This window comes from Okeania sp. SIO2C2 (assembly GCF_010692625.1).
Classification (GTDB): Bacteria; Cyanobacteriota; Cyanobacteriia; order Cyanobacteriales; family Microcoleaceae; genus Okeania; species Okeania hirsuta.
Map to the genome: position 1 here is coordinate 430,936 of NZ_JAAHGM010000011.1, position 57,671 is coordinate 488,606.

At 34.6% G+C, this 57,671-nt stretch carries 31 protein-coding genes and 4 pseudogenes (1 of these 35 running past the window's edge); 21 read left to right on the forward strand and 14 right to left on the reverse strand.

What is annotated here, in order from left to right; all coding sequences use genetic code 11:
* Window positions 1-118: 118 nt before the first annotated feature.
* Window positions 119-742 (reverse strand): Uma2 family endonuclease, encoded by a 624-nt coding sequence (locus tag F6K18_RS12640; protein ID WP_287521210.1) that lies wholly within the window; start codon window positions 740-742, stop codon window positions 119-121.
* A gap of 248 nt (window positions 743-990) precedes the next feature.
* On the opposite strand from F6K18_RS12640, the gene F6K18_RS12645 reads away from it, so the two are divergent.
* The gene (locus tag F6K18_RS12645) at window positions 991-2,184 is read left to right on the forward strand and encodes a serine hydrolase (RefSeq protein ID WP_287521211.1); all 1,194 of its coding nucleotides are present in this window, start codon (window positions 991-993) and stop codon (window positions 2,182-2,184) included.
* Window positions 2,185-3,265: 1,081 nt separating this feature from the next.
* On the opposite strand, the gene F6K18_RS12650 is transcribed toward F6K18_RS12645, so the two are convergent.
* From F6K18_RS12650 to F6K18_RS12665, 4 genes are all read right to left on the reverse strand, one after another.
* The gene (locus tag F6K18_RS12650; RefSeq protein ID WP_287521213.1) at window positions 3,266-7,120 is read right to left on the reverse strand and encodes a bifunctional serine/threonine-protein kinase/formylglycine-generating enzyme family protein; all 3,855 of its coding nucleotides are present in this window, start codon (window positions 7,118-7,120) and stop codon (window positions 3,266-3,268) included.
* 886 nt (window positions 7,121-8,006) lie between these two features.
* Window positions 8,007-8,147 carry a hypothetical protein gene (locus tag F6K18_RS12655; protein ID WP_287521214.1) on the reverse strand — a complete coding sequence of 47 codons (141 nt, stop codon included), beginning with the start codon at window positions 8,145-8,147 and terminating at the stop codon, window positions 8,007-8,009.
* Between the two features lie 745 nt (window positions 8,148-8,892).
* Window positions 8,893-9,063, reverse strand: coding sequence for a hypothetical protein (locus F6K18_RS12660; protein WP_287521215.1), 171 nt, complete (start codon window positions 9,061-9,063; stop codon window positions 8,893-8,895).
* Complete coding sequence (locus tag F6K18_RS12665) at window positions 9,035-9,388, reverse strand: KGK domain-containing protein (protein WP_287521216.1); 354 nt, start codon at window positions 9,386-9,388, stop codon at window positions 9,035-9,037. Before F6K18_RS12665 ends, F6K18_RS12660 begins: the two co-directional genes overlap by 29 nt.
* 414 nt (window positions 9,389-9,802) lie before the next feature.
* Between F6K18_RS12665 and purD the strand changes: the two genes are divergently transcribed.
* Both purD and F6K18_RS12675 read left to right on the forward strand, forming a co-directional pair.
* A complete protein-coding gene (purD, locus tag F6K18_RS12670) occupies window positions 9,803-11,080 on the forward strand; it encodes a phosphoribosylamine--glycine ligase (protein ID WP_287521217.1) in 1,278 nt (425 codons plus the stop codon).
* A gap of 568 nt (window positions 11,081-11,648) precedes the next feature.
* Window positions 11,649-13,829 (forward strand): ATP-binding protein, encoded by a 2,181-nt coding sequence (locus F6K18_RS12675; protein WP_287521219.1) that lies wholly within the window; start codon window positions 11,649-11,651, stop codon window positions 13,827-13,829.
* A gap of 1,117 nt (window positions 13,830-14,946) precedes the next feature.
* Here the strand turns inward: F6K18_RS12675 and F6K18_RS12680 are convergent.
* The gene (locus tag F6K18_RS12680) at window positions 14,947-15,300 is read right to left on the reverse strand and encodes a zinc ribbon domain-containing protein (protein WP_287521221.1); all 354 of its coding nucleotides are present in this window, start codon (window positions 15,298-15,300) and stop codon (window positions 14,947-14,949) included.
* Between the two features lie 121 nt (window positions 15,301-15,421).
* Between F6K18_RS12680 and F6K18_RS12685 the strand changes: the two genes are divergently transcribed.
* The 5 genes and pseudogenes from F6K18_RS12685 (at window position 15,422) to F6K18_RS12705 (ending at window position 19,668) form a co-directional block, all read left to right on the forward strand.
* Window positions 15,422-15,748, forward strand: coding sequence for a phasin family protein (locus F6K18_RS12685; RefSeq protein WP_202223014.1), 327 nt, complete (start codon window positions 15,422-15,424; stop codon window positions 15,746-15,748).
* Between the two features lie 466 nt (window positions 15,749-16,214).
* The gene (locus F6K18_RS12690; protein ID WP_287521223.1) at window positions 16,215-16,736 is read left to right on the forward strand and encodes an FKBP-type peptidyl-prolyl cis-trans isomerase; all 522 of its coding nucleotides are present in this window, start codon (window positions 16,215-16,217) and stop codon (window positions 16,734-16,736) included.
* 96 nt (window positions 16,737-16,832) lie between these two features.
* Window positions 16,833-17,390: pseudogene (locus tag F6K18_RS12695) on the forward strand (Uma2 family endonuclease).
* Between the two features lie 408 nt (window positions 17,391-17,798).
* On the forward strand, window positions 17,799-18,575 hold the full coding sequence (locus F6K18_RS12700; RefSeq protein WP_287521224.1) for a hypothetical protein: 777 nt from the start codon (window positions 17,799-17,801) through the stop codon (window positions 18,573-18,575).
* A gap of 919 nt (window positions 18,576-19,494) precedes the next feature.
* Window positions 19,495-19,668, forward strand: a complete 174-nt coding sequence (locus tag F6K18_RS12705) for a hypothetical protein (protein WP_287521226.1) — start codon at window positions 19,495-19,497, stop codon at window positions 19,666-19,668.
* A gap of 276 nt (window positions 19,669-19,944) precedes the next feature.
* Here the strand turns inward: F6K18_RS12705 and dnaB are convergent, their stop codons facing one another.
* Window positions 19,945-24,378, reverse strand: a complete 4,434-nt coding sequence (gene dnaB, locus F6K18_RS12710) for a replicative DNA helicase (protein WP_287521227.1) — start codon at window positions 24,376-24,378, stop codon at window positions 19,945-19,947.
* Window positions 24,379-24,854: 476 nt separating this feature from the next.
* Window positions 24,855-25,313: a 50S ribosomal protein L9 gene (gene rplI / locus F6K18_RS12715; RefSeq protein ID WP_287521228.1), complete on the reverse strand. Its 459-nt coding sequence runs from the start codon at window positions 25,311-25,313 to the stop codon at window positions 24,855-24,857.
* Window positions 25,314-25,583: 270 nt separating this feature from the next.
* Here rplI and proX (F6K18_RS12720) point away from each other — a divergent pair, with 270 nt between their 5' ends.
* Window positions 25,584-26,609 (forward strand): glycine betaine/L-proline ABC transporter substrate-binding protein ProX, encoded by a 1,026-nt coding sequence (proX, locus tag F6K18_RS12720; protein WP_287521230.1) that lies wholly within the window; start codon window positions 25,584-25,586, stop codon window positions 26,607-26,609.
* Window positions 26,610-27,284: 675 nt separating this feature from the next.
* Here proX (F6K18_RS12720) and F6K18_RS12725 read toward each other — a convergent pair.
* Entirely contained in the window at window positions 27,285-27,407 is a 123-nt protein-coding gene (locus tag F6K18_RS12725) for a hypothetical protein (RefSeq protein WP_275670376.1), read from the reverse strand.
* A gap of 194 nt (window positions 27,408-27,601) precedes the next feature.
* Window positions 27,602-27,826 carry a hypothetical protein gene (locus F6K18_RS12730; protein ID WP_287521232.1) on the reverse strand — a complete coding sequence of 75 codons (225 nt, stop codon included), beginning with the start codon at window positions 27,824-27,826 and terminating at the stop codon, window positions 27,602-27,604.
* A gap of 114 nt (window positions 27,827-27,940) precedes the next feature.
* On the opposite strand from F6K18_RS12730, the gene proX (F6K18_RS12735) reads away from it, so the two are divergent.
* The 7 genes and pseudogenes from proX (F6K18_RS12735) (at window position 27,941) to F6K18_RS12765 (ending at window position 35,937) form a co-directional block, all read left to right on the forward strand.
* Window positions 27,941-28,954, forward strand: coding sequence for a glycine betaine/L-proline ABC transporter substrate-binding protein ProX (gene proX / locus F6K18_RS12735; RefSeq protein WP_287521234.1), 1,014 nt, complete (start codon window positions 27,941-27,943; stop codon window positions 28,952-28,954).
* Window positions 28,955-29,180: 226 nt separating this feature from the next.
* Window positions 29,181-29,969 (forward strand): annotated as a pseudogene (proX, locus tag F6K18_RS12740) (glycine betaine/L-proline ABC transporter substrate-binding protein ProX).
* 300 nt (window positions 29,970-30,269) lie between these two features.
* Entirely contained in the window at window positions 30,270-31,247 is a 978-nt protein-coding gene (gene proX / locus F6K18_RS12745; RefSeq protein WP_287521236.1) for a glycine betaine/L-proline ABC transporter substrate-binding protein ProX, read from the forward strand.
* A 521-nt stretch (window positions 31,248-31,768) separates the two neighbouring features.
* Window positions 31,769-32,655 (forward strand): annotated as a pseudogene (proX, locus tag F6K18_RS12750) (glycine betaine/L-proline ABC transporter substrate-binding protein ProX).
* Between the two features lie 264 nt (window positions 32,656-32,919).
* Window positions 32,920-34,746 (forward strand): threonine--tRNA ligase, encoded by a 1,827-nt coding sequence (gene thrS, locus F6K18_RS12755; protein ID WP_287521237.1) that lies wholly within the window; start codon window positions 32,920-32,922, stop codon window positions 34,744-34,746.
* A 721-nt stretch (window positions 34,747-35,467) separates the two neighbouring features.
* Window positions 35,468-35,665, forward strand: coding sequence for a hypothetical protein (locus F6K18_RS12760; RefSeq protein ID WP_011611123.1), 198 nt, complete (start codon window positions 35,468-35,470; stop codon window positions 35,663-35,665).
* Window positions 35,650-35,937 (forward strand): type II toxin-antitoxin system RelE/ParE family toxin, encoded by a 288-nt coding sequence (locus F6K18_RS12765; protein WP_124145038.1) that lies wholly within the window; start codon window positions 35,650-35,652, stop codon window positions 35,935-35,937. Before F6K18_RS12760 ends, F6K18_RS12765 begins: the two co-directional genes overlap by 16 nt.
* 600 nt (window positions 35,938-36,537) lie before the next feature.
* On the opposite strand, the gene F6K18_RS12770 is transcribed toward F6K18_RS12765, so the two are convergent.
* Window positions 36,538-38,190, reverse strand: coding sequence for a GTP-binding protein (locus F6K18_RS12770; protein WP_287521243.1), 1,653 nt, complete (start codon window positions 38,188-38,190; stop codon window positions 36,538-36,540).
* A 1,004-nt stretch (window positions 38,191-39,194) separates the two neighbouring features.
* Between F6K18_RS12770 and F6K18_RS12775 the strand changes: the two genes are divergently transcribed.
* Window positions 39,195-41,423, forward strand: a complete 2,229-nt coding sequence (locus F6K18_RS12775; RefSeq protein ID WP_287521245.1) for an amino acid permease — start codon at window positions 39,195-39,197, stop codon at window positions 41,421-41,423.
* Between the two features lie 372 nt (window positions 41,424-41,795).
* On the opposite strand, the gene F6K18_RS12780 is transcribed toward F6K18_RS12775, so the two are convergent.
* Complete coding sequence (locus tag F6K18_RS12780; protein WP_287273528.1) at window positions 41,796-42,194, reverse strand: response regulator; 399 nt, start codon at window positions 42,192-42,194, stop codon at window positions 41,796-41,798.
* A gap of 1,736 nt (window positions 42,195-43,930) precedes the next feature.
* Here F6K18_RS12780 and F6K18_RS12785 point away from each other — a divergent pair.
* Window positions 43,931-46,537 (forward strand): DNA topoisomerase (ATP-hydrolyzing) subunit A, encoded by a 2,607-nt coding sequence (locus tag F6K18_RS12785; RefSeq protein WP_287521247.1) that lies wholly within the window; start codon window positions 43,931-43,933, stop codon window positions 46,535-46,537.
* 1,072 nt (window positions 46,538-47,609) lie between these two features.
* Window positions 47,610-48,648: pseudogene (locus tag F6K18_RS12790) on the forward strand (transposase).
* A gap of 52 nt (window positions 48,649-48,700) precedes the next feature.
* Here the strand turns inward: F6K18_RS12790 and F6K18_RS12795 are convergent.
* Window positions 48,701-49,423 (reverse strand): ADP-ribosylation family protein, encoded by a 723-nt coding sequence (locus tag F6K18_RS12795; protein ID WP_287521248.1) that lies wholly within the window; start codon window positions 49,421-49,423, stop codon window positions 48,701-48,703.
* An 88-nt stretch (window positions 49,424-49,511) separates the two neighbouring features.
* Window positions 49,512-56,273: a DNA polymerase III subunit alpha gene (gene dnaE / locus F6K18_RS36590; protein ID WP_353735060.1), complete on the reverse strand. Its 6,762-nt coding sequence runs from the start codon at window positions 56,271-56,273 to the stop codon at window positions 49,512-49,514.
* A 494-nt stretch (window positions 56,274-56,767) separates the two neighbouring features.
* Between dnaE and F6K18_RS12810 the strand changes: the two genes are divergently transcribed.
* On the forward strand, window positions 56,768-56,944 hold the full coding sequence (locus F6K18_RS12810; protein WP_287521250.1) for a hypothetical protein: 177 nt from the start codon (window positions 56,768-56,770) through the stop codon (window positions 56,942-56,944).
* Between the two features lie 201 nt (window positions 56,945-57,145).
* Window positions 57,146-57,671, forward strand: partial view of a hypothetical protein gene (locus tag F6K18_RS12815; protein ID WP_287521251.1) — the 5' portion only. The gene runs 77 nt beyond the window's last position; only the first 526 of its 603 coding nucleotides appear in the window; its start codon is at window positions 57,146-57,148; the stop codon falls past the right edge of the window.

Genomic DNA, 57,671 nt, shown 5'->3' on the forward strand with positions numbered 1-57,671 from the left:
AAAAATTGTATGGGCGGGTTTAACCAAAACGAAAGCTTTGACTTAAGCACGCTCGAGTTCTAAAAACCCGCCCTCTAATATTTTGTTTATTTCTGCTCACCTACCTAATTAGTCATTATTAATTACTTAAATCAGCTCTTAATTTTTTTTCTGCTTCTACTTCATCTAGTTTTGATTGTTCGATAAACTCATAAAATATTGCTTTTTCAATCTTAGGAAATGTAGGGCTAGTTTCAACCTCAACATATTTTTGATTTTGCAGTTGATAAATTAGTAAAATTTCTCCATCATAACGCCAAAATTCTGAGATTCCCATGCTGGCATAAAGATTAAGCTTATTAATATCGGTATGAGTAATATCAACTTCTACTACTAAATCAGGCGGTGGGTCTTCAGTTAAATCAATTTTTTTTCCTGCCACCTTTGATTGATTTTGAATGTAATAACAATTGTCGGGTTCTGCACCTCTGTCTAATTGTGGATAATTCAAAGTCGTCGAGCCTAAAGTTTTGATTTTCAAACCCATTTCAAAAACTAAAATCCTGATAAATAAACCAATTATTTCTCTGGCAAATTCATGTTCTTCCAGAGGCATAGTAATTTCCAATATTCCTTGGTCATATATAATTCTGGCATTGCGACTTTCTCCCAGAGCTTCAAGAATTTTTTGGTACTTCTGCCAATTAAAGTTATAGAAAACAATTCTTTTTTCAGGAATAGTTAGAGCAACAGTATTAATCATTTTTTTTCCTATCAAACCATTTTGTTCCCATTTCAGTCATAGCTGAAAATACTAGATAAAAAATCAAAATACTTATACCGATAAGAAATGGTACTAAATCATCCGGCATTTGTTAATCCCTAGTCAATTTTATCCACCGATGATAACATGAATAACGTTTCGCTACGCGATATGTTGGCGGAGCATTCCAAAGGAAAATGCTGAACCTTGCTTCAGAAGTATCTCTATCTACATTTCAGTTAATAACTATGAAAATTATCAATTTTATCCTAATTTTTATTGTGCCTCTAATTGCGACTAGCTTGATGATTTGGCACTTTTATCTTGAACCAAAAATAACTATGTTTGATGATGATAAAAGGGTGAATAATTTCCGTAATATGGATCGGGTTTTTCCCAGTAAAATTATTCATTGTTCTACTAAACCCTATAATTTTCAGGAAAATTTGTGCGACCTGAATATATCCTATAAATTTCAGGGTGAAACTCGAACAATGGAAGACTTTTTACAACGGACAGGTAATACAGGATTTTTAATAGTTAAAAATGATGCGATAGTTTATGAAAAATATTCTCAAGGTTATACAAAAAATGACAAAAAAACTTCTTGGTCAGTGGCAAAGAGTTTCATTTCTGCCTTAATAGGTATTGCGATTAATGATGGTTATATTGAAAGTATTGATGACTCAATTACTAAATATATGCCAGAGTTAAAAGCATCTGGATATAACAATGTACCAATTAAGCATATTTTACAAATGTCTTCTGGAATAAATTTTAGTGAAGCCTACGAAGATGATAATTCTGATATTAATAAACTTTTATATAAATTATTTTTGTATATGCGACCGATGGAGAAGGTCATTTTAAATTATCCTGCTAAAGAACCATCAGGTAATTACTTTGAATATGTAAGTTTGAATACTCAGATATTAGGTTTATTGTTGAGGCGAGTCACTAAACAAGATATTGTCAGTTATTTAGAAAAGAAATTATGGCAACCAATGGGAGCAGAATCAGATGCTTATTGGTTGACTGATAATTATGGAACTGAAGTAACTTTTTGTGGGATGAATTGTACTTTGAGAGATTATGCAAAATTTGCTTTAGTTTATTTACATAATGGGCATTTTAACGGACAACAAATTATTCCTAAAAGTTGGGTAAAAGAGTCAACAATTCCTGATGCTCCCTACTTAAAACCAGGGGCGACAGATGAGCTTTATTTTAAGTGGGGTTATCAATATCATTGGTGGATTCCTGAAGGTTCAAATGGTGATTATTGTGCGACTGGTGCTTGGGGACAATACATTTATATTAATCCAGAAAAGAATTTTGTTGGCGTAAAAACTGGTTCTAGTAATAGTATTTTGAGGACTATTGATGATGTGGAAACTGTTGCTTTATTTCGAGCGATCGCTGATGAGTTAGATTTGGATTAATTAGGGCGTGACCGATCTAATCTAAAAGCATTGACATATAAAGACAAGTGCCTTTTTGGGGTCGAATTGCAGTACGCCTGTTTCAGTCATTAACGCTCAAAAAGTTATTATTTTAGGCGCATAGTTGGTCAGAACAATCTTGGGACAATTCTTACTCCTACCTCCTCGCTCATTCACATTTCTCCTATCTCCTACCCCTACTAAAAGACTTTTTCAGCAAGCCCTAATTAGATTAGGTTTTAGGTTTGAATAGTTTGGATGCAATTAGGAGGATGTCTAATTCAGTCTTAATTTATAAATATGAATTTTAGAAAATATACAACTTATCCTAATATTTACTACTTCTTCTAAGTTTTATTTATCGTATAAGGCTTTGAGTTTGAAAATTTTAAACTTTGTCATGGATTGATGACAAAATATCAGAAAAAATTTTCCCATTTTTTCACGAAATTTCAATCTTTTTAGCTCTTTTGCTCAATTTTGTAATATTATAGGTAGTGATATAATCTGGAGGTATTTTATAACTTAATAAAATTTTAAAGCTGCAAATGCCTATAATTTCGTTGTTTTGGGAGGCGATCGCTCTTGATTTCCCTTACCATCAATGACTAATTTTTCTCTCCTCATTTTTCGGTAGGTTGATCCATTAGCTATTTTATGGTAATAATCTTTGGATTCTGTAAATACGAATCTTTAATTTGAGTTTTTCCCTGACTTCTACTTTATACTTTTTCTTATTTATGTCTTAAAAGAAAAGATTTGAAATACTTTAAATTAGCCTCTTTCTCAGATGCCAGAAGCTATTGGGGAATTTTCCTACTCTTCCATAACTTGATTAAATTGATGTTAGCTACTTTTATTGGTATTGACTAAAAAATCATGCGCATATACGAACACGACCCAATAATACAGATAGTATCACAATTTTTGGGAGAAGGCAAGCTGATTTTACTCCCGGCGCGACACTTTTGAAGCTTCACACAATGAAGATATTTTATGATTATCGAACCTATTCAATTTGCTGCCGATTCATCTGGTCGCCAAATCAAAGATTATGGTGTGAAGCTTCTCGGCGATTCAGCTAAAGACCAGGTAAACAAACAATACGAAAACCACCCCGGGAATTACGTTCATAGGAATAGAAGCTATGGCGACAGGCACTCCGACAACTCCTAGTAAGGTTGCACCAACAACCACCACGAAGCACTCGTTTATTACTATTCCCTGGACTTTCCCAAGTACTTCCGTCAGTAGGAGAACTATCATAGTTATCGTGCCAAATATCTAGACACCACTCCCAGACATTGCCGTGCATATCATATAAACCAAAAGCATTGGGAGGAAAAATTCCTACTTCGGTTGTTTTTTGTCGGTACTCACTTTGAGGAGCTTTGCCATAAGTATAGTTGCCATTGTAGTTGGCTAACTCAGACGTTATAGTTTCTCCAAAATAGAAAGGAGTAGTTGTCCCGGCGCGACAAGCATATTCCCACTGACTCTCACTGGGCAGTCTGTAAATTCTCCCAGTTTTCTGAGATAGCTTTTGACAGAACTCTTTGGCGTTATGCCATGTCACTCTTTCTACTGGGCAGTTTTCTCCTTTAAAGTCAGAAGGATTTTTTCCCATAATGGCTAAATATTGGTTTTGAGTAATGGGGTATTTACTCATATAAAAAGGTTTTAGGATTACTTGATGCTGAGGGCTTTCTGCATCATATCTGTGTAATTCATTTTTCGGGGAACCCATGAGAAAACTTCCTCCAGGAATATAAACCATTTCTAATTTAATGCCATTACCTAAATCTTCTATTTTTTGTCTAGCATTACCAGGAGTGCGAGTGATTATTTTGCCAAAATTATTGACAGCTACTACCTCAAAAGTAAATATTTCTCCTATTTCTGATTCTGGTATTGATGTGAGAAATGTTTGTGGTGGAGAAGTTTGATTAATAGGGGATGGTGCTGTTAATTTTTGAGATATTTGTGGTGGAGGGGTAAACTTTTTTTCTGTTGGATAAGTCTGGTTAATAACCGACGATATTTCCCCTGTATTTTGAAATTTTTTGTTAGTTTTACCCACAATCATTTTATCCAAAGAATTTGTTACTTCGGGGGTATACCAGACAATCCGAAAACCCCTGTAGTGGATAAGGTTGTTACCATCATTGTCGTAACGTCTGGCACTCCGACAATTCCAAGAATAGTTGTACCAACTACCGCCACGGAGGACTTTTGTGTTGCTATCTCCCCTAGTTTGCCAAGCACTTCCATCATTAGGTGCACCATCATAATTAATATGCCAAATATCTAAACACCATTCCCAGACATTGCCGTGCATATCGTATAAACCAAAATTATTGGGAGGAAAATTTCCCACTTCGGTTGTTTCTCCTCGATATTTATCTTTAGGAACATTACTGTAAGGATAATTACCGTCATAGTTAACTAACTCAGACGTTATAGTTTCTCCAAAATAAAAGGGAGTAGTTGTACCTGCACGACAAGCATATTCCCACTGACTCTCACTGGGCAGTCTATAAATTTTCCCGGTTTTCCCAGAAAGCTTTTGGCAAAACTCTACTGCGTCATACCATGTCACATTTTCAACTGGGCGACTTTTTCCTTTAAAGTGAGAAGGATTTTCTTTGGTAATAACCTGATATTGTTCTTGAGTAATGGGATATTTACTCATATAAAAAGGTTGGAGAGTCACTTGATGTTGCGGACTTTCATCAGAGCTTCTTCCCTGTTCGTTTTCTGGGGAACCCATGAGAAAACTTCCCCCAAGAATATAAACCATTTCTAATTTAATACCATTACCTAAGTCTTCTATTTTTTGTCTGGCACTAACGGGGGTGCGGTTGATTATTTGGCCTAAATTATTGACAGCTACTACTTCAAAAGTAAATATTTCTCCTATTTCTGATTCTGGTATTGATCTGAGAAATGTTTCTGGTGGAGAAGTTTCATTAATAGGGGATGGTGCTGTTAATTTTTGAGATATTTGTAGTGGAGGGGTCAACTTTTTTTCTGTGGGATAAGTCTGGTTCATAACCGACAATATTTCCCCTGTATTTTGAAGCTTTTTCTGAAAATCAGGCAACAAGAGAATGCGGAAACCCCAGTAGGTGCCGTAGTAGTCAACATTATTTCTAATACGGCGAGCACTCCGACAAAACCGAGGATGTATGTTCCAACAGCCACCACGAAGAAGTCGTTGACTACTATCTCCTTCATTTTCCCAGGGACTTCCATCAGAAGGCGCACCGTTATAGTTAATGTGCCAAATGTCCAGACACCATTCCCAGACATTGCCGTGCATATCGTATAAACCAAAAGCATTGGGAGGAAAACTTCCCACTTCAGTTGTTTTTTCTAGATGTTTACCTTTGGGAACATTGCCATAAATATAGTTACCGTTGTAGTTAACCAACTCAGACGTTATAGTTTCTCCAAAATAAAAAGGAGTTGTTGTACCTGCACGGCAAGCATATTCCCACTGACTTTCACTGGGCAGTCTATAAATTTTCCCAGTTTTCTCAGAGAGTCTTTGACAAAATTCTATGGCGTTATGCCATGTCACTTTTTCTACTGGATGGTTTCCTCCTTTAAAGTTAGAAGGATTTTCTCCCATAATTGCTTGATATTGGTTTTGAGTAATAGGGTATTTACTAATATAAAAAGGTTGAAGAGTTACTTGATGTTGAGGACTTTCACTATTAAGTCTTTCAACTTCGTTTTCTGGGGAACCCATGAGAAAACTTCCACCAGGAATATAAACCATTTCTAATTTAATGCCATTACCTAAATCTTCTATTTTTTGTCTGGCATTACCAGGAGTACGATTGATTATTTTGCCAAAATTATTGATAGTTACTACCTCAAAAGTAAATATTTCTCCTATTTCTGATTCTGGTATTGATCTGAGAAATGTTTGTGGTGGAGAAGTTTCATTAATAATGGGTGGTGCTGTTAATTTTTGATATTTTTGTGGTGGAAGGGTTAACTTTTTTTCTGTTTGATAAGTCTGGTTAATCAGCGACAAGATTTCCCCTGGATTTTGAAATCTTTTCTTAGTCGCCCTGATAATCATTTTATCCAACAAATTTCCTACTGCATCACTCACTTTCGACTTTAAATAATTTCGCCATATCCACTTATCTTCTCCCACGTCAAATAACTTAAAAGGTTCAACTTCAGTTAATAAATGAATACAAGTTACGCCCAAACTATAAATATCGCTAGAAAAGGTAGCTCTTCCTATTGCTTGTTCGGGAGGAGCATATCCTTCAGAACCAATAATAGTTCCTGTCACAGCTAAAGTCTTCTTTGTAACAAATTTCGCTATGCCAAAATCTACCAATATAATATTATTCTCTGGCGAGCTTCTAGCTCGCACTGGATAAAGTTGATTATTATTTTTTCTCCTAATAATATTCTCTGGTTTAATATCTCGATGAATTACCTGTTGAGAATGAATAAATTCTAATACGGGCAATAAACTTTTTAACAACTCCAAAATTTGTCTTTCATTAAAAGCTCCTGACTCTTTTAATTCCTGTTGTAAATTTTGCCCGTCGATAAATTCTTGTACTAAATATTGTCGGTTATCTTGAGTAAAGTATGCCAAAAGTTCGGGAATTTGTGGATGTCTACCTAAAGTATCTAAACGTTCAGCTTCTTGAGCAAATAATAGAGCAGCTTTTGATAAATTTTCTGTTCTTTGTAATTGAGGTAAAAATTGTTTAATTACACAAAAAGGTTTTGAGGGTTTAAATTCATCGACGGCTTGAAAAGTTCGACCAAAACCACCCCGTCCAATAATTTTTAGGGCGCGATAACGTTCGACTAAAACTAATTTTTCATGGCAACTCTGACAGAATTTGGTTTCTGGTGGATTAGATTCTAAACAATTAGGATTTAGGCATTGAGTCATTTCAGTTAGCCTCCTCCGGAGGAACTTCGTTAACAGTTATCAGTTATCAGTAGTTCGTGCAATAGGGAGGCTTGAAATACTGAAGTTTATTATTTTCATCCCTTTAAAAGGGGAAGTCTGAGACCTTATTTTTGGGTCATAGTTTATAATCTGATTTTATCTTCTTAATTTTTAATTATAACTATCGCGATTGTAAATATTTAGTTTCTGGCATAGCTCTGAGTATTTCTTTCCTAAAGTAATACTTTCAGATTGATAAATTTTAGCTATAAAAGTTGCTGGTCTATTTCAAGCAAATTTTTCTATTGTTTCTAGAGTTTTAACAAATTTTTCTGTCATTACTTCACTGAAAAAATTAGTATCAGTACTTTCATACTTTAGTTCAGCAAGCTACATAGCTAATATGTGAGAGAAATTTTTAGTCGTAAATTTCAAATATTACTTCAATTTATGTCATTTCAGTTGTCAAAGTTTTTATAACTTTATTTTTTCCCAAATATCAGTCAATCAAGAAAATAATTTATGACTTTTTTTACTTTGTTTGATAATGTTTTGTTTGTCATAGAAGAGAATTTTTACAAAAGTTTTTTATAAGTTTCACGAGCAGCGAATATTATCTAATGGTGATTCAGGTTCAATAGTTAAATCTGGTCAAAATTCTAGTTCTATTTTAATATTACCTTTCGGATACTGAAATGACCAATAATTATATTGATATCTTCTATACTCTTCTGGTGAATAATCAACATAAATTTTGAGTTTTAGTTTTTCTTTGCACCAATAATTAGGGCTTACCGATCTAATATCAAAGCATTGACTGATATTGGTTTTAGTCTTTTTAGGGTTGAAAAAAGTGCGCCTGTTTCAGTCTAAAATGCTCAAAAAGTTAGTATTTTAGGCAAGAGTTGGACAGAACAATCTTGGGAAAATTATTACTCCTACCTCCTCGCTCCCGAGCCATTTCTCCTGTCTCCTGTCTCCTACTCCTACTAAAAAACTTTTGAGCGCAAACCCTAATTATCACCAATTTTTACTGAATTCTTTCCCAAGAATAGGTCAATTAAAAAAAACGATTTATATTGAGCTTGGTTTGATAATGTTTTGTTTGTCAGAGAAGAGAATTTTTACAAAAGTTTTTTATAGTTTTCACTAGCAGCGAATATCATCTAATGGTGATTTATTACTGAAAAAATTAGGATAAAATATCTAACATTTTCCCAAGTAGCTACTAATTTTTATCTACTTCAATAACCAGTATTTTCATACTTCAGTTCAGCAGTCTACATAGCTCATATGTGGTAGGAAATTTTCATCGTAGATTTAAAATCTTGCTTCAACATAAGTCAAAGCTTTTATAACTTAATTTGTTCCCAAATATCGGTCAATCAATAAAATAATTTATGAGTTTTTTTAGCTGAGTTCGATAATGTTTTGTTTTTCAGAGAAGAGAATTTTTACCAAAGTTTTTATAGCTTTCAATCTGGCAAATATCATCTAATCGCTTCCGGTTCAATAGTTAAATATGAGGCAAATTATAGCTCTATTTCAAGATTAGCTTTCCTATACTGAAATGACCGATAATTATATTGATATTCTCTGTACTCTTCTGGTCAAAAAAATCAACATAACCTTTTGACTTTCAGTTTGCATTTCCACCAATAACTATTACCAATTTTTGCTTTATTTTTTCTAAAACATCAGTGGATAAAGAAAACGATTTATATTTCTTTAGCTTGGTTCGGTAATGTTCTGTTTCTCAGGAAAGAGAATTTTTATAAAAGTTTTTTATAGCTTTCACTATAACGAATATCATCTAATGGTGATTCCGGTTCAATAGTTAAATCTGGGCAAAATTCTAGTTCTATTTTAATTTCTGATTTTGGGTTGCTAAATTGAGAATTATAATTGAATTCTCTATTGTCTTCTGGTAAAAAAATCAACATAGTTTTTGAATCTAAGTCTACCTTTTTGCCAACTACTATCACCCAGTCTTAAGAGTTGACATTCTATTTCTTCAGTCACTGATTCCCATTTGCTACTATTTAGTCCTATATCTACTTTCTGTTCGACTCTAAACCCTCCATTTAAAAGGGAAAAAATCACTAACACGCGATCGCGATTATTGCCTTTCCTTGAATAAATTCTGTCTTTTAGTTTTTCTAAATACAATTCTTTAAATATCCCAACTATAAATGTATGTTTAAATTTACCTTCCTCAAACAACAAAACATCATCATCACTTTTAAGTAATTGAAAATTATCAATCATATTAACCAACTAATCTAAACTAGCAACTGTTATTATCTCAGCTTAACTACCTACACTTATTTTTAGTGAGACTTTTATACTTTATTTAAAATTTAACTTTATCTTCTTGATAACTAATAACAAATCTGGTTATTATAGACTTATTATAAGGTGAGGCTTAACGAAGTCAGAAGTCAAAATTCAGAAGTCATAAGTTATTTTTGTAAAGGGGATTTGAGCAACTCTACCAAAAATATTACGCCTTAAAAGGCGGGGTTTTAGACCCTTATGATTTTGATAAAATTATCAGGTGAGGCATAAAATAGATATCTATAAATCAACTTTTCTAAATCAGGTTGAACATCAAAGTCTTCTGTCTTAGATAACTAAAGCCTTCTTCCTTCTTCCTTCTTACTTCTTCCTTCTTCCTTCCTTATGAAAATATTAATAGTAGGTAACGGCGGTAGAGAACACGCGATCGCCTGGAAATTATCCCACTCTCCCCAAGTTCAACAAATATTTTGTACCCCAGGTAACGGCGGTACTGCTACCTTGCAAAAATGCCAAAATATACCTATCCCAGTTGAAGACTTCCCAGCTCTCAAACAACTTATTGCTGACCAAAATATTTCCCTAGTAGTTGTTGGCCCAGAAATACCCTTAGCCCTGGGCATTACTGACTATCTACAACAACCAAACCTCAAAATATTTGGCCCCACCAAAGCAGGAGCCATCCTCGAAGCTAGTAAATCCTGGGCTAAAGATTTCATGGCCGAAGCAAATATTCCCACGGCCAAATCAGCCACCTTTACCAACGCCGAAACGGCCAAAGCTTACATCAAAGAAGTTCCCATAGTGGTCAAAGCAGATGGTCTAGCTGCTGGAAAAGGAGTTACCGTTGCTACTACAATTGAAATGGCTCATCATGCCATAGATGCCATCTTTCAAGGAGAATTCGAGCCAGATACCCAGTCTGTGGTAATCGAAGAATTTCTCACAGGTCAAGAAGTATCAGTTTTAGCCCTCACCGATGGATTAACTATTCGTCCCCTATTACCAGCTCAAGACCATAAACAAGTGGGTGAAGGAGATACTGGGCTCAATACTGGAGGTATGGGCGCTTATGCTCCCACTCCCATCATTACGCCGGAACTAATGACTAGAATTCAACAAGAAGTTCTAGAACCAACTTTGACTAATTTACAAAAACGTGGTATTGACTACCGAGGTATTGTTTATGCTGGATTAATGATTAGTCCTCAAGGAGAGCCAAAAGTCTTAGAATTTAACTGTCGGTTCGGGGACCCGGAAACTCAACCTATTCTCTCTCTGCTAGACAGTCCATTAGAAGAGTTATTGTTGGCCTGTTGTGAACAGCGTTTAGCTGAGTTGCCCCCAATAAATTGGAAACCAGGAGTAGCAGTTTGCGTAGTTTTAGCCTCTGGGGGTTATCCAGAGGTTTATGAGAAAGGTAAAGTAATTTCTGGAATAGAAAAAGCTGAAGCTAATGGAGTAACTGTATTTCATGCTGGAACTAAATTACAGGAACAACAGTTAGTCACCGATGGTGGCCGTGTATTGGGAGTAACAGCAATAGGGTCTGACTTTTCTGAAGCTAGGACAAAAGTTTACAATGCGGTAGATTCTATAGAGTTTGGCCAAATGTATTATCGGCGGGATATAGGTAGTCGGGTTTTTGGGTCTGTTTATTAATGGATAATTGATAATTACTTTGGGTTTTAACCGTTACGGAATTGAATATAAGGAAATATTATTTCTTCTCTTGTTCGATTGGATATGGCGAGGAGAACCGCTCTTGACATAACCCCTTCGCTAACGCCATCCCACCCTACGGGAAACTGCGCTTTTCATGTCGGCGACAGCCGTTAGCGGAGCTTTGCGCTAGCAAAACGACCGCTTTTTTACCCTTAAAAGGGGAAGCTTTAAACCATAATTATTTAATAATTAATAATTAATGATTCGGTAAATCAGGTACATCTCAATTTTGAATAAAGCCAAAAATTTATCGCTTTTAGGCAACAGCTCATCTGGAAACAGGGAATAGCAAGTATATAGGAAAAAAGTATTTTTGCAAATATTATGAGATGCACCCGGCCAATTCAGAATATAAATAAAATAAATCTGAGCTTTCAAGAATTCTTAGTTATCCTAATTAATAATATAGTCAAAAATGCCTACTAAATTTTGACCTTTAACTTTTGACTTTTAACTTTTAACTTTTAACTTTTAACTTTTAACTTTTGACTTTTGACTTAAGCCCATGCTTGCCCTCCTAAAAAAAATCGGAGAAATTATCGCTAACTGGTGGTCTGAGTTTACCCTCCAGACCAAACTCATGGCAGTAGTCACCCTTATGGTGTCTTTGTTAATGAGTAGTTTTTCTTTCTGGGCAGTAAATACCATTCAACAGGATGCTCGTCTCAATGATACTCGCTATGGTCGAGACCTGGGACTATTATTAGCTGCAAATGTCGCCCCTCTAGTGGCAGAAGGCAAACGCAACGAAGTAGCTCGTTTTTCTCGACTTTTCTACAGCAGCACTTCTAGTGTACGTTATATGCTCTACGCCGATCGGGAAGGAAAAATTTTCCTTGGTTTGCCTTTCTCAGAATCAGAGGTAAAGACCTCCTTGACTCTACGCCGTCGCATTCAACTACCAGAAGATTTTATGGCCAATGTAGAGCCAGGAAATTTGTCTGTCCTACCGATGGTGCGACAACATTTAACTCCCAATGGAGAATTAACAGATGTTTTTGTGCCGTTAATTCAAGAAGGTAAATATTTAGGAGTTTTGGCAATAGGAATTAATCCTAATCCTACTGCTGTTATTTCTTCAAATCTTACGAGAGATGTTACTTTGGCAGTGTTTGTTTCGATTTGGGCAATGGTAATTTTAGGGGCAGTATTTAATGCTTTGATTATTACTAAACCGATTAAGGAATTATCAGAAGGTGTGAGAAATATTGCTCAGGGAAATTTTAAGCAAAGGATTGATTTACCATTTGGAGGAGAGTTAGGGGAATTGATTTTTAGCTTTAATGAAATGGCAGAGCAGTTAGAAAATTATAAGAAGCAAAATATTGAAGAATTAAGAGCAGAAAAAGCTAAGTTGGAGACTTTGGTCTCGACTATTGCTGATGGTGCTTTATTGTTAGATGCTAATCTACAACTTATGTTGGTTAATTCTACTGCTAGGCGAATTTTTAGTTGGGAAGGAAAGGGTGTTGTAGGTGCAAATGTTATTGATTATTTGCCTGCAGCTGTACAAATGGAAATTAGTAGACCGCTTTATCAAATAGCAGGAGGAGAGATAGAAGGTGGTGAATATTGCTGCACTTTGGATGAACCAAATAAACGTATAATTAGAGTGTTATTAACAACGGTTTTATTACATAGATCTCCAGGTAAAGAGTCTCTTTGTCAAAGTTGTATTTATGACGCAGATGATACTTGTAATTCTACTGAACGTCCTGAGGTTATTGAATGTACTCTTTATGAGCATCAATTAGAAAAAGGTTTAAATTCTCAGTACCGGGATAGTCTGAAAGGAATTGCGATGACTGTGCAGGATATTACTCGTGAAGTAGAGTTAAATGAGGCAAAAAGTCAGTTTATTAGTAATGTATCTCACGAGTTAAGAACTCCTCTATTTAATATTAAATCTTTCATCGAAACTTTACACGAATATGGGGAAGATTTAAGTGAAATAGAAAGAAGAGAATTTCTGGAAACTGCTAATCACGAAACAGACCGTTTGACTCGTTTGGTTAATGATGTTTTAGACCTGAGTCGTCTGGAGTCTTGTCATATTTATCATCTAGATGCTGTTGATATTTCTCAACCTATAGAACAAACTTTAAGGACTTATCAACTCAATGCTAAAGATAAGGAAATAGAGTTAAATTATGAGATAGAACCTCACTTGCCTTCTGTCGTTGGTCATTACGATTTATTGTTACAAGTATTTGCTAATTTAGTAGGCAATGCTATGAAGTTTACTGAAGCAGGAGGAAAGATAATGATTCGAGCATATATATTAGAATCTGACTCTGAAATTTGCAATATTGAAGCTCAACAAATTGAAGAGGGAGGATGGATAGTTTCTCCTCCTCCTCCTCGGCCAATAGATTTACATTTACCCTCAGAACCAAGTTGTCAAAAGTTTGTCAGAATTGAAATTTCAGATACAGGAAGTGGTATTGAACCTGAAGACCAAGAGGCTATTTTTGAGAGGTTTTTCCGAGTAGAAAATCGAGTTCATACTTTGGAAGGAACTGGTTTAGGTTTGTCTATTGTGAGGAATATTATGGATAAGCATCATAGTAAGGTTCAGTTAGTTAGTGAACTTGGTGTGGGTACAACTTTCTGGTTTGATTTACCAGTTTTTGAGCAAAATATAGTATCAGAAGAAAGTCATTTATTAGATGTAACTCAACTTTAGAATAATTCAAAAGTCAAAAGTTAAAAGTTAAAAGTTAAAAGTTAAAAGTTAAAAGTTAAAAGTTAAAAGTTAAAATATTACGTTGTCTGAGTTTTAAGTTTTGGATATGTTCTAACCTTTCTTTCCACTGCTATGCCAGTTTTTGACCAGATATAGTATCAGAAGAAAATTAATTATTTAGATGTAACTAAACTCCAGAACTAGGGAACAGGAATCAGAGTTTTAAACTTTTTATATATTGGGCGATCGCTGAAAAATTATTTAAGACTACTCAGGACTTACGCAAATTAATCTTGAAAGCCCGATATGTAGGGGCGAATGGCATTCGCCCTTACTAGATTTAGTGCCTGTGCGTAAGTTATAACTACTATATATACTGGGTACAGTTTTCTGATTTTATTTACCAGTTTTTGAGTTAAATATATAGTTATTTCAGTTGAGATTGAGACAAGGATTTATGGCCTTGAAAGAGTTTCAGCTAGAAAAGTGTTTCATTCTTATTTGAAATGACTATATCAGAAGAAAATTAATTATTTAGATGTAACTAAACTCCAGAATTAGGCAACAGAAATCAGAGTTTTAAACTTTTTATATATTTGGCGATCGCTGAAAAATTATTACTATATGTAATGGGTACAATTTTCTGATTTTATTTACCAGTTTTTTTAGCCAAATATATAGTTATTTCAGTTGAGATTGAGACCCGGATTTATGGCCTTGAAAGAGTTTCAGCTAAAAAAGTGTTTCATTCTTATTTGAAATAACTATAGTATTAGAAAAAGTTAATTATTTAGATGTAACTAAACTCCAGAATTAGGTAAAAGGAATCAGGGTATAAAAAATTTTATCTATTGAGTAATAACTGAAAAATTATTCAAGACGACTATATAAACTTGGTACAACTTTCTGGTTTGATTTACCAGTTTTTGAGGGTGCATTTCATCTTGAAAAAATACTTTTTTCCTATTCCCTAATTCACTGTTTCCTATTCCCTAAAAGCGATAAATTTTGGCTTTCTTCAAAACTGAGATGCACCTAAAAAACTGTTGTACTGCATCTCAAATAAATTTGTAATTTTTTAAAATTCTCACCTCCTCAGAAATAGCAGCGGGGGATTTTAAAAAGAAATTATCAAACTGATAAGAACTAAACTTAACAATAACCACCAAATAGTATTTCTTTGAAGCCAAAATTTGACAGTTCCAAACCAACTTATACGATTAAAATTAGTAGGAGGTACAAGGGGTTCAGACTGGTCGTGATAAAGGGTACAATTTTTAGCATAGGGACGTTGAGGAAAATTACAGGTATCATCAAAATGGTAGATACAGCTATTACACAAATATTCTTCTGTTTGAGTGTGATAAATAGGAATTCCTGGATGACCAAAAGCTTTAAGAGAAACTCGACAATGCGGACAAATGATCGCCTGACTATCAATTGGTTGATGACAACGAGGACAATTTGACATTTTGATTATGCTAGATATATTAAATTCAACAACTTTTTTAATCTACAGTTTAAATTTGTAGCTTAATTCTCAGTTAGTTGCTCCTTTATACCTAAAATATAGAAATAGGAAAAAAATAAATATGAATAATACTGAAAATCTACTTAAACAACTTTTAATGATCGGCATTGGTACAACTTCCCTAGTGGCCGAAAAAATACAGGAAGTCACTAACCAATGGGTTAAAGATGGTACTATCAACCCAGACCAAGCTAAAACTTTTGTTGATGATATAATGCAGCAACTTAGGTCAGAGCAAGGAAACTGGGAAACTCAGATGCAGCGACAAATGCGGAATGTCATGCAGGATATAGGTGTTCCTCGTCAATCGGAATTGGACGAACTCCGGGGTCGTTTGGACCGTTTGGAGCGTCAGATCCGAGATTTAGAAAATCGTAACTGGCGATAGATGAAGTCAGAAGTCAGAAGTCAGAAGTCAGAAGTTAGAAGTTAGAAGTTAGAAGGAAGAGGTTAGAAGTTAGAAGTTAGATTCTTGCTGTGATTAAATTTGAGAGACGTGAGAATGTCCTAATTTTCCTGACGACTGCTATGTCATTTAACAATATCTGGAATCTTAGTTAAAGTTAAACTTTCATATTAATTTTTGGTTTTTGACTTAATTATATGGAAGATTGATTTTAGTATCAAATATTATAGTTATTAATTTTTCAGTAGTTACGTTCTGTTTTGTCTGTTTGATTTTTTTTCAAAAATACAAATTAGAGAAAATGGGAGGTTGTTTAGAATCTTTATAAGGTCAGCTGCGAGATTGGAAAAATTACAACTGACGATAGTGTAGCTGCAAAATATAGTAGTTATAATTTAAACTTCAACTGAGAATTTTTGACTTTTAACTTAAATTAGGAGGATTAATTTTGCGAGGAATTATTATTAGTTTGGCGGTAGTAATATTCTGTGGTTTAGTTTTGATTGTTGCTCAAATCACAGGTTCGGAAAAAGGAGCAGTTGCTTCTCAAAATACACCAAGTACTATAAATTCTACTGAAGTTCAAGAACAAGTGGCAGAAAATATTATGACTGAAAATAATGAAGAAACTATTACTACTGAATCTGGTCTTCAGTATGTGGTCTTGAAAGAAGGAGATGGCGCTACTCCTCAAAAAGGTCAAACAGTTGTGGTTCACTATACTGGAACTTTAGAGGATGGTTCTAAGTTTGATAGTTCTCGCGATCGCAATCAACCTTTCCAATTTCAAGTTGGGGTAGGTCGAGTTATTAAAGGTTGGGATGAAGGGGTAGCTAGTATGAAAGTAGGTGAACGTCGTAAGTTTATTATTCCACCTGAATTAGGGTATGGCGCTAGTGGTGCTGGTGGGGTTATACCTCCTAATGCTACTCTGATTTTTGATGTGGAATTATTGAGAATTGCTGGATAAGTTCAGCATTCAGCTATCAGCAATTATAATTATTCAAAGGGGATAGAGACTTGTTCTCTGTTCCCTTTTATATATTCTTTAATTCCTAAAAATTATATGTCAAATCTCACAGTTAAAGATTTAGAAATATTGCAAGGTACTCTTAATCAAGCAGGTTTAGATTATCAATTAGAATTAGATGAAGGAAAGATATTAGTTATGAGTCCGTCGGATATTATTTCTAGTGAAATTGGCATTCGTTTAGCAGCTTCTCTTTATGCTTGGGTTAACCCACGTCGTCTCGGACGTTTGTTTGATTCTAGTGGTGCTTTTATTCTTCCAGATACTAATTTAAAAGTTCCTGATGTTTCTTTTGTTCGTGCCCAACGTTTGAAAAAAAGTGTTCGTTATTTTGGGGAGTTAGTGCCAGATTTAGTGGTAGAAATTAAGTCTCAAAGTGACATAATTAAACCTTTAAAAAAGAAAATCAAGAAGTATTTAGAATTGGGAGCGGAAGTAGGGATATTGATAGATCCTGACAAATAAATAGTTATTGTTTATCGTTCTAATGGTGAAGGAATTGAGTTAAAAAATGGAGATATTTTGACTATTCCTGAATTATTTGGTGAGTGGGAATTACTTATTGTTGAACTTTGGCCACCTGTGTTTGATTAGTAAGCATTCAGCTATCAGCTATCAGCTATCAGCTATTTTTTTTACATTAAGTCATTGCGACGGTTACTCCGTGGAAGGAAGCAATCTCAGGGGTGCGCGGATATTCCTTCCTATCGTCGCAATGACGACTGTTCAACCGGATTTTATATTAGGCATTTTGTGACAAATTTTCTATAATAATAATTTTTAAATCTATTATCAAAATAATTGGGTATAAAACCTTGTATTTTAATCAGTTATTAGTTAAATATTTTTTATAGTTTTATCAAAATAACAAAGTAAGAATTTAATTTATGACTTCTAACTTCTGACTTCTAACTTTAACTTGATATGCCTAAATATAATTTATTTTACACTAAACTTTTTCGACGCAAATTTAACCGACTGCTTTGGATGAGTTGCTTTGCAATGACATTAACTATTGTATTGTCTTGGAGTTGGATATTACCTAGTTACACTCAGACACCTAAACCTAATATTAAAAGTCAGCAAGTTATCATTCAAGAAATTAAAGATTATGCCGAACGTCATGTTGAAAATGATAAGGCGATGGATAGTAGATTAATGATTGATTTATATGAGAAAAATTCTGTAGGTTTAACTACTCCAAAAATTACTAAAATTTATGAGGAAGAATACACAAGACTCAAGGAGGAAAAAGATAGTAATCTCTGGGAAAAAATTAATGACGATATTTTTTATGGGTTGGGATGGTTTGCTGCCTTAGCACTTTTGATTCTGTTAGTTTTTAAGCAAGCTATAGACAATTGGGTAACTCATTTCATTAATACCTTTGGGAAATGGTTATACAATCAAATTTCTGGTTTTGAATTGTTTTGGAATTTCTCTCTAAAACGCTATAAAAAAGGTCTCATTAATAAACACGAACCACTAAAAATTCCTTTTCGTCCTAATAGTTCTTTAAGTCTGCAAGAAATTTATGTGGATTTGCAATTCTTGGAAAAAGCTAATAATGAACCAATTAATTTTTATGAGATTAAAAAATATAATCGTTTGACTATTAAAGGGCAACCTGGAGCTGGAAAAACACTTTTATTAAAATATCTTGTTCTCTCTTGGGCGAGGGAAAAATTAAAAACTTCTTCTAATGAAGATGTGCCGATTTTATTGGAGTTATATCGCCTCAATGATATAGAATTTTCTGCTCTCAATTTGAAACATTGAAAATATTTTGGATAGAAAGTTACAATTTGCCTTACTATATAATCTCATTAAATACCGTCGTCCAACTCGTGATGACTGGCGTAATATTTTTCTAGATGTAGAACCTGGCTATTTAAAATTGGGTTTTGTACTATTGATACAATTTTTGATATTATTAACTTTGATGTTATTAACTTTAAAGGTAGTTGAATCCGCTACTCTTTTAGTATATTTTTTAATACCTTTTTTTGAGTTCGTTAGCCTAGTTATACTTATTAGTTTTGTCTTTCAAATAAACATAGAACATAAAACCACTAACCCCCTGAAGCATATTTTTAAATCTGATAGTTTCTGAATCTAGCAAACCTAGATAGATTTAGTAACTGAAGATTAGTAACTAAAAATAATTCTTAACCTGAAAAGGGGATAAATATTAAAGCTAAGAAGCTGAAATTACCCTGATGAAAATATTGCTTGATTTAACTTACTTTCTCAAAATATGGAATAAGCGATCGCTCTTAAAATCTCACCCTTTATTTATTCCTAAACTCTAACTTTCTTTGATATATAGAAATAGCGATCGCTCTCTAATATTTCATCCTTTGAAGATTGCTAATTTAGATAGAAAGCTGATAACTGATAACTGAAAAAGCGATCGCCCTCAAAACTATACTATTTTTAGTTGAATAAAAAGTCATGCGTATAGACGAACAAACCCTTACAGATTTTATAATATCAGAGTTTTTGTGAGGAGGCAACGGAAAATCCTTTGACGCGGCGATTTTTTCTTGTGAGCTTCAGAGAATGAAAATGTTTGTACCTTTCCACGCTAGGAGGTACTAGATAAAAAAGAGCGATCGCTTTCTAAGATTCACACTTTTTATTTGACGCGCCGAATTTTTTGTGAGCTTCAGAGAATGAAAAAATTGGTGGTTTTTCCATGAGCATAGATGGATGGAAAGATTTAATCAGGGAAAAACAATCATTAGCTGGAGCTTCACAAGATGAAAATGTTGGTGATTCTCTACTAACAAGAGATGGGTGGAAAAGTTTGATGATGGGAGAAAAATGGAAAGAGCGATCGCTTTCTAATACTTTATCTTTTTACCTATAGTAAAAAAGCTGACTGCTGATAGCTGAGTGCCGAAAGATTTTTTTGTGAGCTTCATAAAATGAAAATGTTTGTGATTTTCCACGCTATGAGAGATGGATGGAAATATTTGATGAGGGAACAACAACCTTTGTGAGAGCTTCACAAGATGAAATTATCTCTGATATTACTCCTGGGAAAAATTTCTGAGACTGATAACTGGTAACTGAATAAGGCGATCGCTTTCCAATCTTTCATCCTTTTACTGCACTCTAACTTTCCTCATAACTGATAACTGATTTATCTGTTCCCTGTTCCCTGTTCCCTGTTCCCTCTTATTGCCAAATTTCTAAACTTAGTAAACTGGGGGTCAAACAATAACTTAACCGTACCAGTTGGACCATTCCGATGCTTAGTAATAATCACCTCAGCAATACCCTGGTCTGGAGTATCTGGGGAATAATACTCATCCCGATAAAGCATAATTACTAAATCCGCATCTTGTTCAATAGAGTTATGAACAACAATCTCATTCGCCACAAAATTATGGAGACCAGGCACAGTTAAGTCAAAAACCTCTGCTTCACCATCTGGTCTTATTTCCACAATTTTATCCCAGTTAAGATCAATTTCAGTAGGTTTTTCCCACTCCCGACACTTAACTACAGACCCTAAATTTCCACCATATTTTGGCCCAAAATCTACTTGAGACATAAGTTGCCCATAATACAATATTAAATATTTAAGCATTTTTTGGTTCAAAATAGCAAGAGAATCCCCAATATTCAGACTATTTAACTGTTTCCAACCCCCCATAGAAAAGAAAGGATGATTAGCCGTAGCCCTAATCAATTTTCCCGAAGAAGTTTGCAAAGAAAATATAGGTTTAACCCCAGTATAAAATACCCGACTAACAATAGCCGACTCAAATTTCCCAGTATTTTCATTCAATGCCAAAACAGAAAAATTAGACTTACCAACCAGACGAGAAATAGGAATTTGTTTACCATCAGCTAAATAAATTAAAGTATCCCCAGTCAAACAACCAGACTCTCTTAAGTCAGACATCATCGGTCTTTTATTAGTTCGAGACTCCACACTTCTACTAAGTTGAGATAAAGCAATAATTGGCACCGAAAGTTCTCGTGCTAAACCTTTCAAACTCCGAGTAATTCTTGCTAATTCCTGGACTCGATTATCACTACTACTACTTTCCATTAATTGTAAGTAATCTAATAAAATTAATCCTAAAGCTCCACCTTGTTCGCTCTGTAATTGTCTAACTTTTGAACGAATTTCATTGACAGTAATATTAGGAGTATCATCAATAAAAATTGGCATCTCGGCAAGAGTACCAATAGCGGAAGTTAAAGGTTCCCATTCACTCTGACTAATTCGCCCGGAACGCAATCTATTACTTTCAATTTTTGCTTCACTTGCTAATAGTCTTAATACTAATTGTTCCTTAGACATTTCTAGGCTAAAAATTGCCACTGGTAATTTGAGATTAGCTGCAATACTATGACCAATATTTACAGCAAAGCTGGTGTTATGAAGGCAAATATCATTAGCTACAAAATTATGAGTTTCTGGTATGGTCAAATCGTATACTTGTTTTTTTCCCGCTGGTTCTATTGAAACAATTTCATCCCAGTAAATATCGTCATTTTCTAACTGCTCGCTCCCGGAATTCTGTGGTTTGACTAAATTTAATCTGTTGGAGGGGAAATCTAGATTTATAGATGGAAAATTTCTCATATCTCCCAGAAGATTTTTTCCACAGATAGTATCAGCAGTAGTTAAATTCTCTGAAATTTTATCCGACATTCCTTTGACACTTCTACCCTGAAGTAACTGATTTTGAGATTCAGCAAATTTTTCCATCAGACTCACCAATTTATTCCAGAAAATATCCCTACTTTCTAATTGTTCCTTCCAGGCATTATCCGGTTTAGCTAAATTGAATCTGTCGGAGTTAAAATCCAGATTTTCTGATGGAAGATTTCCCATATCTGCCAGAAAAATTATTCCACATATAGTATCAGTAGTAGTTAAATTCTCTGAATTTTTAGGAGAGGTTATTTTCTCTCTTCTACTATTTACCGACCGACTTTTAGATTCGGCAAAATTTTCCACTAGACTAACCAATTCACTCCATAAAATATCCCTATTTTCTAATTGTTCCCTCCAGGAGTTCTCTGGTTTAGCTAAATCAAATCTGTCGGAGTCGAAATCCAAATTTTCTGATAGAGAACTGCCAATATTTGCCACACCACTTTTCATAGATAAAGTCTCATAAGTCGTTAAATGTCTTAAATTTTTATCCGTCTGTCTTGTGCCGTTTATGCTCTGTGGTGAAAACCATCTAGATTCGACAAACTTTTCCGTTACAGAAGTAATTTCATTCCCTAAAATCTCAGTATTTTTTAGTTGCTCAACCCAGAAACCATCTGGTCTGACTAAATTTAACCTGCTAGAGGATAAATCTAGATTTATAGATGGAAAATTTCTCATATCTGCCAGAAGATTTTTCCCACCGAAAGTATCATTAGTAGTTAAATGACCGATTTTTTTATCCTTCTGTCTTGTGGCATTTCTCTTCCCTGGTGAAAACCATCTAGATATGCCAAATTTTTCCGTCACAGAATTAATTTCATTCCTAAAAATTTCCCAATCTTTAAAATTTCCAGCCAAGGAATTTTTCTTTGTGAGTAAATCCAAATTTTCTGATAGAGAACTACTAATATTTGCCACACCACTTTTCACAGATAAAGTATCAGTAGTAGTTAAATGACTAATTTTTTTATCCTTCTGTCTTGTGGCATTTCTCTTCCCTGGTGAAAACCATCTAGATTCGACAAACTTTTCCGTTACAGAAGTAATTTTATTTCCGAAAATCTCAGTATTTTTTAGTTGCTCAACCCAGAAACCATCTGGTCTGACTAAATTTAATCTACTAGAGGAGAAATCTAGATTTATAGATAGAAAATTTTTCATATCTGCCAGAAGATTTTTCCCACCGAAAGTATCATTAGTAGTTAAATGTCCGAAATTTTTATCCGCCTGTCTTGTGCCGTTTCTCCTCTCTGGTGAAAACCATCTAGATGTGGCAAATTTTTCCATCACACGCACAATTTCATTCCCGAAAATTTCCCAATTTTTGAGTTTTTCAATCAAGTAATTTTTTTTTGTTAGTAAATCCAAATTTTCTGATGGAGAACTACTAATAGTAGTAGTGAAATGCTCGAAATTTTGCTCCGCCTTTTCCTTCAAACTTTTAGCCTGTGCTGAAAGAATTATAGGTGCAGCAAACTTTTCCATCACCACAAGAACTTTATCCCAGAAATTTTCTGTATTTTCTAATTCTTCAACCCAAAAATTATCCTTTCTGACTAAATTTAATCTGCTAAAGGATAAATCTAAATTTATAGATGGAAAATCACCAATATCTGCCACCAAATTTTTGACTGATACTTTATCTGTAATAGTTAAATGCCACAATTTTTTATTCGTCTTTCCTTTCCTACTTTTACCCTCTTCGACTTTTTCAATAGCAGCAATAATTCCAAATCTGAGTAAAAGATGTTGTACTTGCCTAACCAACTTTTCACTCACCACAGAATAACCAAAACATACTTCCCTACTCTCCAAGATTTTTACCCATCCATCCAGGGAAAATAAATATCTAATGAATAAAGCTAACTTTGATTTTTCTAATTTAAAGACAATAGGAGAAAGACAGAAATTATCAGAATCAATCAGAGAAGCAAACTGATTTTCTGGAATTGTTTCATTACCAAAAATATCTAACCGACGGGGTACAGCTATTTTTTCTCCTACCTGTAATTTTGCCAAAGGTTTCCAACCATCAACTGTTAGAAAAGGATGAGTAATTGTCGTCTCTACAAATCTTCCCGATCTTGTTCTTACTCTAAAAACTGGCTTAATTCGATCATCAATAAAAGCAGAAGGTTTAGTCATCTGAAACTTCCAATTTTTCCCTAGAGTTAATAATTCTACTTCCTGCCTTTGATAAACTTCTGCCAAAGTAATTAAACTGCCATCTTTTTGCAAAACTAAAGTGTCATAAGCAGCACATTTTCCCATTGATGGACGACCAGCTACAATAATTAAATCCGAACGTTGAAAACCTCCAGTCATTGCATCTAGATCATAAAAACCACAAGCAAGACCAGGTAAAGCAACTCCCTCATTTCTATCTTCAATATCCTGAAAAGTATTAATTAAAGTTTCAGAAATAGGAACTAAATCTTGTTGTGGTTTATCCTGAGTCAGAGCAAATATTTTTTGTTCAGCTTGGTCAAGAATAGTTTTTAATTCAGTAGCTGTTTGAAACCCTAAATCAAAAATTTCATTTCCCGCTTGAATTAATTTTCTGCGGATATATTTATCAATAACTAAAACAGCATATTGGTCGATATTAACCGCCGAAACAGTTCGTTCTAATAGTTGAACTATTTTTACTTGTCCGCCAATTTTTTCTAATTGATTATTGTCAGTAAGCCAACTGGTAACAGTCATTAAATCTGTAGGTTTGCCCTGATTATAAAGTTGCCACATTGCTTTATAAAGAATTTGATGAGCTTCAATAGCAAAAAACTCTGGGCGTAATAACTCTGTGACTCGGTTAATAGCTTCTGGGTCGAGGAGAATACCACCTAAAATAGCTTCTTCCGCTTCAATATTTTGGGGAGGTAGGCGATCGCTAGACATCTGTGATTTACCTACAATTATTTAAAATTTATTTGAAAAGGGAATAAGGAGTAGGGAGTAGGGAGTAGGGAGTAGAGTTTAAATTACTCTGGTAGAAAAATCTATACTCAATCCAATTGTTGAATATTAAAGTCGAGGAAAATATCACCTAAAATAGCTTCTTCCACTTCAATATTTTGGGTTGGGGAGGTAGGCGATCGCTAGACATCTGTGATGTACCTACAATTATTTCAAATTTATTTGAACAGTAAATAAGGAGTAGGGAGTCAGAGTTTAAATTACTCTGGTTGGTAGAAAAATTCATACTCAATCCAATTGCTGAATATTACAGTTGGACTAAAGTCAAAAGTCAAAGACTGTCGATCAAAGGATACTTACACATTTTCGAGTCATAAAATCTAGATTTAGTGTGGCACTAGAGTATTTATTTGCATAACCCCTAATTTCTTTTTAACTTTTGACTTTTGACTTTAAAATTAGCTACCCACAACTTGAATCTCTACTTCAGCAGTTACCTCTGGATGAAGTTTAATTTGAGCTTTGTAGAATCCAACCTTGCTAATTTCTGGCAAAGTAACGCCACGTCTATCAATTTCTTGACCAGTATTTTCCTTAATTAAATCCACCAATTCTCTATCAGTAACAGTACCAAAAATCGCATCATTTTCACCAACTTGTTTAGCAATTTTAAAGCGACCAACTGTTTCCAAAGCCGTCTTTTGAGCTTCTGCTGCTTGTTTCAATTCTATTTGTCTTTGTCGCTCTTGTTCTCTACGACGTTCTACCTGTTTAAGAACACCTGGAGTAGTACGAAAAGCAATTTTCTGAGGAATCAAATAGTTACGAGCATAACCAGGAGCTACTTCTACCACATCTCCTGATATTCCCAATTTTTTCACATCTTGATTCAGGACTACCTGTAATTTTTTGGCCATGATTTTAATTTTAAAATTTTCACTGCAAACTTTAATTATATCCTAAATTTAAAGAATCATAGAGATGATTAGTAAAGTAGATTTACAAAATTAACTGATTAATTTAAGCTAGGGTAATAGCTCAAACCGACTGAATATCTAGATAAGTACAGTTAAAATTTAATTTAAAATTATGTTCTCTAGACTGTAAATCGCCTACTCTATTATACAAAGAAAAAATTATCATCAAATAAATATTCAATCAATGTAAAATTTGCCAATCTAATAAAAATGAAACTTAAACAAAAATTCATCAAAATTATTTTAGGAATAATCTTGACCAACTTATTAATAGTCTTTACTTCCTGTCAAACATCACCAAATAATGAAAGTTTAACTATTCGGAGTGCTCATAGTAATTGGATAGAAGAATCATTTCAAACCGAAGTTGTAAATATAGGTTTAGAAAAATTAGGCTACAAGGTCGAAAAACCAAAAGAAATTGATTATCCGGCACTTTATATTTCCATAGCCAATGGAGATTTAGACTATAGTGTTGTTTATTACCAACCAGGACACAAAAAATTCTTTGAAAATGCCGGTGGTGAAGAAAAATTAGAGGGAGTGGGAATTTTAACTCCTAATGGAATTCAAGGATATCAAATAGATAAAAAAACCGCCGATAAATATAACATTACTAACCTTCAACAATTAAAAGACCCAGAAATTGCTCAAGTTTTTGACTCAGATAAAGATGGTAAGGCAAATTTAGTTGGTTGTAATCCTGGTTGGGGTTGTGAGTTAGCCATAGACCATCACCTTAAAGCTTATGGACTAGAAGATACTGTAGAACATAATCGAGGCCAATATACAATTTTATTAGCAGATGCTATTACTCGTTATCAAAAAGGTGAACCTATTCTTTATTATGCCTATAATCCTCACTGGATATCTGCAGTCTTAAAACCAGAAGAAGATGTAGTTTGGTTAGAAGTACCTTTCACATCTTTACCAGAATCTATGGGAAATCTGGGTGAAAAAGATACATCAGTAGATGGTAAAAATCTTGGCCTTCCTAAAGGCGATCAGGGTATTGTTGCTAATAAAAAATTCCTAGAAGCTAACTCAGTTGCCAAAAAATGGTTTGAATTAGTCAAAATTCCAGTTGCAGATATGAATGCTGAAAGTTTACGTATTAAAGAGGGTGAAGACCAACCAGAAGATATTCAGCGTCATGCTCAAGAGTGGGTAAAAAATCATCAACAAGAATATGATAATTGGTTGGAGGTAGCAAGAAAAGAGGCGTTGTCAGATTAAAAGATGAATTATAGGGACAGAGTTCGCGTGACCATTTTTATGGATGTGGTGACTGTGGCATTCTGGACATTCCATTGCATTTTTCCTTGAACTTTAGACGCTGATCATTCTCTCAATCATCTTCTTTTCTGACAATGCCAGAAAAGAAGCTAGTTAAGTAGGAAAAATCTTCATAAGCTTTCAGTCTCACGGGGTGATAAGCACCTCAAAGCTATTGTGGGATAAGGGTTTAAAGGATATAAGCAAGGGTGAAAAATTGACTGGTTTTGTGAGAATGATAATTATTATTAGTGAGGGTGTGGGTGAACTTCGCTCACCCATACCAACACAATGCGTTGATTTATTGTTCAAGTAAATTACTCTCAAAACATTTATGTAAGTCAATTAAAAAATTTTTAATAATCAGATGAATAGTCAGACGTTTCGGGTAAATAATTAAATATGATTTAACATTGACAGAGCTTTTAATCCCCTTTGATCATGAGACTTTTTCTGAGAATTAAAATTCATCATATCTGTGACAATTTCAACTAAATATTCCCCAGCTATGACCGACAATTAACCATACATACCTACCCAAAAATTGCTATGTATTCTATCTTTTCGCCCTGGTTCTTTTAGTCGAAAAATATATCTTTGACCTCCTGACTTTTTGAGGCAATTACCATGGTAACATTAAGCATTATAAGCAATTGCAACTAGTAAAATGAGATTGGTAATACGTTGTGTATTAGCTCTACTTCCTTCTAGATTATATCCCCCTGTTTTACAATCTTTAAACATAGCTTCAATACCCATTATCGACCGATAAAATTTGAGAACTTCATCTAAACTTTCAAGATTTGTCAACAACTACCAAGGCTCCTTTTCCATCTTGTTTTTATATTTTCGTTTCCAATAAGCAACTAAATTAAAATATCCCAATCCTTTGTTCTGAGTAATATTGATGTTACTTAAAAATATTTTTGTTCCTGGAGATACAGGTAAATTACTCAATGGCTGGTATTTTTGACGGGGTTTTCTTTAGTATCTTGTTTTTGTCCGAAGATGAAATTAATTTTTTGAGTTATAGCTCTAATTTTTAGCCAGTAAGATAATTCGACACCGTGAATTTCACTGTCTCCAATAACCACCAATTTATATTTTTTTAATAAACTTAAAACTGGTCTGATAAGTGCTTTTTGGTCGAGGAAATTAGTAGAGCCTTTTTTATTCAAAATTTGCCAGTTGAATCAAAATATAGTGCCTTTTGCCTATTCTCAAATTTCTATAAATCTTTAGTGCTGAGAGTATAAAATACTATTGATGAAAAAATTTTCCATCAAACCACAATGAAACAAAAATATCTCAAAACTATTCTAGGAACAATTCTCACCAGCTTATTAGTAATTTTTACTTCCTGCCAACAAGTTCCTGATTCTGAAACAGTTACTATTCGGAGTGCTAATAGTAGCTGGATACAAGAATTATTTCAAACTGAAGTAGTGAATATAGGTTTAGAAAAACTTGGCTATAAAGTTGAAAGACCAAAACAAATTGAATATCCAGCAATTTATATTTCTCTTGCCAATGGAGATTTAGAATATAGCAGTGTTTACTATGAACCACAACACAATGAATTCTTTGAAAATGCTGGTGGTGAAGAAAAGTTAGAGAAAGTTGGAACTTTAACCCCTAATGGAATACAAAGATATGAAATAGACAAAAAAACAGCTGATAAATATAACATTACTAACATTGAACAATTAAAAGATCCAGAAATAGCCAAACTTTTTGATTCCGATGGAGATGGGAAAGCAAATTTAGTTGGTTGTAACCCTGGTTGGTCTTGTGAATTAGTTATCAATCATCATCTTAAAAATTATGAATTAGAAGATATTGTAGAACATAATCAAGGACAATATGAAATTCTCTTGGCAGACGCAATGACTCGTTATCAGCAAGGGAAACCAATTCTTTATTATGCTTACGATCCTCATTGGATATCAACAGTTTTAAAACCAAATGAAAATGTAGTTTCACTAGAAGTACCTTTCACTTCCTTACCGTCATCTATGGAAAATTTAAGTGAAAAAGATACATCTCTAGATGGAAAAAATCTTGGCTTTCCCCTGCTTCAACAGCGTATAGTAGCGAATCAAAAATTTTTAGAAGTCAACCCAGTTGCCAAAAGATGGTTTGAGTTAGTTGAAATTCCAATTGTGGATATGAATTTTGAAAGTTTACGTATCAAAGAGGGAGAAGATACACCAGAAGATATTCTGCGTCATGCTCAAGAATGGATAAAAAATAATCAGCAAATTTATGATAGTTGGTTAGAAACAGCTAAACAAGCTGCTAATTAAAGTAGCAGTCAAAAATTTTTAATAGTCAATCAGAGAATATTTCATTACTACAAAATCTTAACTAAAAGGATTTTAAGCGGTTTTCATTAACATAGAATACAACTATTTTTACAATTTTTACCTGCTTGGTGCATATCTATAATTTTTACCGTAGTATCTCTTTGTGAAAACCGCTATATAAAGTAAAAAAAGGCAATATAACAATATGATTTGACCTGCTATTTATATTTCTATAGGTAATGGAGACTTAGATTATAGCGTTATTTATTACTTACCAGGACACGAAAAATTCTTGAAAAATGCTGGTGGAGAAGACAAATTAGAAGGAGTTGGAATTTTAACTCCTAACGGAAGAAGTGGATATCAAATTGATAAAAAAACAGCGGATAAATATAATATTACTAATATTAAACAATTAAAAGATCCAGAAATTGCTAAACTTTTTGACTCCGATGGAGATGGTAAAGCTAATTTAGTAGGTTGCAATCTTGGTTGGGCTTGTGAATTAATTATAGATAATCAACTTAAAGCTTATGGATTACAAGATACAGTTGAACAGAATCGAGGCCAATATACAATTCTTCTAGCAGATGCTATTACTCGCTATAAACAAGGAAAATCTATTATTTATTATGGTTATAATCCCCATTAGATATATACAGTTTTAAAGCCAGGGGAAGATGCAATTGGGTTAGAAGTTCCTTTTACTTTCCTACCAGAATCTATGGGAAATCTAAGTAAAAAAGATACATCTCTAGATGGAAAAAATCTGGGCTTTCCCTTACTACAACAACATCTTGTGGCTAATAAAAAATTCTTAGAAGCAAATCCAGTGGCAGGAAAATGGTTTGAATTAGTTGAAATTCCAGTGGCAGATATGAATGTTGAAAGTTTACGTATTAAAGATGGAGAAGACCAACCAGAAGATATTCTCCGCCATGCTCAAGAATGGGTAAAAAATCATCAACAAAAATATGATAATTGGTTAGAGCAAGCGAGAAAAATTACTAATTAATAAGAAATCATTTTGCTGATTTTTCAAGAATTAAATGAGTTTGAAATTTTAGAAAAAAAGCTGATACTAATCTCCACATTTTCAAATTTCCAGAATTATTTAATTATTAATTATTCGGCAAATAAAGAATCAGAAAATCAATGGATTTTAAAATTAATCAAAAAGGCTGATGCTAATTTATAAACTGCTATAAATCTATAATCAATATAGTCATAAACTACCAGATGTTAAAGCTCTTTCAATCAATCAATAAAATGAAGCAAAAATCTCTCAATATCATCTTAGGAATAATCTTCACAAGTGTATTCAAGTGTATTAATAATTTTTACTTCCTGTCAACAAACCCCCAATTCCCAAACAGTCATTATTCGTAGTGCTCATAGTAACTGGATAGAAGAATCATTCCAGACTAATATTGTCAATATAGGTCTAGAAAAACTCGGCTACACAATCGAAAAACCTAAAAAAATTGGATACCCCGCTATTTATATTTCTCTTGCTAATGGAGATTTAGACTATAGTGTTGTTTACTATCAACCAGGAAGTAATCATTTATTTGAAAATGCTGGTGGTGAAGAAAAATTAGAGGGAGTCGGCATTTTAACTCCTGATGGAATTCAAGGATATCAAATAGATAAAAAAACTGCCGATAAATATAAAATTACTAACATTCAAAAATTAAAAGATTCAGAAATTGCCAAGCTTTTTGACTCCGATGGAGATGGCAAAGCAAATTTAGTTGGTTGTAATCCTGGTTGGTCTTGTGAATTAATCATTAACCATCAACTTCAAGTTTATGAACTGCAAGATACAGTAGAACATAATCTAGGTGAATATACAATTCTTCTTACAGATGCTATTACTCGCTACCAACAAGGAAAACCTATTATTTATTTTGCTTATAATCCTCATTGGATATCTTCAGTTTTAAAACTAGGAAAAGATGTAGTTTGGTTAGAAGTTCCGTTTACCTCTTTTCCAGAATCTATGAAAAATATGAGTGAAAAAGATACATCCCTATATGGAAAAAATTTTGGCTTTCCCGTACTTCAACAGCGTATAGTTGCTAATAAAAAATTCTTAGAATCAAACCCAGTTGCTAAACGATGGTTTGAATTAGTCAAAATATCAATTGCAGATATGAATGCTGAAAGTTTACGCATCAAAGAGGGTGAAGATACACTAGAAGATATTATGCGTCATGCTCAAGAATGGGTAAAAAATCATCAACAAGAATATGATAGTTGGTTAGAAACAGCGAGAAAAGCTACTAATTAGGGTTTGCTTAAAAAGTCTTTGAGTAGGTGTAAGAGACAGGAAACAGGAGACAGGATAAATGGGAATTAGCGAGGAGGTAAGAGTAAGAATTGTCCCAAGATTGCTCTGCCCAACTCTTGCCTAAAATATTAACTTTCTGGGGAGTTTTAGACTGAAACAGGCGCACTGCAATTAGAGCAAAAATAAGCTAAAGCATTTATTTATATATAGATGCTTTGAGATTTAATTAGTAAGCCCTAATTAAGAATAAATAATGTTGCTATTTTTTCAAGAATTCAATGGATTTTAAAAATCATAAAATGCTATGATTTTGTGATCAATCAAGTCATAAACCAGCAGATATTAAATATATTTCAATCAATTAAACTTAAATGAAACAAAAATATTTAAAAATTTTCTTAGGAAGCATCTTAACAAGCTTATGAATAGTTTTCACTTCCTGTCAAAAAACTCCTGCAGGAATAGTTACTATTCGTAGTGCCAATAGTACCTGGACAGAAGAATCATTTCAAACCGAAGTAGTGAATATAGGCTTAGAAAAACTCGGCTATAAAGTTGAAAAACCAAAAGAAATTGATTATCCGGCAATTTATATTTCTCTTGCCAATGGAGACCTAGACTATAGTGTTGTTTATTATCAACCAGGGCACAAACAATTCTTTGAAAATGCTGGTGGAGAAGAAAAATTAGAAGGAGTGGGCATTTTAACTCCCAATGGAATTCAAGGATATCAAATAGATAAAAAACAGTGGATAAATATAATATTACTAACATTGAACAATTAAAAAATCCAGAAATAGCAAAACTTTTTGATTCTGATGGAGATGGCAAAGCAAACTTAGTTGGTTGCAATTCTGCTTGGTCTTGTGAATTAGCGATAGATCATCATCTTAAAGCTTATGAATTAGAAGATACAGTATATCATAATAGAGACCAATATACAGTGCTTTTGGCAGATGCTGTTACTCGTTATCAAAAAGGGGAACCTATTCTTTATTATGCCTATAATCCTCACTGGATATCTGCAGTTTTAAAACCAGGAGAAGATGTAGTTTGGTTAGAAGTTCCTTTTACTTCTTTACCAAAATCTATGGGAAATCTGACTGAAAAAGATACATCCCTATATGGAAAAAATTTTGGCTTTCAGATATCTCAACAGGGTATTGTTGCTAATCAAAAATTCTTAGAAGCAAACCCAATTGCTAGAAAGTGGTTTGAATTAGTACAAATTCCAGTTGCCAATATGAGTGAGGAAAGTTTACGTATTAAAGAGGGAGAAGACCAACCAGAAGATATTCTCCGCCATGCCCAAGAGTGGATAAAAAATAATCAAGAAAAATATGATAATTGGTTAGAAAAAGCAAGACAAGAAACTGATTCATTAGAAATCTCCAATAATCAAAAATAAAATCAACTACCACACAAAAATAATTAACTCTTTCAGTCTACTCCCTACTTCCTCTTTTCTGGAGATGTCTATTGTAAATAGAATTCAAGCAAAACACTATCCATAATATTATTAATATAATGGTATATAGTAGTCAAAAACTATAACGTTTGATATGCGTAGCGTTGAAATCTCAAAAATCCCTAAATGGATGATTAACTAAAATAGAATAGAGCTTTCCTCTGTTCCTGTGCAAATATAAAAAAAACCAAGAATAAACAGCCAATGTCTAGGCCAGAATCTAATCCTTCCCCAGAACAACCAGAAAAAATCCATTTACCTCGCACCAGCGAGTCAGAAACCCTCAAAAAAATTCGCCATACCACATCCCATGTCATGGCCATGGCAGTACAAAAGCTGTTTCCTAAAGCACAGGTGACAATTGGCCCCTGGATTGAAAATGGCTTTTACTACGACTTTGATACCCCCGAACCATTCACAGAAGCTGACTTAAAAACCATCAAAAAAGAGATGGTGAAAATAATTAAACGTGACTTACCAGTAATTAGAGAAGAAGTCAGTCGCGAAGAAGCCAAACGTCGAATTGAACAAATAAAAGAACCATATAAATTAGAAATCCTCGAAGACTTAGAAGACCCTATTACCATTTATCATCTTGGTGAAGAATGGTGGGATTTATGTGCTGGCCCTCATATAGAAACTACAAAACAACTTAATCCTAAAGCCATCGACTTAGAAAGTATCGCCGGAGCTTACTGGCGCGGAGATGAAACTAAAGCCCAATTACAACGTATCTATGGAACTGCTTGGGAAACTCCAGGACAACTGGCAGAAGATAAAAGACGAAAGGAAGAAGCTCTCAAAAGAAACCATCGTAAACTAGGTAAAGAATTAGGACTATTTATGTTTTCCGACCTTGTTGGACCGGGATTACCTCTGTGGACTCCCAAAGGTACAATGTTAAAGAATTCATTGAAAGACTTTCTCCAACAAGAACAACAGAAACGGGGTTATTTACCTGTAGATACTCCCCATATTGCCAGAGTCGATTTATTCAAAACTTCCGGACATTGGCAAAAGTATAAAGAGGATATGTTCCCGATGATGGCTGAGGATGAGGAATCAGAAGCTCAGGAACAGGGTTTTGTTTTAAAACCAATGAACTGTCCATTCCATATCCAAATTTATAAACAGGACTTACGTTCTTATCGGGAGTTACCAATACGACTTGCCGAGTTTGGCACTGTTTACCGCCATGAAAAGTCTGGGGAATTAGGTGGTTTAACCCGAGTCCGAGGTTTCACTCAAGATGATTCTCATTTGTTTGTGACACCCGAACAACTTGAAGCCGAGTTTCTTAGTGTGGTAGACTTAACTCTATTTGTGTTTAAAAATCTACAACTAAATAATTTTAAGGCTAGATTAAGTTTCCGTGACCCTGACTCAGATAAGTACATTGGTTCTGATGAGGCTTGGGAAAAAGCTGAAGGTGCAATCCGTGGAGCTGTGGAAAAAATGGGTATGGATCATTTTGAGGGTATTGGTGAAGCTGCATTTTATGGCCCAAAATTAGATTTTATTTTCCAGGATGCTTTGGAGCGAGAATGGCAGTTGGGTACTGTGCAGGTAGACTATAATTTGCCCGAACGATTCGATTTAGAATATGTGGCAGAAGATGGGACGAGAAAACGCCCAGTGATGATTCATCGCGCACCTTTTGGTTCCTTGGAAAGGTTGATTGGGATTTTGATTGAGGAATATGCAGGAGATTTTCCTTTGTGGTTAGCTCCTACCCAAACTAGACTTTTGCCAGTTAATTCTGAATTTTTGCCTTTTGCTCAAGAGGTTGCTGCTCAGATGCATCAAGTAGGTATTCGTGCTGAGGTGGATATTAGTAATGAACGTTTGGGTAAGTTGATTAGAAATGCTGAAAAGGCAAAAATTCCTGTAATGGCTGTAGTTGGAGCTAAGGAAGTTGAGTCAAATAGTCTGAGTATTCGGACTCGTGCTGCTGGGGAATTAGGTTCTATACCTGTGCCAGAGGTAATTGAGAAGATGAGTAAGGCGATCGCTAACTATGAAAATTTCTAGACTTTAACAGGAAGTAATTAAAAATCAAAAATATACTTCAACTAATTCTAACACGAGTATTTGCATCCGCTTTCTGATAAATTGAGAGCGGGTTTATTTATTTGACTTGTTATTTGATAAGCTCTTGATAGTATTTAAAAGTTTTGAATTTAATAACAACTGAATGGCCATAAATTAATAATCGCTAATTCCAATTTTCACCATTAAACTATGCCAAATTGAATTTAATCGTCTATCTATAGAAAGTAAAACTTTTCTTTGAGGACGACTAACAAGTCTAGACCAAGTTATACTTTGCAGGGATCATAAATATACATAAATATAGATGATTGACCAATAAGTTATTAGCTATAAGTAATTACGCTGGTAGCTGATAGTTCAAAATGATAGTATTCTCTTTCAAAAGTTAAATCAGATTGTTATATTATTGATAGGTATATTATTTCCCTTATATCTAGAGCCAAGGTCGGCGATAATCTGACATATTTTTTTTGTTTGCGAAAGGCGCTAGAACATGAAAGCATCTAAATTTAAAGGAACTATATGAGACCAAAAGGTTTCAACATAATAAAGTTAAAGATAAAAATGATTAATATCTTAAAGGTTCCTCTAAGAGGGGATGTGTTTTTCGCTTTTTTATGCTTGGAAAGTGCGAAAACGCAAATTACTAGATGTCGCTGTCCAATGGCTCATGTACAGCTAGGAACAGTGACTTAATAATATGAACTTTATGAATACCGCTAAGAAAAAAGTAGAATCTCTATTAAGTAAATTGCCAGATAATTGCTCCCTTGAAGATGTTCAATATCATTTATATGTAATTGAAAAGGTTCTTCATGGTTTAGAAGTAGCTGATAAAGAAAGAAAAATTACACAAGAAGAAGCTGAAGGGCTTTTGAGTAAATGGGTTATAAAGTAGTTTGGTCTTCTAAAGCTATAGATGATGTGGACGCGATTGCTTCCTACATAGCACGTGACTCTGTTTCTTATACTGCAGCAGTAGTCCATAGGATAATTAATGTCACCAAAAATTTGATTCATAATCCTTTACAAGGAGAAGTAGTCAAAGAGTTTGGGGATGAAAGTTACCGACAAGATTATGCTTACAGTTATCGAGTCCTTTATCAAGTTAAAGGTAATATAGTAATTGTTGCTGCGGTTATTCATGGAAAAAGGTTATTAGATTTATAGTTGAAGCGCGATCAAGTCCAATCAAATATTAGCTCAGAACCGAGTTTCATTGGAAGCTCGGTTTTCTAAGTTAGAAGTCAGGAGTCAAAAGTCAACCTTTTCACGGAAGTCAAAATTCAAAAATCAAAAGTCAAAAGTAAGAATTTAATTGAGGCTTGCTGAATAAATATAAAAGCATTGACTGATATTGGTTTGAGGCAAATTATGTCTGGAAAAAGTATGAGATTTTCAGCAAGCTATGGTGAAAAATGAGTATTTTCACCGAAGCACGCAGCCTAAAAATCACTCTGACTATTATTTTTATTTTGGCTACTGACTCTGTGATTCCCATTTATTCTAATATTCTATGTCCTAACTGCTCCCTACTCCCGACAAAGAGCAAAAAGACTTTATTCAGCAAACTCTAGTTGAACTAACTGTCAGTCAACTTTCAAGTACGGAAGTCAACGGAAGTTAAAAGTTAGAAGTCAGAAGGAAAAATAGAGTTTATGTAACTCAAGCGGAATCTGCTGTATCTCCTATTAATAAAAAATAAAATTAATTATCGTAATAAATACATTAATTATTTCTTCCTAATCCCTATTTTTCTACGTTCTCAAATTACCAATTTTCCCTTTTTGCTCTACTTTCTGTATACCAATCATTAACAGTATTATCTTGATTTTTAATTGTTTGAGGTTGATACTTAACTTCTTCTAAATCGTATTCTTTTTCCATTTCAACTTCTTCATTCTGGGAATAAATATTAGTCAAAGGCTCTACAACTTTAGCCAACGCATCTTGAATAAATAACTTAACAAATTCATCTTTTTTTGTTAATTGAAATTGTTTTTGTACTACTTCTGTAATGCCACCATCTCCCCAATCTTGATTATGACTAAAATATTCAATAAAACTCTTTCCAGCAATTCTTGTTAAATAAGCTGCACTTACTCCTTGAATTGCCTTCCCAATTAAAAAAGTTGCTATACTTAACTGTAAAGCTGTAGAAATTAATTTAATCGCCCCTTCAACAATACCTAAACTAGCAAGTGTTTTAGCTAAAGACATTGCTAACTCTTGCCCTCTTTCAAGATTTAATTCACAACCATAAATTTTGCCAATTTCTATCACCATTTGAGCATTAACAGCTGCCGTGGCCAAAACATCTACTACAGGCAAAGGTGTAACAGCAATAACTCCTGCCCCTATCCACTGAAACCTTTCTACAATCTTCTCTGCTTTTCGTCGTCTTTGAGCATCAATTAAGGATTTTGCCTCTTCCCCTAAACGCTGAGATTTTAGCAAAATATTATCAGCAATCAAATCTTCTCCTTCAGACCTCAAAACAGCAGCCATACGTCCGATCAAAGCCATAATATCAGGTTCTGGCTGATATATTTCTCCAGTCTCAAGCTTCACAGAATGAGGACTAGCAGCGATCGCCACAATATCCATTTTGCTAAACCCTACTAACCTTTCCCTGAGCTTAACAATAATTGCTTCTCGGTCCTCTTCAGTGTAGAGGTCTATTTTATTAAAGACCACAAGCGATCGCTTACCAATGTCCGCCAAAGCGTTAAAAGCAGCATATTCGGACTTCTGTAAATCATTATCAACCACAAATAATAGTAAATTAGCCTCTGTCGCCAAAACCCTTGCCAGTTGACCCCTTTCCGTACCTGCTACTCCCGCTTCTAAAATTCCTGGAGTATCAGTAATCAAAATTTCTTTTTTCAATTCTGGCATTTTTAAATGATAGGTCTCCCCTACTTTAGTTGACCCCATAGGTGCTTCTACCCTACCCACCATCTGACCCATTAGTGCATTAACCACAGAAGTCTTACCAGCAGAACCAGTACCAAAAACAACTACTTTTATATCACCTCGTGCTAGACTAGCTTCTATTTCTTGTGAACGCTCTAATAACGCTTGTCGAGCAACCTCATCTTGAATCAAGATAGCCTGTTGTCTCAAAGCCTTGAGAGATTCAGAAGCTACCTCAGATTTCACAACCGGAATCTTAACTTTAACTTTTGAACCTCGTCGCCGTTGATTTTTTTGAATGGTATATAGTCTCAGATAATATATGAAAGCAAAAATGACTATTCCAATGAGGAAAATTAATAATAGTAAGAATAAGTTGGCCAAAAGTGGAGGAGCGGACCATGAAACTTGACTATATAGCCATGATAAAGAACCAATCAGCCAAATTATGAGAAATAAAATTAGGCTTAAACCTAGAATCAATATTAATAAGCGGGAAGTAGGCATTTTCAGTTATCAGTTATCAGTTATCAGTTAACAGTATCTCCTACTGAGTAAGAGGCTTTAAATACTGAATTTCCTTTTACTCAATCCTCTTCTTTTCAAGGAGAAGAAATTGTTAATTATTAATTATTTATTAATTGTTGAACTACATCATTTAATATAAAACTTGACAAAGTAGACAAGTTATGTGTACGTCTTTGAGAGGCTTTTTCCGAAGAAAAGTGTTTTGAGAACTGTAGACAAGATTGTTATTCCTCACACTTCCCACACCTCCCACACCTCCCACACTTCCCACACTTCCCACAGCAATATCGCGGGCAATAGCTAATAGTGAAAAAAAAGTGGACTTTATTCAATTCATCATCAGTCTATTTCCTAAGCACTATGGCTTATATATCTAATACCATTAAAAAAAAAGAATGTTACAAATAATAGGGGCAATTAAAAGACTTTACAGGAGATGTTCCTTTGACTAAAAATATCACTTACGACCTAATAAATGGTATTGAAGCTATTGATTATGACTACTGACTCCTAACAAATAACTTAGCTATTTGTAGCAAATATTTATAAAATTGGTATAAAATATCTTTGCTTTACAAGCTAATGGTCGGGAGTTTTTTTGACTCTAGAAATTAAATTAATCAAGAAAAAATAACATCGGCTTTAAAAATCCCTATTATGTAAGCATTCAGCGGTCAGCTATTAGCTATCAGCTATTAATTTTGAGGAAGGTAAAAGCAACCTTTGAAATTGAAAAAGAATAAAAAGTTACTGCCATGGGTCCCAGGATAAAACCTGAGAAATAATTATTCATTACTAATTGCTGATAGCTGACTGCTGATAGCTGAATGCTTACCCTATTATTTATTGGTATGCAATATTTTAAGTTGAAACACTATCTAAAATCTAAAACTTGAAAGCTAGGACATAAAGCAAAGATAAATATTTAATTAAATGTTATAGATAACTTGAAATAGAAGTTAAAATATCAAAATTTTGTATGTATGAAGCTATTTAAAAAACCATCAGAAGAAACACAATCAATTCCAAAAACTATTTCTGACAACAGTAATGAAACAGGTTTAGGAACATTTGGTGGTGTTTATACTCCCTCAATTTTGACAATTTTGGGTGTAATTATGTACCTCCGCTTTGGGTGGGTAGTAGGTAATGTTGGTTTATTGGGGACTTTGATTATCGTCACTTTGTCCACAGCAATTACCTTTCTAACTTCTTTGTCAGTCAGCGCGATCGCTACAGATCGAATAGTCAGAGGAGGTGGTGCCTACTATATGATTAGTCGGTCTCTAGGTATTGAAACAGGTGGTGCAGTAGGAATACCACTATACTTTGCCCAAGCTCTATCAGTAGCTCTTTATACTATTGGTTTTGCAGAAAGCTTAGTAGATGCCTTTGGTGGCCTTAACCAACTATATGTAGCTCTGATTACAACTATAGCAGTGGCAGTCTTAGCCATAACTTCGGCAGAAATTGCTATTAAGGCCCAGTATTTTATTATGGCTGCAATAGTTCTATCTCTAGTTTCATTTGCATTCGGACATCCCCTAGAAACAACAAACATAGAAATATCGGGAGCTTCAGAGATAGTATCAGAACCATTTTGGACAGTTTTTGCGGTCTTCTTTCCAGCCGTAACAGGTATTATGGCAGGGGTGAGTATGTCTGGAGACTTGCGAGAACCTAGCCGTTCAATTCCTGTAGGTACTTTGGCAGCTGTTGGTACAGGGTATTTAGTCTATATGGTACTACCAATTATCCTGGCTATGCGGGCGGATGCTACTACTTTAATTGAACAACCTCTGGTGATGAAAGAAATGGCTTTTTGGGGACCAGCAATTTTGTTGGGAGTTTGGGGGGCTACTCTTTCGAGCGCGATCGGTAGTATTCTGGGAGCGCCAAGGGTTTTACAAGCTTTAGCAAGAGATGGAGTTTTACCTAGTTGGTTGTCTTTTCTAGGTAATGGCAATGGGCCAAATGATGAACCGAGGATTGGTACAGCGGTAACTTTAGGTGTAGCTACTGCCACGGTTTGTATTGGTGACCTAAATATTATTGCCCCAGTGCTGACAATGTTCTTTTTGACAACTTATATGGTTTTAAATGTTTCAGCGGGTATAGAAGGCTTTTTACAAAGCCCCTCTTTTCGTCCTACATTTCAAGTCCATTGGTCATTATCAATGTTGGGAGCGCTTGGTTGTCTGGCAGTGATGTTTTTGATTAATGCTGTGGCTACAGTTATTGCTGCTTTGATAGTGCTAGCAATATTTATCTGGCTACAGCGACGGGAGTTAGAGACAACTTGGGGGGATGCTAGACGTGGAATATGGATGGCATTGGTGCGGGAAGGAATTCTTCAATTAGGTGAGGAAGATACTAAAAATTGGCGGCCACATATTTTAGTTTTGTCTGGGATAGCGAAAAAACGCTGGCTATTGATTCAGTTTGCAGATGACCTGACTCATAACCGAGGCATGATTACTATTTGTAGTGTTCTACCTAGTGCGTCTCGTGATGTGTCTCAGCAAAGTGATATGCAAGATACGATTCGTGAGTATTTGGACAAGCGAGGAGTACAAGCTCTGGTGCGAGTAGTTACTGCTACAGACTTTTTTGATGGTGCTAAACTCTTGGTGGAAACTTATGGCATTGGGCCACTAACGCCAAATACTGTTGTACTTGGAGATAGTCAGGAACCTTCTAGGCGTCATCGCTACTGTCAGTTGATTGGTCATATTCATAAGGCTAAGAAAAATGTAGTGATTTTTCGAGAAGACAGTGATCGTGGTTTTGGTCAACATCGTCAAATTGATGTCTGGTGGGGTGGTTTACAAAATAATGGTGGCTTAATGTTACTTCTTGCATATTTGCTGCGTACAGATATTGATTGGCGGAATGCGGAAATTTATTTGAAACTTGTAGTACCCGAACAAGCTGCTATTCAACCAACTCAGGCAAATGTTGATAGTGTGATTCGAGGTTTACGAATTAGTGCTGTATCTCAAATTTTGGTTTCTAATGGTCGTTCTTTCTATGACATCTTGCATGAGTCTTCTCAAAATGCTGACTTGATTTTTCTGGGAATTCGGACTCCTGGGGAGAATTTTACTCAATATTATGAGGATTTACAGTCCAAAACGGCTAATCTTCCCAGTACAGTATTTGTTTTAGCAGCACCAGGTTTTTCTTATGGTGAAGTTCTCAGCGATCGCTAATTTTCACAGAAGTCATATCATGTCCGGTTGAATAATTAGACTTTGGTGTACAGAAGCTAGCTATGCTTGAGGCAGGAAGCAGAAGGTTTTCTTCTATTGTCAACTTAATTTTATACACGCTCCGATGCTGCCGGACATGATATCAGGGAATAGGGAGTAGGGAGATAAAATTGTTGATTTCATACTTTCATAAATAATATATATCCCGCTCCAAAAATGTAAAAATTGGAGCAGGATTCTCATGTGAAAATAACACAGGATAACTAAAGTTGTCTAGTCTAAACGACTCCCTTGTCTTCATTACCCGGTTAAAACATGGGGACTTTCAACATCCCTTTTCGGTAAAGTTTGTGGTCATTTTTTAGACAATAGTTAATCAGGAGGTAACAATGCCTTAATCTGACTGACAAATTCTTGATGATCCACTACTGGTTTAGAAATATAACTATCCGCACCACTTTGCTTCAAAAAAGATTCTCGATCACCTGCCATAGCATGAGCTGTCACTAATATGATTGGTATTTTATCCGTTTTAGGGTCAGCTTTAAGAATTTGAGTAATTTTAATCCCATCAACAGATTTACCCTGGTAAACACTACGAGCTAGAGAAACGTCCATCAAAATCAAGTCTGCTTCTCCTGAGTTAGCCATTTTTACTACTTCTTCCACATCTTCTGTGTGCTTCACAGCTAAACCACCTCTTTTGGTCAAAATCTTGGAAAAAACTCTAGCATTAACTTGATCGTCTTCTACAATCAAAACAGTTTTCATATAAGTCTCCCGTTAAATACCTGTTAAGTTTAAAAACCCCATTATAAAGTTTAGACTAAATTTTCTTATAGATAGGGAAAGCCAACTTAGTTTAACCAGTTTCAGTTTAATCAATTAAAAATTACATAATGATTTACTAAACTGAATAAGTAGCTATTGTTTTAAATTTTTATAATATACATCTGGCGGTCGTAAAAAATAATATCAATTATCCCACAGAAATTATCAATTCTTTCCTCCTACTCCCTACTCCCTATGCGTGGTGGAGATGTCTAATAGTTATCTGTAAGTTTTTGGACATTTACCTCACTAGTCCAGGATGGCGGAAATAACTGACCAGTTAAAAAATCCTAAAACAATTACAAATCAAAAATGATTGACTTTGTAAATGCATGACTTTTAACTTCTGTGTAGCGGCACCAGAGAGAAGCTTAATAGTCCAATCTTATTGGGATAAAGATTGAGAAGATATTTTCTTCTGCCTGCTATGATGATGGGAAAAGTAATCTATAAATACTACTTTTATCAGCTCCAATGCGGGAATATAAAATATTAATAATCATACATTTTTATCAAAATAAGATTTCAATTCCTTCAGCATAATTGAGGTTAACATACTTTACCTTAATATATTTGTATAACTATCTAAAGTGGTATAGCAAATATTTTAGTTCTACATAGCCTTCAAAGTATTAGTAGGCTAAGTAGATAATATTTTAAGCTTTAATCCCAGTTTGTGCTCGTCGATCAAATATAAATAATTATTCCTATAATCAACTACGATCAAAAGATTTGAGGTGTGTTATTCCAATTTTTTGGAAAAAGAATGTTACCAATAATAAGGGCAGTTCAAAGACACCTGTAGGAGATATCCTTTAGACCAAAAAGATAAATTATGACTTAATAAATGGTATCAAAGCTATTCATTCTGTACATTGCTAATTCCATAGCTTCCCTACCTGTAGGGGGAAACTGCCGTTAGCCACTACCACTGACTTCTAAGAAATAACCTAGTTATTTGTAGCAAATATTTATCAAAATAATTGGGTCTAAAACCCCGCCTTTTAAGGGAAAAATTTTTTGGAGCGGCGCTCAAATTCCCGTTACAAAAATAACTTCTGACTTCTGACTTCTGACTTCTGAGTTCGTTAACGCACTTGGTATTAGTTACTATCTTCAAAAAATCTTGTGTACATTAAAAAAAATCGATAAAAAAAGCTACGAATGTGAGGAAAATTCAACAATTAATAATGAATAATTAATAATTAACAATTACCTCTTCTTTTAAAGGATAGGATTGACGCAGAGCGTGATTTTTTTTTCTTTTTTATCCTTTAAAGGAGAGGATTTTCACCTTAATTACTCGGTGAAAATATTAAATTTACTTTGCCTGAATTAGAAAAAAACATCCTTCAATAACACTCCAATTAATAAACTGATGTGCATATTAAGTTGGGTACTCCTTGTTACCTTTGAGAAAATTTAGGTATTCCATGCTGAAAATCTTAAATTGTCATAACATTTGGACTTAGTCTCTCAATTGTGCTTTGTGATTTGACATTGCTGAATTAAGGTATGAAAGTAGGTTTATAGGGAATAGGGAACACTTAACTGGGAACAGTTAATATTAACAAGTAGTTCAAACCATCCAAAATACAAAATCCAAAAGTATCAAATCATACCCAAAATCAGCAACGCCCGTCATTTTTGATAAATCGTAATCTAAATAGCAACTCATGGCCAAACAATTAAATCTACTTTCCGGACAAGTCATTACTGCAGCGCTGCATATTGAAATGCAGCAATCATATCTTGAATACGCCATGAGTGTGATTGTCGGTAGAGCTTTGCCAGATGTCCGAGATGGACAAAAGCCAGTGCATCGTCGAATTCTATACGCCATGCATGAACTTGGTCTCACCCCAGACAGACCATTTCGTAAATGCGCCAGGGTGGTTGGGGATGTTTTGGGAAAATATCATCCTCACGGCGACCAAGCTGTTTATGATGCCATGGTACGGATGATTCAAGACTTTTCCAGTCGTTATCCATTAATTGATGGACATGGTAACTTTGGCTCAATAGATAATGACCCTGCTGCTGCTATGCGCTATACAGAAAGTCGTTTGGCATCTATTAGCAATGAAGGCTTACTTACCCAAATTAGTGAGGCTACAGTTGATTATACCAACAACTTTGATGGTTCTCAGCAAGAACCTACAGTATTGCCGGCACAACTACCTTTTTTATTACTTAATGGCTCTTCTGGTATTGCAGTGGGAATGGCGACTAATGTTCCGCCACATAATCTGGGAGAAGTAGTGGATGGCCTTATTGCTTTAATTGATAATCCTAATCTTTCTGATGAAAGGTTATTTAGATTGATTCCTGGGCCTGATTTTCCTACTGGTGGGGAAATTGTTAGTACTGACGGAATTATTGATGCTTATACCAAAGGTAGAGGTAGTATTCCTATCAGGGGAGTGGCTACTATTGAGGAAGTTCCTACAGCTCGTGGGCGTCGCACAAAAAGGGCTATTGTGGTGACAGAGTTGCCTTATCAGGTTAATAAAGCGGGTTGGATTGAAAAAACTGCAGATTTGGTTAATGCGGGTAAAATAGAGGGTATTTCTGATTTGCGAGATGAGAGCGATCGCTCTGGTATTAGGGTTGTAATTGAGCTTAAACGTGAAGCTGACCCTAGTGTTGTACTTCACCATCTTTATCAGCACACTGATTTACTTTCAAAGTTTGGTGCTATTATGTTGGCTTTGGTTGATGCACAACCACGACAGTTATCTCTACGAGAGTTGTTACAGGAGTTTATTAGTTTTAGGGAACAAACTTTAACTCGTCGCTACAGCAATGATTTGGAAATAGCTCAAGGTAGGTGTCATATAGTTGAGGGTTTGCTGAAAGCTTTAAAAGATTTGGATGCTACGATTGATATTCTCAGAAATGCTCCTGATGGTAGTAGTGCTAAGGTGAGTTTCCAAGAAAGTTTGGGTTTGAGTGAAAATCAAGCTGATGCTATTCTGGCAATGCCAATGCGTAGACTGACTGGTTTGGAAAGACAAAAATTGGAGGAGGAATATGAGCAACTGAGAGGGAAAATACAAGAGTTACAGGGTTTATTGAGCGATCGCCGTTTACTTCTAAGATCGCTGAAAAAAGAATTACGGACTCTAAAACGCAAGTATGGCGATCCTAGACGTACTAGAATTATTGTTCAAGGGGAATCAAATGTTTCTGTTTCTCAACAGAAAAGCAATGTAGAAATTGGTAGTCAAGAAATAAATAAGGAAGCTAAAGGTAGAGGTAGAAAATCAAAAGGTACAGCTGTTGAATCACAATTTTTGACTTTGGAAGCTGCTCCACCACCGACTGAAGAGGTTGTTATAGAATTTACTCACCGAGGATATGTAAGACGATTACTTGCTAAAGAATTTGAGAAGCATCAAATTGATAAAAAATCTAATATTACTGTTGAAAATAATGATGATTTTACTATTAATATTATTGAGGCAACTACAGACCAAACTTTAGTGGTATTGACTCGTACTGGTAAAGCTTATCCTCTGAAGGTAAATGATATTCCTTCTGGTTCTAATCGTTCGACAACACGACATGAATATAAGGGTGTACCTTTAGTAACATTATTATCACCGTCAGCAACTAAAGAAATGACAGATGCTCGTCAGGAGTTTATTATTGCTCAATTTGTTTTACAGGAGGCTGAAGAAAATAAGGATTTAATCATGTTGACTCAAAATGGTAAAATTAAGCGTTTATCTTTGTCTGATTTAAGTGATATTACAAATCGCGGTATAACAGTAATTAAACTAAAGGAAGATGATGAATTACGTTATGCTAATTTGGCTCAGGTAGGGGAACAAGTAGTTTTGGCAACTTCTGGGGGGAGATTATTAAGATTAGAAATAGATGAGGAACAGTTACCTTTAATGGGACGTACTGCACAGGGGTCTCAAGCAACAAGATTAAGAAAACAAGAGGAGTTAGTCGGTTGTGTGACTTTGGATGGAGAAAGCAATTTATTTTTAGTTTCTGAACAGGGTTATGGAAAGCGTATTGCTATTGCTTCGTTGCGAGTTGCTAACCGTGGTGGTATTGGTCAGAATGCTTTTCAGTTTACTAGACAAACTGATGTTTTGGCGGGAATAGTTGTTGGTGGGTCGGATGTAGTAGTTCAGATGTTAACAACTGATGGTAAGGTATGTGGAATGATGGTGGATTCGGTTAAAGTTTATGGGCAGGATGATAGGGGGAGTAGGTTGGTGAAATTGGGGGCAAAGGAGAGGATTATTAAGGTGGTTGGTTACTGATAGATTGTATTATGTTTGGTTAAAAGTTTTAACTTTGGTTAAAGAATGGCAAGAGGGAGAAGAAAAGTTCTCACGGAGAAAGTTTTTTATAACTAATTATTCTGACTTTATGTGATAGTGCTTTTCACTTTTAAGTTCTACATTCTGAACTTCATCTTATTGCACAAAAGATTATCTTTTAGGAAACAGAGGTTTAGATTAGTCTGTATTCAAATAAGTAATACCAAATTGATAAATTTTTGCTACCAATAGCTAGGGTATTTCTTAGGAGTCAGGTAGGGGAGCCGTCGGATTGGCGACGTACAGGAGTCAGGAGTCAGAATGAATAGCTTTAATACCATTTATTAGGTCGTAAGTTATCTTTTTAGTCAAAGGGACATCTCCTGTAAAGTCTTTTGATTGCCCTTATATTTATAACATTCTTTTTTCACAATGGTATAATACCAAATTGATAAATTTTTGCTACCAATAGCTAGGGTATTTCTTAGAAGTCAGGAGTCAGGAGGAAATAAAGAATAAGATAGATTCCAGTTTAGACTTCTTGTGAGTCAGTCATGTCCACCCATTCAATTTCCCTGTTATTGTAGTGAATCTCAAGAATGTGTAACAATTTTTTACGCTGGAGTACAGTGTAAGCTTTTTTAAGTAAATTGTAGGCTCTCTCAGAATATTTTTCACCACCCCAGTACCATAAAGATCGACCTGCCTTTAAGGCAGGTACTACGTTATCATCTGTACATTCATCAAGAAGTGCTTTGTATCCTTCATTGCTACGTTTACTATCAGGACTTACGCCAAGACACTATATATAGCGTATGCTCAATAGAGCGATCGCTTAACCGATTATAGCGATCGCCTCAAAACAAGTATCATAATCAGGACTTACACAAACACACTATATATATTCATAAATTACACAAACACACTATATATAGTATTACCTCTCAAGGTTGATCTATTTAGCGATCGCTTGAAAAAAATCTAAAAATTTTAAAAGCTTAACTCAAGTTACTTGATATTATTGGGTATAGTAATTTAGTATACCCAATAATTATTGATCAATATATTTAAGATGAATTTTAATTATTTAAAATATTGTCAGTATTTAATAAGTAGCCAGAAAAATTATACTCTGACAAATCTTGCTGATCATCTGGAAGAAGTTAGCCATGATAGCGTAGCTTTGCGTCAGCAATCAAATTAACCGTCCCATACAAAAATCTTGATTTAGGAGCATAAATTTTGTGGCAAAATGTGCAGGAGGAAATTATAACTACTGAAGATGGTTATTTAATTTTTGATGATACAGTTATCAATAAAAAATATTCCCAAGAAATAGAACTTGTTCGACGTCAGTATAGCGGTAACGAACATAGGGTAGTTCGTGGAATAGGAATAGTTAACTGCCTATATTTTAATCCTCATTCTAGTTCAATTCTGGATTTCGCGATTATCGTATATATGATCCAGAGAGTGATGAAAAGAGTAAAATAGATCATGTAGAAGAAATGATGGTTGATGTAGTAAAAAAGAAGAAAATACGAGTAAAAACAGTATTAATGGATAGCTGGTATGCAACCCAAAGACTTATGGCCTTAGTGGATAATTTAGGTAAAATTTACTATTGTCCGTTAAAAAGGAATCGTTTAGTAGACGATACCGGAGGTATAAAAAAATATCAAAACCTGGAAGAATTAACATGGAATGAGTGGGAATTAGTATCAGGAAAAATTCTTAAAGTTAAAGGTTTTCCTAGAGATAAAAAAGTCAAATTATTCTGGGTTACTGTTTCCACAAACAGAACAGAATATATTGCTACTAACGACCTGAATCAATCCTGTAATGATGACGTAGAGTTGGAAATCCCAACTCGATGGAAAATAGAAGAATTTCACAGAGAAATTAAACAATTAACAGGACTGGAGCGTTGTCAATGTCGTTTGAATCAAATCCAAAGAAATCATATTGCTTGTGCTATGTTAGCTGGGAATTATTTGAAGAAATTGGCAACTATTATTGGTCGAACTATTTATAAGCTTAAGCATCAATTATTGTCTAAGTATCTATTCTCTGAACTGAAATATCCTTCAATCAAAATCACACTTATTTAACTTGTTAAAAGTTGAGTTTTGGTGAGAAAATTTAGGGGGATCGCATTAAAATTTAACTAGCGTTAGCGGAGCTTTGCGTCAGCAATCGCTCTATTGAGCATACGCTATATATAGTGTCTTTGCGTAAGTCCTGACTATAAACCTTTGATGATTCATTTCTGCGGAACTTTTCAGGTACACAAAGTCCCAAACCACTATCTGATGAAACGCTCTCTACTCGATTTTCGACAATCTCTATTGAATGCTTGCCTATATAATCTTGAATGCGTTCTAAAAATCTATTAATTCTACTTTTAGTCTCTAGATAATCTTCATCCTCATCCTCTGGAAAATCTGCAAGACATTCATCACAATATTCAAGTTCTTCTTCGCACCGATCAATAAGTGCTGAGAAAATGCTGCTGTAGACCGTTATTTGATCACCATCATTGTTATAGTATGACGCAGCACCTCGAAAACCAACAGAAGGGTCATCAAGTAGAAGTCCCCAGTGCAAGCCATCACAATCTCCATGTAAGTATGTAAAAAATTCTGGTAAATCTCGATAGTAGCGAAAATGAAGAAGTGCTAATTTCTTAAAATTTTCAGTTAGTAATTTTGGGTTTAATATCAAGCTCAATAGTCCAGAAGGAGATACATGAACTGTACCTAAATCAATCTCCAATTCTTCTTCTGGATAGTTTTGTAAAAAATCAGCTAATTGAAAGATTGAAGTTGGAAAATCTATATTATAATAACCTTTTAGCAAGCTTTGAATATCTGCAAACTTTTCCATAATTTTTTTTCTCTCTCAAGATAGAATATTCCAAAATTACCCCTATTCGCTATTACCTTATTTATAGATATTCAATCAAGATACGATCTTAGTAACTAATAATCTCTGCCTCAAGTCCTATAGCCTTAAAACTATTAATAGTTTTCTCCCCATCTTCTACCCAAAATTGCCGACCGAATTCTACAGACTTTTGTTCTTTATGATCAAATATTAATGCCCCTATTGCCACTTTTGCTTTTTCCCGATCGCCAGAAGATTGTTCTTCAAGAATAGCTTGAATTTGTTTAAATAAAGAATCATTTTCACGAATAATATTTACTGGTATTTGCAAGATAATTATTTGTCTTTGTTTAGCATAATTATTTTCAGTTATTAATAATTCAGCATCTTTTTTCGGAGGATTTTTTTGACTCTCTAATTGCTCTACTGGTTTTTCTACTTCTTCAACTATGTGATTAATTTTTATCTCTTCATTTCTCGATTCATTTTGATAATTATCTAATTCTGTCACTGGTTTTTCCTGTTGTTCCACTGCATCTGCCATTACCTTTTCTAATGCTTCAGCACTATCTACTAATAACTGACTTTCATCATCCTTATGATCAACTTTTCCACTCAAAACCAACAAAGCATTTTCTATCAGTAAATATTTAATTTCTTCATATATTTTGGGGAAAACTACCGCATCAACTTGCCCGGTCATATCTTCTATTTGCAGAAATGCCATAGGGTCGCCTTTTTTAGTAATATGATGTTTAATTCCAGTTAACATTACTACTAATTTTATAGCTGACTTAGATTTTTTTTCCGACATTTTGTCGATAGTAATAACATCCTGAATTTTATTTTGTTCATGTGCATATTTAAGAGGATTGTCTGATACATAAAATCCGAGAATTTCTTTTTCATACTGCAATTTTTCTTTCGCAGGAAAATCATCAACATGAGGATGTTTAGGGGCAGAATCAAAAGCTGGCATTGTTGTTTCTGCTACATCAAATAAACTTAATTGCCCCAGGTCTCGGTCTTTATTTCGGTCTTGTGCCCACTTCATTACACCATCTAAATTTTTAATTAATTGGTGACGGTTTGATTCAATTTTATCGAAAGCTCCACATTTAATTAAAGATTCTAAAGTACGACTATTAAGAGCATTAAGATTAACACGGTCGCATAGATCGGCTAAAGATTTAAATTCTCCTCCTTCTTTTCTTGCTTTTAAAATTGCTTTTATTGCTCCTTCGCCCACATTTTTTACTGCGGATAATCCAAATAAAATTTTATTTTTTACTTCTCCTGTAATTTCTTTTGGCAGGGGAGTAAAATCTACTTCTGAGCGATTAATATTTGGTGGTTCGACTTCAATATTAAATTTTTGACAATTAGCAATATATTTTTGTACTTTATCTTGGTCGCCACTATTAGCAGTAATTAGAGCTGCCATATATTCGACTGGATAATTAGCTTTTAAATAGGCAGTTTGATAAGCAACATAAGCATAAGCAGTCGAATGAGATTTGTTAAAACAATATTCAGCGAACTTAATCATCTGTTCAAACAAATCTTGTGCCACCCCGGAACTAACACCTCTTTGAGTCGCACCATCAATAAATATTTCTCGGTGCTTTTCCATTTCCGAGACCTTCTTTTTACCCATGCAGTTGTGAACTATAAAATCATTAGCAATGAAGTTATGAGTTTCGGGAATTGTCAAATCAAAAACTTCTTCTTTGCCAATATATTCTATAGAAGTAATCTCATCCCAAAACACTTCAGAATTAGCTATTGCTTTTAATTCTTCATCTGCAAAAGCTGTCGCAAAATTATTAACTTTATGATGGGATAAACTTCTAGTTGGGGTGTTTTGAAAATTCAAACCTGACGACATTGTGCCACGACATACACCCACAGCTTTATCTATTTCTGCCCAAGTCATTCCACTAGCTTTTTTAGCTTGTGCAATTAGGGTAATAATTTCTGGAGGTAGACAATGTTTAGATTGATTCTTTTGCTTATCTTTGATAACTAAATAACAACTTTGACAAATCTGCTTTTTGTAACTACTCAAATATGGCTGTATTAATTCACAAAACTTGAGCATATCCTCACGCCCTGTAATTTGAACCCGATAAGAAAAATAAGGCTCACCTAGATATTTGATCTTCTTAATATTGAACAGAGAAACAATACCTAAGCGTAGAAGTAAATGTTGGATTTGTATGACTAAAACTTCTGAGGTAGAGTTGTAATCAGTATGCCCAATTTTTTTGTCAAAACTACCGTCGGTTGACCATAAAATTCCTAAGAAAATTTGTAACTGACTCTTAGACAAAGAAAATACCCAATTAGGAATTTCTTTATCCCGTGAATTAGCACGTTTGAGATGATTATCTACCCAATTATTAAAAGCTGACAGAAAACCTATACGAACATAAATAACTGATTTTTTTCCTGGATGTAGTTGTTTATCAACAGGTGCTGAAGAGCCAAATAATTCTTCTGCGCAGCGATTAAAATCAGTAATTAATTCTGGATCACTATTACAGAAATAACTTCTGACTTCTGACTTCTGACTTCTAACTTCTAGATGTCCGTCACCTATTAAATAAGCAGTAAGTTTAATTTGAGCATCAGATATTTGACTACTATGATTAATCGGAATTTTTTTTGGTAAACCTAAGCGATCGCCTATTGAAAAATATTTTAATGGTTTCCATCCTAAAACTGTATAAAAAAGGTGGTCGTTTGTAGCTCTAATTTTCCTATTTGTACGAGTGGTAATTTCCCAAACATCTCGGACACCATTAGGATGAATTTCTGTTATTGGTTGTTCCAAAATTTTTTGACTTTTGGTGTCTAAAGAAAAAACTTTTCGACCCAACCAATACTCAGGTTTAGCAGCTATTTCTTTCAGACTAACCAAGTTGCCTGTTGCTGCATCTATTACTTTTGTGGAACCACTCAAACAACGGCGTAATAAATCTGCTTCTCCTAAAGAATATCCTGCCAAATCTTGAGCCATTTTCATAATTTGTTCTTGGTAACAATTATGAACAACTACCCCTTGAGCGAGAAAATAAGGTGAGCTTTGGTCTTCCATTTCTAAATCAAAACATTCCGCTTCTCCTGCTTGTTCTACCGAGACAACATAAACAAGTCTGGCATCTTGCAGATCGGTTTTTTCATAGATTTCCCGGTCAGACTCTTCCCCATTTTCCTGGTTGGTTTGATCTGATAAATTTGTCTGTTTAAATAAGGTGGATTTTTGCCGGGAAGACTCCAGACTTTCCAGACTCGGACTATTCGTCTGGGGAATTAAACCTTTTAAGTTAGTTGCCAAAGTTGAAGGGAAAATAGGTAGATAACTTTCCCTAATTTTTTGCCAATTTTCCTGGTTAGTTTGATCTGATAAATTTGTCTGTTTAAATAAGGTGGATTTTTGCCGGGAAGACTCCAGACTTTCCAGACTCGGACTATTTGTCTGGGGAATTAAATCTGAGAAATTCGCCTGTTTAAATAAGGTGGATTTTTGCCGGGAAGACTCCAGATTTTTCCGACTCGGACTATTTGTCTGGGGAATTAAACCTTTTAAGTTAGTTGCCAAGTTTGAAGGGAAAATAGGTAGATAACTTTCCCTAATTTTTTGCCAATTTTCCTGGTTAGTTTGATCTGATAAATTTGTCTGTTTAAATAAGGTGGATTTTTGCCGGGAAGACTCCAGACTTTTCCGACTCGAACTACCCCTATGACAAATGGAACCTTCTAAACCAGTTACTAAAACTAAAGAGGAAGTAGGTAGATAATTTTCATTAATCTCTTCTTTTTCTTCCTTTGGCATTTGGGAGTTTCCCAATAGATAAATAAACCGAGACCTATCAGAAACCCCAACATAATTATCCGCCAGATAATAATCAATTTTTAAGCTTCCCAAAAGCTTGCCAACTTGTGACAATAATCGAGCAGAAGAACTCTGATAATAAAACAACTTTTCCCTATCACAACCACCACTATCCCAGAGACCGTGCAACAAATCTATTCGGTCTTTTTCCGAATAATCCAAAATATCTTCTGGTAAATGCTTATCAACAGATTTTACCTGCCAACTCCTACCGCTATAAATACCATCCAAAAACTCGGTTAGGGGTGTAGCTTTGGATTGAGTATTGAACTTTGAATAGACATACCAGCCAGGAGTATCAAAATAATATTTAACTTCCGCGCCCCAAGTTTCATCAATCAAATTTGCCAGCCAAACAGCACCCTTTTCTGTTGAACAGGAAATATTGGGAATTGAAGAAACCAAAGAACCATTTCCGATTAATAACCCCAACAAATAAGCCTCATTTTTACGAAGTTGTTTCTGATTACTAGAAACTTGCCATTTTTCATAAACCGCAGAACCATACATAAGACCGTTCTTAACTCCCCTCACCTCAGATTTCAACTCCCAGGCAAACTTATCTCCTTCTGGAGTTAAAAAGCGATGGTTTTTTCCCGAATAAATTACCGTCCCACTAGACAAAGTAATCTTCAATATTTCCTTAACACCACTCCGCCACTGTCTAGCAACTTTTGCCTGCCAAACTTTCTTACCATCCGAAGTTAAAATTACCTCCCCACTCTTAACATTTTCGATCGCCTGCCTCGAACCATCTGGTTTATCAATTAAAGTTCCCTTTGGCAAACATAAAACTCCATAAGTTTCTTGCAAAATTGGTTCTAATTTTGGATCTTGATATTCAATTTTCTCCCGCCCATGTTTCCGGTCAATAAACTTTGGAATTAAACCAGCATCTAAAGGTCCGGGACGATACAAAGCCAAGATAGAAGAAATATCTTCAATAGAAGTAGGCTTCAATTTTTTCACCACATCTACCATGCCAGAAGATTCCAATTGAAATACTCCTTCCAAATCTCCAGACTTTATCAGTTCGTAGGTCTTTTTCACATCCTCTGGCATTTTCTTGATATTGCCTCTTGCTAAAATTTCCATTGCCTTTCTTTCATTAGCTGGCAACTCATCTGGAACCAAAGGAAGATGATGATTTTGCTCAATCAAATCGGCAGTATTCTGAATAATAGTTAAATTTTTCAATCCCAAAAAATCCATTTTCAACAAACCAAGGGATTCTATATCTTCCATGTGATACTGAGTAATCACAGCTCCATCATTATTCCTTTGTAAAGGCACAATTTCATCTAGGCGTTCCTTAGAAATTACTACCCCTGCCGCGTGTACTCCAAAAGTTTTATTAGTTCCCTCAATTCTAATTGCCATCTCTATCCATTGCCGGACAGAAACAGAAATTGTACTAACTTCTCCCCCTTCATTATCTTCTATTTGTATTTCTTTATTCTCAAAAGCTTCTTTAAATTCAGGGGAAGGAGTCTCATCAGAAATCATCACCTTTAACTTGGCTGGTTTACCCCTGGCAACAGGAATTAATTTTGCCATTTTATTGGCTTCCCCAAAAGAAACACCTAACACCCGACCCACATCTTTTAATACTGCCTTAGATGTCATTCGGTTAAAAGTAATAATTTGAGCAACTCTCTCTTCCCCATACCGTTCAGTCACATAATCAATCATTGCATCTCGGTTTTCAATACAAAAATCTGTATCAATATCTGGCATTGATTTCCGTTCGGGATTCAAAAATCTTTCAAATAATAAGCCATGATGTACCGGATCTATATTAGTAATCCGCAGAGAATAAGCAACTAATGAACCAGCAGCACTTCCCCTACCAGGTCCGACAGGAATATTGGCATCTCTTGCGTGTTTAATGTAATCCCAAACTACTAAAAAATATGTAGAAAATCCTTTCTCCTGGAGAACTTTCAATTCAGTTTCCATTCTCTCTTTGTAAGATACAGGAAGTTCATTTTTTTGTTTTAGTTTCAGCCGTTTTAATAATCCATCCCAAGCAAGTTCTTCTAGATAAGTATCAGCATTATGTTCTGGTGGAATAGGATAGTCAGGAATTCGTGGTTCTCCTAATATTCCTTCGTAGGCTTTAACTTTATTTGCTACTTCTAATGTATTAGCGATCGCCTCCTCTATAACTTTATCTTCTAGATGGTCTCGAAATAATAATTTCATCTCTTCAGCAGACTTTAAATATTCGGTGCCACTATACCGCATCCTTTTTTCTTCAGCTATTAATTTTTGAGTGTTAATACACAATAAAGCGTCGTGAGCTTCTACATCTCTACAGGAAATAAAATGAGAGTCGTTTGTCGCTACTATTTTTATCTTTAATTTGTCGGCAATTTTGACAATTCCAGTATTTACTACTCTATCTTCTTGGAAACCGTGGTCTTGTATTTCTAAATAGTAATCTTCTCCAAATAAATCTTTGTACCACTTAGCTACTTTCTTAGCTTCATCTAATTTTCCCTGCATAATATTTTGAGGTACTTCTCCTGCCAAACATCCGCTAGTTACTATCAAGCCTTCGTGATATTTTTCTAGTAATTCTTTGTTAATACAAGGTCGAGCAAATATACCTTTTCCTTGAAAACCATGCAGGTGAGAAAGAGTTGTTAATTTGACTAAATTTTTATAGCCTTGAGTATTTTTTGCTAATACGACCTGGTGAAACTTTTTGCCTCTTTGTTGTTTTTTAATATCTCCATCTATCACATACATTTCATTCCCAATTATGGGTTTAATTCCTTTATTTCTACAGAGTTTAATTAATTGAATCGCCCCATACATAACCCCGTGGTCTGTCAGAGCAATAGCTGGCATTCCTAGTTCTACCGCCCTATCTATTAATTGTGGTAATTGGGATGCCCCGTCTAATAGGCTATAGTCGCTATGAATATGTAGGCCAACAAATGACATTTTTTTTAGATTTTAGAATAAATATTATATGTAGCTTTATTTTATAGGGAAGAAGTAGGAAGGAAGAAGGAAGAAGGTTTATATTTAATTTTTGGTGCTGTTTGTTTGAGTGAAAGTCTTTACCTGTAAGCTTTTTAGGGTTTAATGAAAGACTTTCATAAATTAAGCTTATAAATTATGGCTAAATATATTTGGAATTTAAACTTAATTTTCCAAAAAAAGTTCAAATGAGCTATTTAGGGGTAAAAATGGGGGTAAAAAGGGTGCGATCGCTGCTTCATAGGCAATTTATTAAAAGTATTGATATGTAAGAGATATAGGGTGGTTGCTTGTCAAGAAATTTTCGTGTATTTTGGAGGTAAGTTATTCGCTCTGCGTAGGTGCTTATTAAGATGAGTAAAAAATTTTTGTTTTTGAGTGGGAGTGCGATCGCGTTTCCGTCAATATTATGTAAATCAAATTACAATTAATAATTTTGATATCAAACTACTACTATGGCTACTGAAAAGGTTAATCCAAGTTTGAAATGGCTACTTCAATCTGAATGGCGAGAAACATTCATTCCTAATTTAGGTAGAGAGCCATGGATAACTGTTTATTTTGATAAAGTTACTGAAAACGAGAATCTTGGCATATTTTCAGCCTTGATTCCAAATGCTAGCGAAACGTAGTTCTATCATTTTTAAATATCTTTTGCTGGAATGGAAAATTTTTAGAAAAATAACTATCTGAATTGTTAATCAGACTATAGGGATTGAGAATCTAGGCATCAAGAAAACTTTCAGAATATTTACCACCACTGCAATAAAATTAATAGTTAAGCAGCTTTCAAGCAACTAACAATATGACTTATATTTTATTTATACTGCGTAATGAGTAAATTGCTTTCACTTCTTTCATTCATAAATCCATGGGCAATTGGAGTCATAATTCTGTGCATAGGAATATTTATAACTATTGTTCCTATAATCAGAGCTTTTTTAAAGAAAATTGATTTAGATAGTGCTGGAACCTGGTTTGATAATGCCAATAATCTTGGAGAAGAACAAGAGAGGTTAAAAGAACACTTTAGTAGAATAAAAGGAACTTTAGTCTACTGGAAAAATCAGGCAGCAGCTTACCAAAGGCTTGACTCAGCACGAGTAATTTGGAGTTTGATTTCAGCCATTAGTTTGCCTGTTCTTATCCAATTTTATGATGCAACAAATAAATTGGCAGTTAGCTTTATGACTTTGTTGACAACATGGACAGGGTTGATTGTAACTTTAGCTTACACCTTTAAGGCAGAGCAAAAATATCAAGGATTTCGTCAACAAGAATCTGATTACTATGACATTAGTCGTACTTTGCTTGACTTTCCAAATTCAGATCCTCAACTTCTCAAACAGCAGGTTGATG

Bases quoted from the DNA above. Each gene is read 5' to 3' on its own strand.
- F6K18_RS12810 (WP_287521250.1), top strand. From the start codon at position 56,768: ATGGCTACTGAAAAGGTTAATCCAAGTTTGAAATGGCTACTTCAATCT.
- dnaB (WP_287521227.1), bottom strand. From the start codon at position 24,378: ATGTCTAGCGATCGCCTACCTCCCCAAAATATTGAAGCGGAAGAAGCT.
- F6K18_RS12795 (WP_287521248.1), bottom strand. From the start codon at position 49,423: ATGGAAAAGTTTGCAGATATTCAAAGCTTGCTAAAAGGTTATTATAAT.
- F6K18_RS12645 (WP_287521211.1), top strand. From the start codon at position 991: ATGAAAATTATCAATTTTATCCTAATTTTTATTGTGCCTCTAATTGCG.
- proX (WP_287521234.1), top strand. From the start codon at position 27,941: ATGAAACAAAAATATCTCAAAACTATTCTAGGAACAATTCTCACCAGC.
- F6K18_RS12660 (WP_287521215.1), bottom strand. From the start codon at position 9,063: ATGTTGATTTTTTTACCAGAAGACAATAGAGAATTCAATTATAATTCT.
- F6K18_RS12675 (WP_287521219.1), top strand. From the start codon at position 11,649: ATGCTTGCCCTCCTAAAAAAAATCGGAGAAATTATCGCTAACTGGTGG.
- F6K18_RS12680 (WP_287521221.1), bottom strand. From the start codon at position 15,300: ATGTCAAATTGTCCTCGTTGTCATCAACCAATTGATAGTCAGGCGATC.
- F6K18_RS12705 (WP_287521226.1), top strand. From the start codon at position 19,495: ATGAGCATAGATGGATGGAAAGATTTAATCAGGGAAAAACAATCATTA.
- F6K18_RS12640 (WP_287521210.1), bottom strand. From the start codon at position 742: ATGATTAATACTGTTGCTCTAACTATTCCTGAAAAAAGAATTGTTTTC.
- F6K18_RS12665 (WP_287521216.1), bottom strand. From the start codon at position 9,388: ATGATTGATAATTTTCAATTACTTAAAAGTGATGATGATGTTTTGTTG.
- F6K18_RS12770 (WP_287521243.1), bottom strand. From the start codon at position 38,190: ATGCCTACTTCCCGCTTATTAATATTGATTCTAGGTTTAAGCCTAATT.
- F6K18_RS12765 (WP_124145038.1), top strand. From the start codon at position 35,650: ATGGGTTATAAAGTAGTTTGGTCTTCTAAAGCTATAGATGATGTGGAC.
- F6K18_RS12685 (WP_202223014.1), top strand. From the start codon at position 15,422: ATGAATAATACTGAAAATCTACTTAAACAACTTTTAATGATCGGCATT.
- proX (WP_287521230.1), top strand. From the start codon at position 25,584: ATGAAACTTAAACAAAAATTCATCAAAATTATTTTAGGAATAATCTTG.
- F6K18_RS12785 (WP_287521247.1), top strand. From the start codon at position 43,931: ATGGCCAAACAATTAAATCTACTTTCCGGACAAGTCATTACTGCAGCG.
- F6K18_RS12760 (WP_011611123.1), top strand. From the start codon at position 35,468: ATGAACTTTATGAATACCGCTAAGAAAAAAGTAGAATCTCTATTAAGT.
- purD (WP_287521217.1), top strand. From the start codon at position 9,803: ATGAAAATATTAATAGTAGGTAACGGCGGTAGAGAACACGCGATCGCC.
- dnaE (WP_353735060.1), bottom strand. From the start codon at position 56,273: ATGTCATTTGTTGGCCTACATATTCATAGCGACTATAGCCTATTAGAC.
- F6K18_RS12780 (WP_287273528.1), bottom strand. From the start codon at position 42,194: ATGAAAACTGTTTTGATTGTAGAAGACGATCAAGTTAATGCTAGAGTT.
- F6K18_RS12700 (WP_287521224.1), top strand. From the start codon at position 17,799: ATGACATTAACTATTGTATTGTCTTGGAGTTGGATATTACCTAGTTAC.
- F6K18_RS12775 (WP_287521245.1), top strand. From the start codon at position 39,195: ATGAAGCTATTTAAAAAACCATCAGAAGAAACACAATCAATTCCAAAA.
- F6K18_RS12650 (WP_287521213.1), bottom strand. From the start codon at position 7,120: ATGACTCAATGCCTAAATCCTAATTGTTTAGAATCTAATCCACCAGAA.
- rplI (WP_287521228.1), bottom strand. From the start codon at position 25,313: ATGGCCAAAAAATTACAGGTAGTCCTGAATCAAGATGTGAAAAAATTG.
- thrS (WP_287521237.1), top strand. From the start codon at position 32,920: ATGTCTAGGCCAGAATCTAATCCTTCCCCAGAACAACCAGAAAAAATC.
- F6K18_RS12725 (WP_275670376.1), bottom strand. From the start codon at position 27,407: ATGGGTATTGAAGCTATGTTTAAAGATTGTAAAACAGGGGGATATAAT.